Origin of the sequence: Rahnella sp. CJA17(1/100), from assembly GCF_963881615.1 — a bacterium.
GTDB classification, from domain to species: Bacteria; Pseudomonadota; Gammaproteobacteria; order Enterobacterales; family Enterobacteriaceae; genus Rahnella; species Rahnella aceris.
This window is the reverse complement of record NZ_CAWOJA010000033.1, coordinates 1-57671: the sequence shown is the minus strand read 5'-3', so window position 1 is coordinate 57671 and position 57671 is coordinate 1. Positions and strand designations below refer to the sequence as shown.

Genomic DNA, 57671 nt, shown 5'->3' with positions numbered 1-57671 from the left:
TCAGACGGTTGCCGTTAACCTTTCACCGATTCAGTTCAAAAACAGCGGGCTACTGTCGGTGGTGGAATCGGCGCTGGAAGCCTCAGGGCTGGATCCGTCACGTCTGGAAGTGGAAATCACGGAATCGGTATTGCTCGATAACACGCTTGGCAATATCAGCACATTGCGGAAACTGAAATCGCTGGGTGTGCGGATTGCGCTGGACGATTTCGGCACCGGGTATTCGTCGCTGAGTTATCTGCGGTCTTTCCCGTTCGACAAAATCAAAATAGACCGGTCATTCATTAACGACATGCACGACAGCCGCGAAGCGCTGGCAATTATCCGTGCCATCACCGGCATGAGCCGCAGTCTGGACATTCAGACCACGGCAGAAGGTGTGGAAACCGACGAGCAGTTCCGGCGTCTGAAAGAAGAAGGTTGTACGTTGTTCCAGGGGTATTTCTTCGGGCGCCCTCAACCCTCAGAGTCACGACTAACCGGGTTCGCACCTCTCTGATGATAGGTATTAAACACGGGTTTTGTCGGGAGTGATCGGGGGAACAGCGGCATATAAGCCTGTTATTTCTGACGATTGTTTTAGCTCCTCCCCCTGCGAAGGGGGAGGCTGGGAGGGGGTTTTAAGGGTTAACACCCGGTCAAAGTACACTTTAACTATCTGATTTTGCATTAATACCCCCCCCCAACCCTCCCCTTTGCAGGGGAGGGTGCTGAACTGAATTCTCTGGCTCCCCTGCGAAAACTTCACCATTACTCACAAACTTGCAGACGAAACCACTGCCCGTGTCCGCTCCGGCTTGCGAATTATTCCTTAATACCCCGCCCGACCCTTTCCTTCTTTGGTAAAGCAACGAAATAGCGAACCATTAGCCAACTTATTCCACTTATTTGATCGGCTTCTCATCCCGCAAAATCACGCACCATTACGATCCGTTAACATTAATTTAACGCACTACACTTGTGCATATAAGATGAATATCAATATCTTATAAAAAATTAAAACGATCCTCTGACTAAAGTGCGTAATTTTTAGTCTTTTGAAATTAAAAACAAATTCTCCTGTTTGCAAAACTTTTCTATGAACCATTACAAAATTGGTTCAGAAAATGCAAAGGACTGATTAACGATTTAATTCCCAGCGGGAAACTGAAATATGACAGCACATTCCGGGGCGTTGCCCCCTTCAAACGGCACATCGAATTCAGCGCTGGAACAGCTACGCCAGCTGATACAACAGCATCCGGATCAGACGCAGCCACTGCCTGCGGAGCGTGATCTGATGCAAATGTTTTATGTCGGCCGCCGTGAAATCCGCCGGGCGCTGGATGTGCTGGAAGAAGAAGGTCGCGTGTGGCGCAAGCAGGGGAAAGGCACGTTTATCGGGCCGAATGGCCCTGCCCAGCCGCTGAGCCTGCAGGCGTTACCGAAACAATCCAACTTGCAGGAAGTGATGGAAGCCCGTCTGCAAATCGAACCGGGGCTGGCGAAATACGCCGCACTGCGCGCTACGCCGGAACAAATCCAGCTGATGCGCCGTTTACTGGACAAAGTGAAAACGATGTCGCGCGGTGATCCGGATCAGATTGAGCTGTGGGACAGCGCCTTTCACCGTGCTATTGCCGATGCCGCGGGTAACCGGTTGTTGCTAGGTCTGTTTGATGCCGTCGACGCCATCCGCCGTGACCCGAGCTGGCTGGCGGTGCGCAACGCGGCACGCAATCAGGAGCGCCTGAACCGTTACGACGATCACCATGAACGCATCGTAGAACACATCGCCGCACGCCAGCCGAAAGAAGCCGCGAAAGTCATGCGCGAGCACCTTCTGGCGCTGCAACAGGCATTTCTTTCCACCCTGCATGATGATGACGAGGATTTTACTGATGACTGACCCCGCCGGACCCGTCAGGCCGCTGTTACACATTAACGACCTGAGGGTGCAATTTTCCGGTTCTCCCGCGACCGTGCTCGACGGTATTTCCTTACAACTGGAAGCCGGAAAAACGCTGGCGCTGGTGGGCGAATCTGGTTGCGGCAAAAGCGTGACGTCGCTGGCGCTGATGGGGTTATTGCCCGCCAGCGCCAAAGTGTTGCAGGGCGATATCCGGCTCAATGATACCTCGCTGCTCGGGCTGTCTGAGCGTCAGTACGCCGACCTGCGCGGTCAGGAACTGGCGATGATTTTTCAGGAACCAATGACCTCGCTCAATCCGGCACTGACACTGGGCGATCAGCTTGCCGAAGCGGTGATGCGTCATCAGGGTGTCGGCAAAAAACCGGCCCGCGAACAGGCGCTGGAAATCCTGAAAAAGGTGCAAATTCCTGCGCCGGAACTGCGGATGGAGGCTTATCCGCACCAGCTTTCCGGCGGCATGCGCCAGCGGGTGATGATTGCCATGGCGCTGATCAATCGTCCGCAGTTGCTGATTGCCGACGAGCCGACCACCGCGCTGGACGTCACCATTCAGGCGCAAATCCTCGCCCTGCTCAACCGTATTCAGCAGGAAACCGGCAGCGCATTGTTGCTGATCACCCACGACCTGGGTGTGGTGGCGGAAGTCGCCGACAGTGTGGCGGTGATGTACGCCGGGCAGATCGTCGAACAGGGTCTGGTGACCGATATTTTCAATAATCCGCAGCATCCTTACACCATCGGGCTGATGGGGTCGATGCCATCGCTGGCTCCGCGTCAGGGCGCGCTGTCCACCATTCCCGGTGCCGTGCCGTTACCGAAAGACATGCCGCAGGGCTGCCGCTTCTCGACACGCTGCCCGTTCGCCACCGAACGCTGCCACCAGGAGCGTCCGCCATTGCGCGCCCTGAATCAGTCGCCGCACCACGTCGCCTGTTTCTTTGCGCCGCTGGAAAACTATTTCGTGTTGTCCGCCGAAGGAGCCTGCGCATGAGCCTCACTCCCCGCCCCATTCTGGAAGCCGCCGCGCTGAGCAAAGTTTTTAAAGGGCCGTCGTCACTATTCAGCAAACCGAAAATCGTGCAGGCGGTAGATCGTGTGTCTTTGCGCGTCTGGCATGGCGAAACGCTGGCGATTGTCGGCGAATCCGGCTCAGGGAAGTCAACCCTGGGTCGCCTGTTATTGCAGTTGCTCAGCGCCTCCGACGGCGACGTGTTTTATGAAGGCGAAAACCTGAAACAGTTTTCGGCTGAACAGATGAAAAAGCTGCGCCGCGACCTGCAAATCATCTTTCAGGATCCATTTGCCTCACTCAACCCGCGCATGACCGTGGAAGAAATCGTCGGCGAACCGCTGTGGCTGCACAACATTGTCAGTGGTAAAGCCGACAGACAGGCAAAAGTGCGCGAACTGCTGACCACGGTCGGCCTGCCCGCCGCATTCAGCAACCGTTATCCGCATGAGTTTTCCGGCGGTCAGCGCCAGCGCATCGGCATTGCCCGCGCGCTGGCATCTTCGCCGAAACTGCTGCTGGGGGATGAACCAGTGTCGGCACTGGATGTGTCAGTGCAGGCGCAGGTGGTGAATCTGCTGGAAAGCCTTAAACAACAGTTTGGTCTGACGATGATTGTGGTCGCGCACGGTCTGGCAGTGATCCGCCATATGAGCGACCGTGTGGCGGTGATGTACCTCGGGCAAATCGTGGAACTGGCCCGCACCGATGACATTTTTGATCAGCCGCTGCATCCGTATACCCAGGCGCTGATTGCCTCCGCGCCGCTGCTCACACCCGGCGTTAAACGCCCGGTGCCGATGTTACAGGGCGATATGCCCAATCCGGCCAATATGCCCACCGGCTGCCGTTTCCATACCCGCTGCGCGTACGCCACCGACGAATGTCGTCTGGTGGAACCGCCACTTGAAACCGTCAGTGACAACCGCATGGTGGCCTGCCACCGCTGGAGCGAACTGCAACGGGACCGCACCTCGGTGCTGGTTCCGCCGCCGTCCGCCGCTTTCACCTTACGGCGTGCGCTGTTTGAACAAGCGAGTCAGTCCCGGCTTTCACTTTCCACTCCAACCTCAACCCAGGGAACCCGACCATGAGATTTGCACCCCGCTTAACTGCCTGCATTCCCGCCTTAATATTGCTGACGTCTGCGGGCCTCGCCCATGCGGAAAGCACCCTGCGCATCGGCCTTGGCAGCGATCCTGACATGCTGGATCCGGCCACGGCGCGCACCTATTACGGGCGTTTTGTGTTCAGCGCCATGTGTGAACGTCTGGTGGATGTCGATCAGCATCTTAAAATCGTGCCGGGTCTGGCGAAAGACTGGGCCTACAGCGACGAGGGCAAAACGCTGACCCTGCATCTGCGCGAAGGCGTGACCTTCCATGATGGCGAGAAATTTGATGCGCAGTCGGTGAAATACAATATCGAACGTTACCTGACGCTGCCCGGTTCTTTGCGCAAAAGTGAGCTTTCTTCCATTGAATCCGTGGAAGTCACCGCGCCGTACACCGTGGTTTTCCATCTGAAAACCGCAGACGCCGCGTTGCTGATGCAACTGACTGACCGCGCGGGCACCATGATGGCGCCGGAAGCGACGGCCAAAGGCAATGTGGCGGCGCATCCGGTCTGTTCCGGCCCGTACGAGTTTGTCAGCCGCGTGCAGCAGGACCGCATCGTGCTTAAGCGTTTTGAAAATTACTGGAGCAAAGGCGCGTATCACTTCGATAAAGTTGTGTTCCTGCCTATTCCGGACGCCTCGGTTCGCCTTGCCAACCTGCGTGCGGGCGATTTAGACATCACCGAAGGCATTGCCGCCAGCGACACTGCCACGGTGAAAGCCGACAGTAATCTGCAACTGGCCAGTACCACAGGCCTCGGTTACATGGGGCTGACGATCAATATCGCCAACGGCACCGCCAATACCAATACGCCGCTGGCAAAAGATGCCCGCGTGCGTCAGGCGCTGTCGCTGGCGATTGACCGTGACGCCCTGAATCAGGTGGTATTCCAGGGGCAATATACTCCGGCGAATCAGGCGTTCTCTCCTGCCAGCCCGTATCACGCCGACATTCCGGTGCCAAAACGCGATATCGAAAAAGCCAAAGCGCTGCTGGCGGAAGCAGGGGTGAAAACGCCGCTGACCATTGATTTCCTGGTCGCCAACAACCCGACTTCTCAGCAGGTTGCGCAGGTATTGCAGGCGATGGTCAGCGAAGCGGGCATCAACCTGAATCTGCAAATGACCGAATACGCCACGCTGCTCGATCGCCAGCAACGCGGCGAATTCAAAATGAGCATGTCCGGCTGGTCAGGGCGCCCGGATCCGGACGGCAATATCTTCTCGTTCCTCAATACCAAAGGCGGCCTGAACGACGGCAAATACAGCAATCCGCAGGTCGATCAGTGGTTGCAGGAAGCGCGTCTGACCAGCGATGTGGAGAAGCGTAAAGCCCTCTACAAGCAGATTGTGGTGCAGGAAAACCTCGACGATCCGCTGGTGTATCTGTACTTCGAACCGCGCATTTTCGGCATGAGTAAAAAAGTGACCGGTTTCGTACCTTACGCCGACGGGCTGATCCGACTACAGGGTCTGGCGCTGAACAAGTAATTGCCTGAGGAAAGACAATGTTAGAACTGGTGGTGAAACGGCTGATTTCAGCCATACCGACGTTGTTTCTGGTCACGCTGATGGTGTTCTCGTTGCAGAAATTACTGCCGGGCGACCCGATCACCGCGATGGCGGGCGAGGAGCGGGATCCGGCAGTGATTGCGCAGTTACGCGAGCAATATCATCTGAATGACCCGATCCCCAGCCAGTATTTCCACTGGGTCGGCAACGCGCTGCGCGGCGATTTCGGTACGTCGCTGCGCACGCAGGAACCGGTATTACAACTGATCGCCAGCAAACTGCCGGTGACGCTGGAACTGTCGCTGCTGGCGATGATTGTGGCGCTGATTATCGGCATCACCATGGGCGTGCTGGCGGCCGTTAACAAAGGCACCTGGATAGATAACGGCGCCAATTTTCTGGCGCTGTCGGGGATTTCGATCCCCCATTTCTGGCTGGGTGTGCTGCTGATTATGTTGTTCTCAGTGAAACTCCACTGGCTTCCTGCGTCAGGTTACGTGCCGTTCTCAGAAGATCCGCTGCAAAACCTGAAAACCATGCTGCTGCCTGCGGCGGTGCTCGGCACCGGCCTTTCTGCCACGCTGATGCGCCATACCCGTGCGGCGATGATTGCGGTGCTGAAAGCCGATTACATCCGCACCGCCCGCGCCAAAGGGTTGCTGCCGAAAAAGGTGATCATGAAACACGCGCTGCGCAATGCGCTGGTGCCGATCATCACGCTCACCACGTTACTGTTCGGCGAACTGCTGGGCGGCGCGGTGCTCAGCGAACAGGTGTTCACCATTCCGGGCTTCGGCAAAATGATTGTCGACTCGGTGTTTAACCGCGATTACGCCGTAGTTCAGGGCGTGGTGATGGTGGTCGCCGTCGGTTTTCTGCTGATGAATCTGCTGGCCGACGTGCTGTACGTTCTGGTCAACCCACGCATGCGGAGAGCCTGAGATGAGCGTTTCTGTGATTTCCGTGACAACGTCACTCCCTGCCCGCGAGCCAAACCGCGTACTCAGCAAATTTCTGCGCAATAAAAGCGCAGTGACTGGCGCAGTGCTGGTCATCACCTTCGCCTTGCTGGCGTTGCTCGCCCCGTGGATTTCGCCGTTTGATCCGATCAAAGCCGATTTCATGGCGGTACGCAAAGCGCCTTCCGCCCTGCACTGGCTGGGCACCGATGAACTGGGCCGCGATATTTTATCGCGCCTGTTCTGGGGGGCACGTACCTCGCTGATGGCCGGTTGCGTGTCGGTGATTATCGCCATTGTGATCGGCGTTCCGCTGGGGCTTATCGCCGGTTTCTGGCAGGGCTGGCTGGACAGCATTATCTCCCGCGTGGTCGAAGCGTTGCTGTCGTGTCCGTTTCTGGTGCTGGCGATTGCGCTGGGTGCTTTTCTCGGCCCAAGTCTGGGTAATGCGATGATCGCCATCGGGCTTTCCGCCATGCCCATTTTCGCCCGGCTGACGCGCGCGCAGGTGATGAGTATCCGCAACGAGGAATACATTGAAGGGGCGCGGGCGATTGGTCTGCCCGACCGCTGGATCCTCTGGCGTTATGTGCTGCCGAATGTACTGTCGCCCATTCTGGTGCAGGCGACGCTGGCGATTGCCTCGGCGATCATCACCGAAGCCAGCCTGTCGTTTCTCGGTCTCGGCCAGCAACCGCCGGACGCCTCGTGGGGCGCGATGCTTAACACCGCACGCAGCTTCCTTGAGCAGTCGCCGTGGATGTCAATTTTCCCCGGCCTGGCGATTTTCCTCACCGTACAGGGTTTCAATTTGCTGGGTGACGGGCTACGTGATGCGCTCGACCCGCGTTCTGAATAAACCGTTTGCAGCTTTTTTAAGGAAGAATACATGTCTGAGAATTACGATTTTAATGTGGCTTATCCGACCCTGCGTCCGACCATGATGGGTGCCAATGCGGTGTGCGCCTCGCAGCCGCTGGCGGCTCAGGCAGGCATGAAAATGCTGATGTTGGGCGGTAATGCTGCCGATGCCGCCATCGCAACTGCCATCGCACTCACCGTCCTTGAGCCGAGCGGCAACGGTGCAGGCAGTGACGCATTCGCGATCGTCTGGGACGGTAAAAAAGCCCACGGACTCAACGCTTCAGGCCGTTCACCGGCAGCGTGGACGCCAGAGTATTTCGCGGACAAAGGGTTAGATGCCGTACCGACCTACGGCTGGGATGCGGTTACCGTGCCGGGCGCGGTATCAGGCTGGGTGGCGCTGGCAAAACGATTCGGCACCCTGCCGCTGACCACGCTGGCGCAACCGGCGATTGATTATGCCCGCAACGGATTTCCGGTATCGCCGCTGATTGGTCGCCTGTGGGAAGTCGCGGTGAAAAAACTGCATAACCAGCCGGGCTTCATGGAATGTTTTGCACCGGAAGGTCGTGCGCCGAAAATCGGGGAAATCTTCCGTAATCCTGCGCTGGCAGACTCATTAGAACTGATCGCCAGAACCGAAGGCGAAGCATTCTATCGCGGCGAACTGGCGGAAAAAATAGTGGCGCACAGTCAGGCCCACGGCGGCGCAATGACGCTGGACGACCTGGCGAATCACCAGGCTGACTGGGTGGAAACCCTGCAGCAGTCTTTCGCGGGCGGCTCGGTTCATGAACTGCCGCCGAACGGCCAGGGCATCGCCACGCTGATTGCACTGGGCATTCTCGACAAGCTGAATATCGGCAGCCAGCCGGTGGACTCGGTGGAAACCACGCATTTGTGTATTGAAGCAATGAAACTGGCACTGGCGGATCTGGACCAGCACGTCACCGACAGCGACCATATGTTCTTCGATCCGCAACTGTTCCTGAACGATGATTATCTGTCAGAGCGGGCAAAACTCATTGACCGTAGCAAAGCCAGCGACGTGACTTACGGTGCACCGCGTCCGGGTGGCACCGTGTATCTGACGACGGCAGACTCCAGCGGCATGATGGTGTCTTTCATTCAGTCGAATTACATGGGCTTCGGTTCCGGCGTCGTGGTGCCTGGCACCGGTCTGAGTATGCAAAACCGTGGCTGCGGATTTACTCTCGACCCGACACACGCCAACTGCGTCGCGCCAAACAAACGCACGCTGCACACCATTATTCCGGCCTTTGCCCAGGACGCCGCAGGTAAACCGCTGATGTCGTTCGGCCTGATGGGCGGTCCGATGCAGGCACAGGGACATCTGCAACTGGCGCTGCGCGTGATGCTGTATAAACAAAATCCGCAAGCCGCCATCGATGCGCCGCGCTGGCGGATCAACGGCGGGCGTCAGGTGGCGATTGAATCCACTTTCAACCACAACACGCTGGCAGCGCTGCGGGCAATGGGTCATGAACTGATCGTCGAAGACCCGCTCAGCGGCCATTCGTTTGGCGGCGCGCAGGTGATTGTCACCAATCCCGCAGGCGGTTATCTGGCAGGCACTGAATCGCGCAAAGACGGTCAGGCACTGGTGATGTAGGTCGGGTTTCACTCTGCACCGCGAGCGGGTTTTGCCCTGCTCGTCCCCCTGCGAAGGGGGAGGCCGGGAGGGGGTTTTAAGGGCTAACACCCTGTTTAAACAAACCTTAACATCAGTTTTTGACCTTAATACCCCACCCCAACCCTCCCCTTCGCAGGGGCGGGAGTTACCCCGCCTTTGTGACTTCCCTTCCAAATCTTCGCTAAATCCATGTAATTCGATCCCATCGCTATAAAAATTTGAAACAGCGTTCTATAAATGGGGTGTTAAGTACTTTCCACTTTCATATGGAGAACGAATGTATGAGCCGTCCACTGTTTCATGGCGTGATCCCCCCTGTCGCAACGATCCTGAATGAGAATGAGCAGCTTGACCGTCAGGGGATGGCGCGTCTGATTGATTTTACGATTGAAGGCGGCGTGAACGGCCTGTTTTTCCTCGGCAGTGCAGGGGAATTCGCGCATATGTCTCAGGCGCTGCGTCATGAAGTGGCTGAGTTTTGCACCAGGCATGTTGCCGGGCGCGTGCCCGTTTTGATCGGCGCAGCGCATCCGGGTACGGCAGAAACGCTGGCCTTCGCGCGACACGCTAAAAGCGTCGGTGCCGACGGCGTGGTGGTGGTGAATCCTTATTACAATCCGGTGACCGAAGAAGCGCTGTATCTGCATTACCGCACGATTGCTGAAGGCGTGGGTTTGCCGGTGATCATGTACAACTATCCGGGACTGACGGGTCAGCCGTTGCCCGTCAGCCTGATCAAACGTCTGGCGCTGGAATGCCCGAACATTGTCGGCCTGAAAGATACCGTGGACAGCCTCAATCACATTCGCGAAACGATACAGGCCGTGAAACCTGAGCGCCCTGATTTCGCCGTGTTCTCCGGTTATGACGAATATCTGTTCGGCACGCTGATCCTCGGCGGCGACGGCGCGATCCCCGCCAGCGCCAACTTCGCCCCGCAACTCACCTGCGGAATTTACCGCGCCTTTAAAGAGAAAGATTTCGCCACTGCAGTAGAACTGCAACAACGGTTATCCTTCCTGCCTCCGCTGTACACGCTGGATACGCCGATCTACAACGTCATCAAATACGCCATTTCACAAGTCATCAGTGAAATGCCGGTGTATTCACTCAAACCGGCGCTGCCGCTGAGCAATGACAAACAAAAGGTTGTGCGTGAGATTTTGAAACAAGCGGGCGTCAGTGTCGTCGGCTAACGCTTCCTCTGCGCCTCCCCTTCACTGCGGGAGGCAAAAACCCTCAATCTAAATCGAAATCATTACTATTCCGCTTTAATATTCGTTACTCTATTCCCATGATTTACCAAGCCGAATGACTTTCATAACCTGATGATGCAAACACTCCTCGACAGTTTCCGCGAAACGCCGGTCAGCTGGGTTGCAGATACTTTCAAACCGATGACACCGCTGGTGACCAATGCGGTGCCGATGTCACTGCTGACCACTGCCGAAGGTTGCGCCAGCGTGCTCAAACGCTATCTGGATGCCAATGCCGCCGATGCCGCAAAGTGCGACACACGCCGTGCGCGGATCTCGATGTGGTCACAATGGTATTTCGCCACCCTGCTGCCGAGCTGGGTGATCGTCTCTCTGCGTCACGGCTGGCAACTGCCTATCGCCGCTGAAAATGTCTATCTGTGCATGCAGGAAGAAGGCTTACCTGCGCAAATTTATCTCGACGGCGAAGGCGAAGCGCTGACATCCGCTGAACCGATGGCGCGTTTCGATGTGATGATCGAACAGCAATTGCGTCCGGTTTGCGAAGCGCTGGCAGAATTCTCCGGTTTAAAGCCGGGCATTTACTGGAGCAACGCGGCAATCCGCGTCGGCTGGGGCGTCAAACAGGCAGAGCTGGTCAATGCCGATATCTCGGACGGTATGCGGCTGATGGAATCGCGCGAGCTGCGTTATGGCGGCAAAAATCCGTTATTTCAGCCGCTGCGCGCGGAAGATCCCTCAGACCCCGACAGCCCGCAGTACCGCAAACAGTGTTGCCTGCGCTACGATCTGGAAGACCACGCCATGTGCCCTTCCTGCCCGTTATTGCTAGCAGAACGTAAATCCGGCAAAAGACGCAAAACCGTCGCCGGATAAATCAAACACTTACAAAACCTGAATAAACTTAGCGTAAAAAATGATTGGATCTTAGCCGCGGATAATTATAAGAATTGGGTTATATAGACCAACGAGGTATTTATCATGACTATGAAAACACCGAAGAGCTGGCCCTCCGCTCTTAACTCGCTGGCCTCAGAGGTGATTGATTCTCTGGCGCAACCTGTTAACCGCGTATGGAATACGTTAACTGGCAAGCAAGAACCGCTCAGAGCAAGGATTGTTCATCGTTACGCTATTCCGTCTTCCCGGACGATCAGCGTCACGGAAGGATTCTTCGGGTTTATTCCGGTGGAATCTTACGAAAACGAACGTTTTATTCTGGAAGTCGCTTACGCTGACAAACAGTATCAGGTAGAAGTCCCGCGGGCTTACTACCAGAAAAGCAATATCGGCGACGGTATCGACATCCACACGCTGTAACTGCCCCGCTTTTAAACAGGCTGCTCCTTTCGAGGCGCAGCCTTTTTTATGCCAAAAAACCTGCCTGACCCCACACTTCCCGCTTTAATTTTGTTCAATACATGAAAATTATTGACATAATAATCACCAGAATTTAGAAAATTATTTACATCCTATTCTTATAACAATGTTCTTTTCCTGAAGAGGTTAATGATGACCCGCACCGGACAGATTTCCCCTGCTACCGCCAGCCAGTCACGCCGCGCGCTCGTCGCCGGTTCGGTCGGTAATTTTATCGAATGGTATGAATTCGGCGTTTACGGTTATCTGGCGACGCTGATCGCCGGTAACTTTTTCACGCTGGAAGGCCAGACCGGCCTGACCGGGTTACTTCTGACGTATGCGTCGTTCGCGCTGGCGTTTTTCTGTCGTCCCATTGGTGCGATTATTTTTGGCCGCATCGGCGACCGCATTGGCCGCAAGCCGACACTGATTGCCGTCGTTCTGCTGATGACACTCGCCACAGCGATCATTGGTTTACTGCCGACGTATGCGCAGATTGGTGTAGCCGCGCCGCTGTTACTGACACTGATGCGCATGTTCCAGGGCTTGTTTGCGGGTGGTGAATTCGGTGGCGCGGTTTCCCTGATGACCGAATTCGCACCGAAAGGCAAACGCGGTATTTACGGCGCGTGGCAGTCATTTACCGTGTCGCTGGGTTTGCTGACCGGCGTGGCGCTGGTCGCGTTGCTGGTTCAGACCCTTCCCGAAGCACAAATGAAAGACTGGGGATGGCGTATTCCGTTCCTGCTGGCGCTGCCGATGGGGCTGGTGGCGCTGTATCTGCGCCTGAAACTCGATGAAACGCCTAACTTTGTTGCCAGTAAAAAGGCCGAACCGAAAGCGCAAAAAACAGCCGCTGAAAAAGCCTCTGCTGTCGCCACCGCCAAAGCTATTGCGCTGGGGATTGGCCGCATGATGGGCTGGTCGGCGGGCGGTTATACCTTCCTGGTGGTGATGCCGTCTTACCTGCAAACCTCCCTGCACGCCACGTTTTTACAGGCACTGGTGGCCACCGTGCTGGCGAACGTCGGTTTCGCGCTGGCTATTCTGCCTTCCGGCTGGCTGAGCGATAAAATCGGCCGTAAAAAGGTCATGATGATTGCCGTATTTGCCGTCATCGTGCTGAGTTTTCCGTTGCTGCATTTGCTGCAAAACCCTGAAAGCAGTCTGCTGGTGAAAGGCATTGCAGTGCTGATTGCCGGGGCAACAATTGGCATGATTGCCGGTCCCGGCCCGGCGATGCTGGCGGAAATGTTCCCGACCCGCGTGCGTTATACCGGTCTGGGATTATCCTATTCATTGTCGAACGCCGTGTTCTCCGGCTGTGCGGGACTTATCATCACCGGTCTGATTAAAGAGACCGGCAATCTGGATATTCCGGCGTATTACGTGGTCGCCACCTGCGTGGTCAGCCTGTTTGCGCTGATGACGTTACGAAAAGACGATCATTTACGTGAACTGGAGGAATAAGCATGAATGGCAGTGACCTGCAGTCACGTCTGAACGCATTACAGGGCAGTTTTTCTCCGGCGGAAAAACGCATCATCACCATTATCAGGCTCAATCCGCTGGGTGTGGCGAAAATGGGCGTGACGGAACTGGCAAAATACGCTGAAACCAGCACCGCCACGGTGGTACGCACCAGCAAAAGGCTGGGGTTTACCGGCTATCCGGCGCTGCGGCTGGCGTTGGCCGCAGAAACCTCCAGTCCGATGCCCATCGAGATGCCCCTGGCGGCGGATATCGGCGACAATGATTCGCCCAAGCAGATCCTGCAAAAGCTGCTGGAATTCGAGGTCAAAGGCGCGACCGAGACCACGCAACTCCTCAGCGCAGCAACGCTGGAACAGGCGGTCAGCATCCTTTCACAGGCACGCCGGATTGATATTTACGGCACCGGTGCCTCAGCGCTGGTTGCTCAGGATTTCTGCCAGAAACTGCGGCGCATCGGCGTTGTCGCCCAGACTTTTGGCAGCACCGACGAAAGTCTGGTGAGCGCCTGTCAGTTAACGAATGCAGATGCCGCGCTGGCGATTTCCCACTCCGGCCAGACGGCAGATGTCATTGAAGCGCTTACACAGGCTAAAGCCGCGGGGGCAACAACGCTGGCGATCACCGCCAATGGCCGTGCCGCCCTCACCCGCAAGGCCGATATCGTGTTACGAACCAGCAGCCGCGAAATGGGTTTTCGTGCCGCTGCGATGGCCAGCCGGACCAGCCAGTTGCTGATCATCGACTGTCTGTTTATCGGTGTCGCGCAGCGTCTGCCGGGCGCGCGCGACGCCTTGCGCAAAACCCACGACGTCGTGCGTCAGCGCCGCCGCTGATATTCTTACGCTCTGCCGCGCGCCTTCTATACTTCATAAAACACCTGAGTTTATGAGGGCATGCATGTTCACCCATCGTTTGGTATTTCCTGCCAGCGTACTGCGCGGGCGCGGCGCTATTAAGCATCTGGGCGCGATGTGCGGACGCTTAGGCCAGCGGGCAATGTTAGTGGGCGGTAAACGCGCCATTGCCAGCGTCGAGGCGAAAGTCGCGGATCAGCTCGAGCAGCAGATGGTCAGCTATCTTGGCAGTGAAATCTTCAACGGCGTGTGTTGTCAGGAGGAAATCAACCGGCTGGCAGACGTGTTCCGCACGCAAGGGGTGGAAGTGATTATCGCCACCGGTGGCGGAAAAGCGCTGGATACCGCCAAAGCGGCAGGCGTGGCGTGCAATATTCCGGTGGTGACACTGCCGAGCATTGCGGGCACCTGTTCGGCGGTGACCTCGCTGGCGTTCCGTTATCATCAGGACGGTGAATTCCGTGACATGATGCCGTTACCCTGTGGCCCCGCTGCGGTGGTGATCGACGCTGATTTACTGGCCACCGCCCCGCTGCAATGGCTCTCAGCGGGCATCGGCGACACACTGGCAAAATGGTACGAATATCGTGCCATCAGCGACCTGAATCAGCTTACCGGCCTGGCAGGTGTCGCCAGAACCAACAGTGAATTGTGTTACACCCTGATCGAACATTTCGCCGCCGACGCCTGTTTTGCGGTGCATGACGGCAAAGCCAACAACGCCCTCGAACAGGTGCTCGATGCCATTTTCCTTTACGCCGGACTGACCTCAGTCATGAGCAACGGCGCGCACACCGGCGCTGCCCATGCGTTATATGAAGGTTTCACCGCCTGCCCGAAAACCCGCCATATCCCTCATGGTTTACTGGTCGGTTACAGCAACCTGTGCCTGCTGGCACTGGAAAACCGCAGCGACGATGAGTTGCTGACCGCCATCGCCCTGGCCCGCGACAGTGCCATACCAACACAGTTAGCGCATATCGCGACAGGGCTGACGGAGCAGGATCTGGCCGTGATTATTGACCGCAGTCTGAGCACGCCAGATATGGCGAACATGCCCATGGATATTACCTTTGAAGATGTCAGGGGTGCGGTAGAAAGAGTGGAGAGGCTTGGGGCAAAAATTAATTAGTTTTTTGCGCATGCTGTGCAAACTGGCCTTCAGGTCAAGGTCGTGGGCGTCGGCCCACACCGACTTGGGGGACGGCTTATCGCCGCCGCCCCCCAAGCCCCCCCCGGGCTCTTTCACTGCGCGCTCCGCTCGCTGACTATGTTCCATAAGCCGCAGCGATAGCCGCAAAATCCCGCCGCTGCGCGGTGCCCTCCCATCGGGTTACAACCCGCGCAAAAACATGCGCGGTTTTCCACCTCTCGTCCGGCGGTATTTTGGAACCGGCCTCAGGCTCTTAATTCACAACCTGACTGATGTTGAAATCTAAAAACTCCTGCCTTTGAATTTAAGATCGTGCGGGCGATTCAGAAATCTTGCTGAACGGAGCGGCCTGGAGACCCAAGGCTCCAGGACCGAGAGAAGGAACCGCAAAGCGGCAAGATTTCCAGCCTGTCGCGGCGGCAACTGAAACATAGTGTCTAGCGACAGCGCGCAGTGAAAAAGCGCGGGAGTCCAGAGGGCGCGCGCTTACGCGTCCTCTGGGCCAGTGTGGGCGGCGAGCCCACGACCTTGAATTTGAATTTGAATTTGAATTTGAATTTGAATTTGAATTTGAAATTAAAAACTAAACGGGATCGAAAGGCACTCCTTTCAACTCCCCCACTTTCCGCTTAATCAGTTGTCTGAGCCTGAGCGCCGCCTGCGACGCCGGTTGATCCCGGCGGCTCAGCAAAATCACCTCAAACGGCAGGGGTTCCACTACCGCCACGATCTTCAGTTGATCAACATACCGCCGGGCGGTAAACGTATCCACCACGCCGACACCGCCGCCTGCCAGCACCATGTCGGCGATCACCGAGTAGGTTTTGATAAACAGCGCCGAGTGCGGCATCAGACCGTTTTCGCGCAGGACGCGGTTGAGCACCTGCCCCAGCGGATCCTGCTGCTGCAACATCAGCAGATCGTTTTCACACAGCCACGCCAGCGTTACCGGCCCTTCGACCGGGGAATCTTTGGGCAGGAGCGCGACCATATTGGCCTGATAGATCGACTCAGCAACCAGTTCCTGCGTGGCCTGCTCGCCAAATGCCAGCGCGAAATCCATTTTGTATTGCAGCAAGTCCTGACTCAGCGTGTTGAAATGTCCGGTCACCAGTTCGACGCTGCCGCCGGGCGTCTGACGGCGGAAATCCACCAGCACCGGCGCCATCACGCTGTGTCCGAGGGCGTGTGCCGAACCAATGCGCACATGCTGGCCTTCGCCCTGACGTAACTGTTCCGCCAGCTCACCGATGGCCTGAATATGACTGAATAACGCTTCGACTTCCGGCATTAACCGCCGCCCTTCCGGCGTCACAATCAGCCCCTGCGGTGTACGGTCAAACAGCGTGAAACCCAGTTGCTGCTCAGCGTGATTCAGCACGCGGCTGACATTCGGCTGCGACACGTTCAGCAGGCGCGCCGCGCCGCTGACGCTGCCCGCCTGTAACACGGCCTGAAACACTTCGATGTGGCGTAAGCGCATTGCTGCCCTATTTCTGCGTGGTGGCTAAGTACGAGAAAGCACTTAACAGGCTGATAATATTAGCAACGGTCGGGCTGTGATAACCGACGGTGACGGCATCGAGACGCTCAACGCCGGGGATCAGACAGAATAAATCTGCCAGGACCGGTTTCGCAGTCATCAGTTCAAGATGGTATGGCGCACTGAATCTTCCGGCAGTGAGCGGCGCAGGTTTGCTGACGGCAATGGTCGCCTGTTTACGGATTTTGGCACAGGCAATCGACGGGCTGTCGGATTCGGCGGCATTGGCGGAAATCGCCCGTTTGACGCAGACATATTGCGATTCAGGGTAATAGCGGCGGATCCAGGTTTCGAGGTGATCGTCGCCGGTCACCAGCCATAACGGCACGTTGAGTTCCGCACCGGCAGCGGCGTATAAGTCGCTTTCGCCGACCACGTTGCCGTTGAGTTTAACGCGGTAAAAAGCGCGGCCATTGATGGTGTGCGCCAGTACACCATTTTCGCCTGCGGCAGTGTGATAGCCGACAAACATCAGGCCGTCGTATTGCTGTTGTTGCAGCCCTTCGACCATCGATAAACCACGCGGTTTACCCTGTACCAGCCTGGCTCGCGGATCGATTTTATCGGCGCGCAGGTTTTGCATCATCGCGTGGCTGTCGGCCACCGTCACTTCCATCGCGCCACCGGCAAAAGCGCCGTCGATGGCGGCGTTAACTTCGCCTTCCATCAGTGCACGGGCGGCCTCGTAATCTGAATTCCCCGGGCTGCACTGCTCAGGACGCATGACACCCGCAATACCTTCAATGTCCGCAGAGATAAACACTTTCATCAGTCGTTCCCTTTTTGGTTTGGTTACCAGACGGAGGCTAAACCCACACCCCATCCCAGCCTTCCCCTCGTGAGAGGGGAAGGAGCCAGGCTAGTTCGCCAGATTATCTAATACTTCACTCAACCCCGGCCGGTAATGTCCGTCGAATCCGCAAACGGTTTCAGCACTCAGTAAGGCATCAATAATAGCGTGTTCTGTGGCGTCTGCCGCCAGTGCCAGTAAAGGCTCAAGTTCGGCATCCGGTAATGTGACACCGTCACGTTGCGTCGAAAATGCCAGCGCGATATCCCCTGAGCCATGCCCCCAGTAACTGCCCAGACGCCCTAACCCGGCACCGGCGCGTTTGGCGATACGTCCGAGCTGACGGCTGTCGAGATAGCAATCGCAGGCCATCACAATAATCACCGAACCGGCGTCCACCTGCGGCGCCAGTTGCGGCAGGATTTGGGTGATGGCTTCGCCGGCACGCACGCCGTCAAGCGTCAGGTCAGAGAGTTTGCCGAAGTTCGCCAGCACCAGTACGCCTAATGTTGCGTTTAGCGTTTCGCACCAGCGCGAGGCGGTGCCGATGCCGCCTTTTAAGCCAAAGCTGCTCATGCCACGTCCGGCACCCACGCTGCCACGGGCGAAGGTTTTTGTCGCGCCGTCGAGTGCGGTCAGCGCGTCGTCTTCACTCACCGCCATCGCCTGAATATCATTAAGATAGAAATCATTGCACTCGAGGATAACCGGATTAATGGTGGCATCAGGACGGCCAATCTGCGGGAATTGCTGACAACTGCGTTTCACCAGCGCATTAAATAACGTGCCGGTGGCGAAGGTATTGCTGAGCAGAACCGGCGTTTGCAGTTCGCCCAGTTCCATCACCTGAATCAGCCCCATCGGTTTGCCGAAACCGTTTAACACCGCCACGCCACAGGGCAACGGCTTTTCATACAGATTATCGCCGGGCGGCACAATGGCGGTGACACCGGTCTGCACATCTCCGGCGGCCAGCGTGCTGTGTCCGACAGTCACGCCGGTCACATCAGTCAGTGAATTGGTGGCACCGCACGGGAAGCGCGGGCGGAAAATCTGGCGCGACGTCCGCCAGCGTTGCAGCAAGGCAGACAGCGCCTGCTGCTGAAATTCATCTTCATGTTGTTGCGGATGCATCAGTTTTCCGTTTCAGCTGTTCGGTGACTATTACTTTTTCAGTTTAGGATCCAGCGTGTCACGCAGCGCGTCGCCGAGCAGATTAAATGCCAGAACCGTGAGGAATATCGCCAGCCCCGGGAACACGCTGACGTTCCATTTGCCCGCCATCATCATATTACGGCTCATCGCCAGAATATTGCCCCACTCCGGCACATCCGGTTCCGGCCCCAGACCGATAAAACTCAGGCTGGCTGCGGTCAGGATACTGGTGCCAATACGCATGGTGAAATAGACGATGACGTTTGAGAGCGTGCCCGGCAGGATATGACGCAAAATCACCACCCTGTCCGGCGCGCCGACGCAGCGAACGGCTTCGACATAGGCGCTTTGTTTAATCGATAACGTAGCAGCGCGCACGATGCGGGCAAACACCGGCACGCTGAATACCGCGACCGCGATGATCACGTTGTTCAGCCCCGGACCGAGAATAGCCACGACTGCAATGGCCAGCAACATGCCCGGAAAAGCGAACAGCACGTCGGAGCCGCGCATGATCAGCATATCCAGCCAGCGGCCGTAATATCCGGCCAGCAGTCCGAGTAACACACCGGCAATCATGCCGAGCGTGACCGAAAAAATACCGACATAAAGGGAGATACGCGCACCATAGATGATGCGGCTGAGGACATCTCTTCCCAAGTCGTCGGTGCCGAACCAGTGTTCTGGTGTCGGACCGACACCGAGTGCCATCCAGTCTGGTGTCATCGGGTCAAAAGGTGCCAGCCACGGCGCGAACACCGCAACAAGCACCAGCAGCAGAATGAATCCGCCTGAGACCAGTGCCATCGGATGACGGATAAAGGTGTGAAAAAAGTCGTACCACGGCGAGCGGATATCATCGTTTTGCGAGGCTACCGCAGCCGCTTGGATATCTCCCGGAGGAGAGACAGGATCGGTCATGAGCAGCTCCTAACGCAGACGGATAGCAGGATTGACCACCGCGTACAGCAGATCAACCAGCAGGTTTATCAGAATAAATTCAAACACGAACAACATGACCAGTGCCTGAATCACCGGCTGATCCTGCGTTTTGATGGATTCGATCAGTAACCAGCCCAGCCCCGGCCAGCTGAACACGCTTTCGACAATGATCGAGCCACCGAGCAGGAAGCCAAATTGCAGGCCAAGCATGGTGATAATCGGGATCAGCGCATTACGCATGATGTGTTTCCACGTCACCAGACGCGCGCGTAATCCTTTGGCGTTGGCGGTGCGCACATAATCTTCCTGCGCCACGTCGAGAAATGCTGAGCGGGTGAAACGCGCCATGACTGCCGCCACCGAGGAACCCAGGGTGATCGCCGGTAAGATAATGTCAGCGGGCTGATTAAATCCGCTGACGGCAAATATCCCGAACGGCATGGCGACAAACTGGATAAGCAACAATCCGAGCCAGAATGGCGGCATGGAAATGCCGCCGACCGCCATGCTCATCAGCGTCCAGTCCTGCCATTTTCCACGTTTGAGCGCAGACACCACGCCAATCACCAGCCCCAGCACCACTGACCAGGCAAAGCCCGCCAGCGCCAGCAGCAATGTCGGCATAAACCCGCTTTCAATCACACTTAACACCGGCTGACGCGTGCGGTAAGTGGTGCCCAGATCGCCGTGAATCATGCCGTCCAGCCAGTGCCAGTACTGCGCAGGCAGCGGATCATTCAGACCAAGCAGTTGCCGTGCTGACTCAACCGCCTCAATCGGCGCATCCTGACCGGCGTAAATACGCGCAGGGTCACCCGGCAGCAGCTTGATAAAGCCGAAAACCAGTAATGACACCACCAGTAAAACGGGGATCATTTCCAGTATCCGGCGGATAAAATAGGTCAGCATAAAAGTGATTCCCTGAATTCAGTAAACTCCCTCCCCTGCGATGGGGAGGGTTGGGGTGGGGTATTAATGGCAACTCTGAATCTGAAGTTGCCTGCTAAACCCCCTCCCAGCCTCCCCCTTCGCAGGGGGAGGAGCAAAAAATTACTTGAATTGTGCCTGATTAAAAATCAGTGAGCCGTCGGCCAGCATGTAGACGCCGGAAAGGTCTTTGCTCTTACCGACCAGGTTGTCCGGCACGCCGAGATAGGCCACCGGCGCATCTGCCCACAGCAGTTTTTGCGCATCGGCATAGGCGGCTTTACGTTTTTCCACATCAGCCGTTTGCAGACCGGCGGTGATCGCCGCATCAACCTGCTTGTTGCTGTAATAAGAGACGTTATAGGCAGAAGGGATCCAGGATTCGGTGGCAAACAGCGGACGCAACGCCCAGTCTGCATCGCCGGTAGAGGCCGACCATGCGCCGTAGTACATTTCCACTTTGGCATCCGCCGGTTTCGGTGTGCTCCACAGACGCTGGTTAAGCGAACCGGAATCCATCGGCACCAGTTTGACGCGCACGCCGATCAGTGAAAGTTGTTGTTTCAGGAACTGCGCACTGCGGATACGGTCGGTTTTGTTCGAGCTCCACATTTCAACGTCGAAGCCCTTCTCGTAACCGGCTTCTTTCATCAGCGCTTTGGCTTTAGCGATGTTATAGCTGTAATCCGGCGTGGTTTGTTTCTGATAGAACTGAACGTTTTTCGGCAGCGGTGAGGTGGACGGCGAACCCAGACCGGCGAAACCGACTTTCAGCCACAGATTACGGTCAATAGCGTAGTTAATCGCCTGACGGACACGCACGTCAGAGAACTCTTTTTTCTGCGTATTGAAGGCGATGTAATACAGATAGATGCTCGGATCCTGCGCAATATCCAGCTTCGGATCGCTCTTCACGGTATCCACCAGATCGGACGGCAGCGGATACACCGCGTCCACGCCGCCGGACTTCAGTTTCGCCACCTGCGTGGAATCTTCCGGCGTCGGGTAAAGCGTGACGGAATCTACTTTCGGCCAGCCTTTCTGCCAGTAGTTGTCGTATTTCACCAGTTTGACGTCTTTACCCTGCTGCCATTCCACAAACTTAAACGGACCAGTGCCGACCGGATGCACACTCAGATCCTGTTCGTTCGGGTATTGCTTTAACGAAGCCGGGCTGTGCATCACCGCCGACGGGTGCGCCAGGGTGTTGATCATCGCGCCAAACGGTTTGTTGAGGGTGATTTTTACCTGATACGGACTGACCACATCAACGGATTTGATCATGCTGAACAGCGAGTTACGTTTCAGATGATTGGCCGGATTGGCCAGCCGATCCAGGTTGGCTTTTACCGCATCAGCATTGAACGGCGTGCCGTCCTGGAAAGTCACATCGTGGCGAAGATTAACGGTGAATTCGGTCGCATCGCTGTTACTGGTGTAATCCGTCGCCAGCACCGGCACAACGGCCATTTTGCTGTCGAACTGGAACAGGCGTTCAAAAATACCGCTCTGAATGGAATAGCTCAGCGTATCTGTGGTGTCGTGCGGGTCAAAACCGGTCACGTCGGCATACATGGAAATACGCAGATCTTTGGCCTGAGCCGACGCCGCAAAACAAAGCGCCAGTCCGGCGGCAAGCAGGCTTTTACGCACTAAGGTCGAATGCATGGTGTTCTCCTGTGTGTCCCAAAAAAGAATGTTGAGTTATCCCTGTGCAACCCAGTGATGTTCACTGACGCGGGAATATTTGAGTTTTTCTATCTGTACACCCGCCGGATGCACCGGCGATTTCACTTCCACATCATCAAAATTGCGTAAAACACGTTGCGTCGGATCCGCCACCGGTACCGAACTGAGCAGGCGTTGGGTATATGGGTGTTTAGGATTACTAAACACGGCGTCACGCGGGCCAATCTCGACAATCTGTCCGCTGTACATCACCGCCACCCGGTTGGCGATCCGCTCCACCACCGCCATGTCATGCGAAATAAACAGCCAGGCAACGCCGGTATCACGCTGAAGATCCATCATCAGATTAACCACCTGCGCCTGAATCGATACATCCAGCGCCGACACGGCCTCGTCGGCAATAATCACCTGTGGCTGCAATGCCATGGCGCGCGCGATGGCAATACGCTGACGTTGCCCGCCGGAGAATTCGTGCGGATAGCGCCGCGCATGGGAAGGTTCAAGTCCGACGCTTTTCAGCAACTGATTGACCACCGGCGTAGCATCAGCCAGAGACTTTTTCAGGCCATGCAGTAATAAAGGTTCGGCAATGGAAAACCCGACGGTCAGACGCGGATTGAGCGAGGCGTAGGGATCCTGAAACACCATCTGGATCTGACGACGGACAGCCTGAAACGGGGTGTCGCGCATCAGGGTAATTTCTTTACCTTCGAGGTGAATGCTTTCGGATTCGCTGCCCACCAGCCGCAAAATCGCGCGACCGGTAGTGGATTTGCCGCAACCGCTCTCGCCTACCAGTGCCAGCGTTTCGCCCGGCCAGATAGAGAAGTCGATTTGTTCCACGGCGTGGACTTCTTTGGTCACGCGTGACAACACGCCGGAGCGGATCGGGTAACAGACACGCAACCCGCGCACATCGAGCAACGGCGGCGCATCGTAGTTGGCGGTTTTCTGATCGCCATCACCCGCTGAAATGTGAGGATGATCACCTGCAACCGATTGCTTTTCTGGCGAAATATTTTGGCCGGTTTTATCTCTTAACAGCGGGAAGCGGCGCGGCCATTTCAGCCCCTGCATGTCGCCCAGTTTCGGTACGGCGGCCAGCAAGGCGCGGGTATAAGGATGCTGTGCGTTGGCGAAAATTTCCGTCACACTGCCCTGCTCCACCACCTGGCCCTGATACATCACCACCACCCGATCGGCAATTTCCGCCACCACGCCCATGTCATGGGTGATAAACAGAACCGACATATCGGTGCCCTGTTGCAGGTCGCGCAGAATTTGCAGGATACGCGCCTGTACCGTGACATCCAGCGCCGTCGTGGGTTCGTCGGCAATCAGCAGCGCCGGATCGCAGGCCAGCGCCTGCGCAATCATCACGCGCTGACGCATTCCGCCGGAAAGTTCATGCGGATAACATTTCAGGATACGTTCAACGTCAGGAATACGAACCTGTTTCAGCAGCTCGCGGGCTTTGTTCAGCGCCGTGGCTTTATTCGCCATGCCGTGATCCAGCAGCCCTTCGGTAAGCTGATCGCCTACACGCAGCACCGGATTGAGCGAGGTCATCGGCTCCTGAAAAATCATCGACATTTCCTGCCCGCGCAGTTTGCGGCGCGATTCTGCCGACAGCGACGTCAGGGTATGACATTTGCCGTTGCGGCCAAAAAACTCGATACTTCCCGCATCGACGTGCGCCGAATCCGGCAGCAAACCCATGACACTCAGTGAAGTGACGGACTTACCGGATCCGCTTTCGCCCACCACCGCCACCACTTCACCTTTATTAATAGAGAAGGAAACGCCTTTCAGCGCCTGCGTTTTGCCCTGCCGGCCGGAAAATGTCACCGACAAATCGTTAATCTGCAAAATGGGCACTGTCATCAATAAACGCCTCCTTTATAAGTTGAACTGTTAAAGCCAGACTTCACCGTTTTCATAGCGCAATGCCGGTTCAGCGTCCTGCGCCAGCCAGATCGGGCCATCAAGATCGACACGTTCCGCCTGCACCGCTACCGGCAGCGCCGCCTCCATTGCAATGGATGAGCCCAGCATGCAACCGACCATAATGCGCAGATTGAACTGCCGTGCCACATCGGTCATGGCCAGCGCTTCTGTCAGGCCACCACATTTGTCGAGCTTGATATTGACCATCTCGTAACGGTCGCGCAGCCCTGCAATATCCGCACGCTCATGACAGCTTTCGTCGGCGCAGACAGGAACAGGATGCAAACAACGCACCAGATCTTTGTCATTACCGGCAGGAAGGGGTTGTTCGATCATCGCCACGTTGAATTCATGCAGCGCCTGAAACAGGCTGTCGAGATCCAAACCCAGCCAGGATTCGTTAGCGTCCACCACCAGCGTAGCCTGCGGTGCCGTGGCGCGGATGGCGGCCACTTTCTCGATAATCTGCTCGCGGTCGAGTTTGATTTTCAGCAACTTCGCGCCACCGGCAACTGCCACGGCGGCGGCATTGGCCATATTTTCCAGCGAATCCAGACTCAGGGTTTCGGCGGTAATCACCGAAACAGGCTTAGGCATATCAAGCAGTTGCCACAGGTCTTTGCCCTGTTTTGCCGCATCGAGACGCCACATTGCACAATCGAGGGCATTGCGCGCTGAGCCAACCGGCAACGCCTGTTGCAGCGCCTCGCGGCTCAGTCCCTGTTCAACCTGCGGACGGATAAGTTCCAGTTGCTCGCAAACGCTGTGCGGGGATTCCTGATAATGCGCGGTCGGTGTGCATTCCCCGACGGCGGTAAATTCACCGTCCGTCAGGGAAACACGTACCACCGTGACGGCGGTGCGGATACCACGGGAAATCGCAAATGGTTTTGCCAGCGGCAGTTCAACGGACTGGAAAGTCATCTGGATCATCAGGCGTTTTCCTTGATCCATTGCGCGATATTTTTGATACCGAAACGCACCGGATCGGTGGCCGGTACGCCGAATTCTTCGCTGATTTCCGCCAGTGCGATTTTGGCTTCTTCTTCACTGACGGAGGAGGTGTTAAGCGAGAAACCGGCGAGTCTTACGCCAGGACTGGTCAGGCTGGCCGCCGCCAGATTGGTATCGAGACACTGACGCAGCGTGGGCATAAACTGATGTGGCAGATGGCGCATATGCGGACGACCAAGCTCGTGACACATCACTAATAAATGTGCCTGTGCGCCATGAATCAATCCCATGCTGACACCGGCAAAAGACGGGTGATACAGCGAGCCCTGACCTTCAATGATGTCCCAGTGATCGTCATCGTTCGCCGGGGAAAGCGCTTCGACAGCACCGGAAATGAAGTCGGCAATCACCGCATCAATGGCAATACCGGCACCGGCCACCAGCACGCCGGTCTGGCCGGTAGCGCGGAAATCAGCGTTCAAATCCAGCTCACGCATGGCCGCTTCAAGCGCCAGCGAGGTGTACATTTTGCCGACCGAGCAATCTGTGCCGACAGTCAGAATGCGTTTGCCGCTACGTTTCATGCCGGTGCCGGTATCCAGCGCCGGTTGCATGTGGCGCACATCGAACAGTTGCACATTATTTTCAGCGGCCAGCGCAACCAGCTCAGGAATGTCGTTCAGCCCCTGATGCAGACCGTTCGCCACATTCAGACCGGCGCTGATGGCCGCTTTGATCGAATCAATCCAGTGTGCCGGTAATTTACCGCCTGAATTTGCGGTGCCCAGCACCATGGTTTTCGCGCCCTGCGCTTTCGCCGTGGCGATATCCAGATCCGGCAACCCTAAGGACACAGAATCCGTCGCCAGACGAATTTGTCCGACGCAAGCTTCAGGACGCCAGACGTGAATACCGCGCGCTGTTTTTGCCGCCAGCGGATCCATCACATCACCAAGAAATAAAAGATACGGCTTTGGAATTTGCTGCATGTCAGTTTCTCCGGGGTCTATTTTTTTGAATGGGGTTTTAATCAGACTGCAGAGAATATTCCACGGGAGAAAGCGGCTGACGAATACTTGTTTGGGTCTGGGGTATAACCTCAGGCTATAGACTTAGATATATGAATTTATTGTGGTTATTTGAGAAGAGAAACGGGGCGGCATGGGAGGCATTACACGAAATCACAGGTATAAAAAAAGGCAGAGCCAATGAACTCTGCCTTTGCGATTACCTTTTTCAGACACAGAATGGGGTAATAATTTAGTTCACTAACTTAGAAGCGGTAAGTCAGTGCTACAGCAACGATGTCGTCAGAGCTTACGCCCAGTTTGTTGTTGTCATCGATCTGGTTGATCATGTAGTCAACATAGGTGTACATGTTTTTGTTGAAGTAGTAAGTCGCACCGATTTCGAAGTATTTAACCAGGTCCGCATCACCCACACCTTCAACATCTTTCGCTTTAGACTGCACGTAACCGATTGAAGGACGCAGACCGTTTTCGAACTGATACTGCGCAACTAACTCATAACCCTGAGTTTTGTTAGCGTAGCCGCTCGTGGTGCCCACGGTGACTGGCGCCTGGTTACGGGTTTCGTTGTACATCGCTGCCAGATAAATCTGGTGAGCGTCATATTTCAGGCCAGTTGCCCATGCAGAAGCTTTGTCGCCAGCGCCGATTGTGGCGTTGGTTTGTGCGTTAGTACGGTCAGAAGAAGAACCCGCAATAACTGCACCGATGCCGGAACCTGCGATATCTTCATAATCGATGGATGCGCCGTAACCGTCGCCGTTGCCTTTAGACGCTGAACGACCGTCGTTTTCGTTTTTACCCTGGTATTGCAGGGCGATGTTCAGGCCGGTAACCAGACCGAAGAAGTCCTGGTTACGGTAAGTTGCCAGACCACTTGAACGACCCACCATGAAGTTGTCATTGTTAGCAGTATCACCACCAAACTCAGGCAGCATATCGGTGAAGCCCAGTGCGTCGTAAACCACACCGTAGTTACGACCGAAATCGATAGAACCGAAATCTTTCACTTTCAGACCCGCAAAGCCCAGACGGGTTTTATTGCCCAGGTCGCCCTGAGATTCTGCGTGGTTAGCCTGAATGTTATATTCCCACTGGCCATAACCGGTCAGTGTGTCGTTAATTTGAGTTTCGCCTTTAAAGCCCAGACGCGCATAAGTCATGTCGCCGTCAGAACTTTTATCATCGGAGAAATAATGCTTAGCGGTTACACGACCATACAGGTCCAGTTTGTTACCGTCTTTATTATAGATTTCACTCGCGTTTGCGGTAGATCCCACTGCAATTAAAGAGACCGCTAAGGCCAACACACTGCGCTTCATCATTATTTAAGTTTCCTTGATTTTTTATAAAGGAGTTCTCATGCCCGCTTTCTTTTATATATCTGGAATATCGGGCTGTGAGTATTTGTACATGTTTTGAAATACGTCTGTCTGTAAAACGATTCGAACCTTAACACTGAGCACGAAAAGTTAAAATGAAAAAGTTCGCCTCATTAAGTCTTTTTTGCGTAAATAGTTGTAACATAATATTTCTGTTATAAGCCGCTAACCCCCTGATTATATGCGCTTTTAGCATAACGTTTTGCACCACAACGGTGCGGTGCATTTATTTGGTGCAAAACAGGTCTCGCATTGTAAAGTTATTGCAACCGAGATCACCTTTATCAAAAGGTTTTTATCTGTTAACAATCGTTAATGAATTATGGAGGAATTTAGACGCGTTGCATTTAAATGGTGCATAGCAGGGTAATTATCACAAGGGTAAGTTCATTATCACATTAATAGAAAAAGCAGCCATAAGATTTTTGTACTACGCAATTTTTTTAGAATTAGGATTTTCGCTAAAGATATTGAGCAAAATAAAGTCAAATTAAAGGAAATAATAATGACCTGCGTGATTGAATTGAACGAAAGTGAATATTTTTACCTGCCCGAATCGCATCATTTTTATTCAAAACGGGCTTTTACTAAAAAGAAAATATTAAAAGAGAGGGCAGACTTGAGAAGGATAGGGAATTTTTTGGGGAGGCTTTACTTTTGAGTGGCGATTATTTCGCCGTTCCAACCCTCTCCTTTGCAGGAGAGGGTACAAAAATTAACGGAACTGTGCGGCGTGGAGTTGTGCATAACGCCCCTGATGAGCCAGCAGTGATTCATGCGTACCCTGCTCAACAATGCCTTCTTTATCGACCACGATAATACGGTCAGCGTTCTGAATCGTCGCCAGACGATGGGCAATCACCAGCGTGGTCCGTCCCTCAGAAAGCTCCGCCAGCGACTGCTGGATAGCCTGCTCGGTGGCAGTATCCAGTGCAGACGTGGCTTCGTCGAGGATCAGGATTGGCGGGTTTTTCAGGAAAATCCGCGCAATCGACAGGCGTTGCTTCTGCCCGCCGGAAAGCTTCACGCCCCGCTCGCCAATCACCGTGTCCATGCCCAGCGGCAGTGCGTCAATGACGTCATCAAGGCGTGCGCTGCTGGCAGCCAGGCGGATTTCTGCTTCGCTGGCACCGAGCTTACCGTAAGCAATGTTCTCGCGGATCGTCCCGCCAAACAGAAACACATCCTGCTGCACGATGCCGATGTTATGACGCAACGAGGTCTGCGTCATGTCGCGGATATCAATGCCATCGATGGTGATACTGCCGCTGTCCAGCTCATAAAAACGGGGCAGCAGCGAACACAAGGTGGTTTTTCCCGCACCGGAAGGCCCGACGAATGCCAGTGTTTCTCCGGCATTAATAGAAAGCGTGATGCCATTGAGAATTTTGCTGACTGACGTATAGCCGAACACCACGTTGTCATAATGAATATCGCCGCGCAGATGGCTGACCACCTGAGCGCCCGGCCGGTCCGTGATATCCGGCGCGGTATCAATAAGCTGCGTGAAGCGTTTGAAACCAGCAATCCCTTTCGGATAGCTTTCCAGTACCGAACTGATTTTTGCCACCGGACGGAAAAACACTTCCACCAGCAGCAGGAACCCCACGAATCCGCCGTAAGTCAGCTGATCATTAATCACGTACCAGGTTCCGGCGACCATCACGATCAACTGAACCAGACGCGTACTCAGATAGCTCAGTGTCAGGCTGGCAGTCATGATCTGATAGGCTTTCAGTTTCGTCGTGCGGTAATTATCGTTGTCAGAAGCAAACAGTTTTTGCTCATGCGCTTCGTTAGCGAAGGCTTTCACCACACGAATGCCGCCGATGCTTTCTTCTATACGTGCGTTAAAATTACCCACCTGGCCGAACAGGCGCCGCCAGGTTTCAGTCATCTGCGCACCGTAGCGACTGACCATCCAGGTCATCGCAGGCACAATAATGATGGTCATCAGCGCCAGCTGGACATGCACTGTCGCCATCAGAATGAACGCGCCGATAAAGGTCATCACCGCGATAAATACATCCTCCGGCCCGTGGTGTGCCACTTCGCCCACTTCCTCCAGATCCTTGGTGACATGGGTAATGATGTGACCGGTTTTGGTATTGTCGTAATAACGGAATGACAGTTTCTGCAGATGGCTGAACGCTTCGCGACGCATGTCGGTTTCAATCCCGACGCCCAGCGCGTGTCCCCAGTAGTTGACGATCGCCATCAGCGCAGTATTGAACAGATAAATCAGCAACAGACCGACCGTCGCGCCGATAATCAGCACCCAGTCGTGTGCGGGCAGCAACTTATCGATGAAGGTTTTGATCGCCATCGGAAAGCCCAGTTCCAGCAATCCGGCCAGAATGGCGCACCCGAAGTCTAGGAAGAACAGTTTTTTATAGGGCGCGTAATAAGAGAAGAAACGGCGGAGCATCAGACATCCTCATAGAAACGGCCCGGCGGCGGGCAAGTCCGTCAGTCTAAATGAAAATGGTTATCGATAAAGATAATTTTAGACTCGCCCGCCGCAAGATCGTTTTTACAGGACGTTGCGCACGCCGCTCAAAATCACGTCAAAGACCGCATTCAGCGCCTGCCAGGCTATCTCTGCGCTGATCGCTTCATAGGTGGTCAGCACTGCCACGAAAGTGGATTTTTGAGTCGCCAGCAAAGATTCATACTCCCCCGAACGGAAACTGCCTTTGCCCTTTTCAATCTCCCATGTCAGCTGAAGTAAGGCTTCAATCTGCGGGACGGCACTGCTTGCCACCGTATTCCAGTTTGCGCCCAGTGAAGCTTTTGCCGCATTGATTGCGCGGTCTCTTAAATCAAAAATATCACTCATCCTGTTCACCTTTATTATTTTTGCGATGTGCCTGAGCCATTTTTTAATACCCGCTCATACGTCAGCATTGACTGCATAATCACGGAAACCTGTTTACGCTGAATAGCGATATACGCCGGAGAATCCTGTTGCGAACAATGCTGCTTTTTATATTTGATCTGATAGAAGATATTTCTCAGGCCGAATATCTGCTGATCAATCGCAGGATTGTTATTTAAGGCTTTGGTGCGGGATTCAATCAACGCCAGATCGGTTTCCGCGGAATTGAAGAACTGACTGTCGGGTTCAGAAAGGGGAGAAATCAGTGAAAGTGTTTGCCCTGCCGCCACGGGCTCAGCCTGGCAGGCAACCACCGGCACGGCGGGTTGTGTATTGTCAGCCATTGCCTGCGCAGTCCAGGTCACAAATTGCCGGTCAGCTTTAATTTCGAACTCGGTAATTTGATTATCTAACGTCAGGTCGTACTGATGTGTGGAACACGCGGTCATTGTCATCACGACAATAAACATCGCGACGCTGAATTTAATGATTGATTTCAAAATGCCTCTCCTGTGATGAATTCCGAAGGTGGGCATTATTCCATTGCCCCTGCCTTCAAAAAATTAGTCACAAGAGAGAAACGGCGCAATCAACCGGTAAATCATTTTCAATAAATGATGGCGTCATTTTTATCATTAAAATAAATAAGCGATGAGAGATTATTTTCCAGGTTAAAAACGTTCGCGTCTGTACACAGCGACAACCGTAACGCTCCCTCCCATCCTCCCCCTTCGCAGGGGGAGGAGCCGTCTTCCGTTGACGTTAATTACCGGCTCGTCGCTTCCACCGCCATTTGCACATAAATCGCCCGCAATTTTGCGGCGACGGCACCTGGTTTTCCGTCCCCGACCGGCTTACCGTCCAGTGCGATCACCGGCCAGATAAAGGTCGTTGCCGAGCTGATAAAGATCTCCCGCGCATTTTGTGCTTCATCGAGCGTGAACGGGCGTTCCTCGAAGCGAATATCATGATGCTTCGCCAGTTCCAGCAGCGCCTGACGGGTGATGCCATGCAGAATGTGCGTGCTCAGCGGGCGGGTGATCAGCGTGCCATCAGCATCTACGATCCAGGCATTGCTGGAACTGGCTTCGGTGATCAGGCCGTTTTCGATCAGTAAGGCGTCATCGGCATTATGCTGGTGGGCATACTCTTTCGCCAGACACGGAGCCAGCAGACCCACGGTTTTGATGTCACGACGCTGCCAGCGGATATCCTCAACGGAGACCATGCGAATACCGCTTTTCGATTTGGGGTGATCTATCAGCGGCCGCGCCTGGGTAAACATCAGAAAAGTTGGCGTTACGCTTTCGCCGGGGAAATCAAAATCACGGTCACCGCTGTTGCCGCGGCTGATTTGCAGATACACCGCCCCTTCCACCAGATGGTTTTCAGCAATCAGACGCTTTTGCAGGGTCTCAATATCGCTGAGTGCGCAAGGCAGACGCAGATTCAGCGCCTGACAGGAACGCGCAAGCCGCGCCAGATGTGCCGCGTTGTCGAGCAGACGGCCGTTCAGTACGGCGCTGACTTCATAGACGGCATCAGCAAATAAGAAACCGCGATCAAATACCGACACCTTCGCGTCATGCTCGGCAACAAACTCCCCGTTAAGGTATACCGTTCTGGTCATGTTATTTTTCCTGGCCAACGTTGATTAGGATTTTTATTAGCTGTAAGACGACTGAAAGCATAAATTGCGTGAAAACTGAGCAGCAGATGTTGATGCAACGCAGGTTTCCGGCACACCAGACATAAAAAAAGCGCCCTGATGAGCGCTGATGCGGTATGGGGCGAAAGATCAGAGTTCGCCTTTTTTCTTTTTGTTACGGATAACTAACCAGCTGATCAGCGCCATCACGCAGCCGATAAAGATAAACCAGATGCCGAGCATCAGTTGCGGTGCCATTTCTCCTGGCGGAGTTTCAGGGCTGCCGACCACTAAACCGTGGATGGTGGCAACAATGCCGATAACCAGCAAGATCAGGCTGTTGCGAAGTAAACGGCGGGCTACGGTCATAGGTTGTCTTGGGGTGGCCATCAGATGCGTCCTTGAGCAATAAAATAAAGATAAGGGCGCATAATAGCGCCCTTCGTTTTTATGTCAAAATTGCCAGATCACAATCATGCAGGTCAATCAGCGACGATTACGCACCAGCTGATAACGGCGGGTGAGATATTCCACTGGCGCGCTCCAGATATGCACCAGGCGGCAGAACGGGAACAGCAGGAATAGCGTCATCCCCAGCACCAGATGCACGCGGAAGATAAACGCCACGCCATCCAGATGCGCTGCCGCACCGCCACGGAAGGTCACCACGGACTGCGCCCAGCCAACCAGTTTCATCATTTCACTGCCGTCCATATGCTGCGCGGAGAACGGGATGGTACTCAGCCCGAGGGCACATTGAACCACCAGCAGAATGATGATCATGATGTCACCAAAACTGGAGGTCGCCCGCACGCGCTCGTTGCTCAGACGACGCCACACCAGCATGCCGCCGCCGATCAGGGTCATCAGGCCACAGGCACCACCCGCCCACATTGCCATCTGCTGTTTCACCGGCACCGGCAGAAAGGATTCATACATCCAGTGCGGCGTCAGCATACCGAAGGCATGTCCTGCGAAAATACCGAGAATACCGACGTGGAACAAAGGCGAGGCGATACGCAGCGTTTTTTTCTCCAGCAACTGGCTGGAACCGGCGCGCCAGCTGTACTGGCCATAGTCGTAACGCAACCAGCTGCCGACCAGAAATACCGTGCCGCACAGGTAGGGATAGATATTGAAAAAGAAGTTGTTGAGGAAGTCGGTCATTTGCGTGGTTCCCCCGCAGGCATTTCATCAAGGTTCAGATACTGTGGTGCGACCGCACCAGCGAAACGTTTCTGGTGCGCAGTCTCATCGCCCGACGCACAACTTTGCTCGCCGAGGAACTTGATTTGCTCCTCTTCCCATACCGCATCCAGCGCGGCGGGTGTGTCATCACGGGCTTCCTGTCTGATGCCTTCGCGCACCGTTTCGGTCGCGATATCACTGCCGGACAGCGCCAGCAGCAGATCAAACAATTCAGCGTAATGACTGTCCCGCTCCTGCATACGGGCGCTGAGTAACGCCAGAATCGGTGCGATGTCACGCAGCCCTTCCCGCGCCTGATTTTCATCACGCGTGGTCAGGTATTCCAGATACAGTGGCAGATAATCCGGCAGCTCACGGCTGTCGATTTCCAGCCCGGCTTCACGGTATTGCCCCATCAGATCGACCATCGCCTGACCACGGTCACGGGATTCGCCGTGCACATGTTCAAACAGCAGCAGCGAGGTGGCGCGACCACGATCGAACAAACCGGTATACGCCGATTGTGCATCCAGCAAATCCTGCTTACAGAACGCCGTGATATACAGCGCCAGATCAAGACGCTGCTCCTGAGTCAGTTCCGGAGACTCTGCCACCGCTTCCAGCAGTTCCGGCTGGTGTTGCCACAACTCTTCGGACGGGTAATCAAGCAGTAAGCCTGTCAGTCGTAAACTGTTCATCAGCGGTTCCTTTCGGTTTTCGCGCCGATGTCGATGGCATCGATGCGTTTACTGTTGAACAGGTTGAATTTGCTGTCGCTGCCGTGGCAGCCGTCGCCGAAGCTGAAACCACAACCTTTGGCTTCCGGGAAGGCTTCACGCGCCTGTTCACGATGGCTGGATGGCACCACGAAACGATCTTCGTAGTTGGCAATCGCCAGATAGCGGTACATTTCTTCGGCCTGTGCCGCAGACAATCCGACCTGTTCCAGCGCGCTGGTGTCCGTTACGCCATCAACGGTTTCCGCACGTTTGAAATGACGCATCGCCAGCATACGTTTCAGGGCGCGCAGCACCGGTGCGGTGTCCCCTGCGGTCAGCAGGTTCGCCAGATATTCCACCGGAATACGCAGGCTTTCGACGTCCGGCAGCACGCCGCTGTGCGGTAACGCACCGGCATCGGCGGCAGACTGAATCGGAGACAGCGGCGGCACGTACCAGACCATCGGCAACGTGCGATATTCAGGATGCAGCGGCAGCGCCAGCTTCCATTCGATCGCCATTTTGTAGACCGGCGACTGACGCGCGGCGTCCATTACCGACAGCGGAATACCGTCTTTTTCGGCCTGCGCCATCACTTCAGGATCGTTCGGATCGAGGAAGATACTCATCTGGCTTTCGTACAGGTCTTTCTCGTTTTCAACCGACGCGGCTTCGCCGATACGGTCGGCGTCATACAACACCACGCCGAGATAGCGGATGCGGCCGACGCAGGTTTCGGAACACACCGTTGGCTGGCCCGCTTCGATGCGCGGATAACAGAAAATACATTTTTCTGACTTGCCGCTTTTCCAGTTGAAGTAGATTTTTTTGTACGGGCAACCGGTCAGGCACATGCGCCAGCCACGGCATTTGTCCTGGTCGATCAGTACGATGCCGTCTTCGCCGCGCTTATAAATCGCACCGCTCGGACAGGTCGCCACACAGGCCGGGTTCAGGCAGTGTTCGCACAGACGTGGCAGGTAGGCCATAAAGGTATTTTCGAACTCGCCGTACATTTCTTTCTGCATGTTGGCGAAGTTCTGATCGGCAGAACGTTTGCTGAACTCAGTGCCCAGATCGTCTTCCCAGTTCGGGCCGCCGGTAATTTTCTTCATGCGTTTGCCGGTCAGCAGCGAGCGCGGACGCGCCACTGGCTGATGTTTACCGTCTTTCGCGGTGTGCAGATGCTGATAATCAAAATCAAACGGTTCGTAATAATCATCGATTTCCGGCATATGCGGGTTGGCGAAGATTTTATGCAGCAGGTTGGCTTTGTTACCCATACGCGGCTGCAGTTTGCCGTTGATTTTGCGGATCCAGCCGCCCTTCCATTTTTCCTGGTTTTCCCAGTCGTGCGGATAACCCAGACCCGGTTTGGTTTCCACGTTATTGAACCACGCGTATTCCATCCCTTCACGGCTGGTCCAGACGTTTTTACAGGTCACGGAACAGGTGTGGCAGCCAATGCATTTGTCGAGATTCAGCACCATGCCGACTTGTGAACGAATTTTCATTTGGCTTTCTCCTGTTGCACGGCGTCCTGCACGTAGTCATTGCCTTCATCGTCTAACCAGTCGATGCGGTTCATTTTGCGCACAATCACGAATTCATCGCGGTTAGAACCGACTGTGCCGTAGTAGTTGAAGCCGTAGGCCAGTTGCGCGTAACCGCCGATCATGTGAGTCGGTTTCGGGCAAACGCGGGTAACGGAGTTGTGAATACCGCCGCGCTGCTGGCTGATTTCGGATCCCGGAATATTCACGATGCGTTCCTGTGCGTGATACATCATGGTCATCCCCGCCGGTACACGCTGGCTGACCACCGCACGGGCGCTCAGTGAGCCGTTGGCGTTAAACGCTTCGATCCAGTCGTTGTCCTCGATACCCAGTTTTGTCGCATCGTCTTCACTCAGCCAGACAATCGGACCGCCGCGACCTAAGGTCAGCATCAGCAGGTTGTCGCTGTAGGTGGAGTGAATACCCCATTTCTGGTGCGGCGTCAGGAAGTTCAGCGCCATTTCCGGATTACCGTTCGGCTTCGCATTCAGCAACGGTTGCGCCGCGCGGGTGTCGATTGGCGGACGGTACACCAGCAGGCTTTCACCGAAGGCGCGCATCCACGCGTGATCCTGATAAATCTGCTGACGGCCGGACAGCGTGCGCCATGGAATCAACTCGTGCACGTTGGTGTAACAGGCGTTGTAAGAAACGTGTTCATCTTCCAGACCAGACCATGTCGGGCTGGAGATGATTTTGCGCGGCTGCGCCTGAATATCGCGGAAGCGGATTTTCTCGTCTTCTTTATTCAGCGCCAGATGCCTGTGGTCGCGGCCGGTATTCTGGCTCAGCGCTGCCCAGGCTTTCACCGCCACCTGACCGTTGGTTTCCGGTGCCAGCGTCAGGATGACTTCGGCTGCATCAATCGCGGTGTTGATCATCGGCTGGCCTTTCGCCACGCCATCCGCTTTGGTGTAGTTCAGTTTTTTTAGCAAATCGACTTCGCTGTCTGTATTCCAGCTAATGCCTTTACCGCCGTTACCGAGTTTTTCCAGCAACGGACCGACGGAAGTGAAACGCTCATAGGTGTTCGGATAATCGCGTTCAACGGCCATCAGATGCGGGGCGGTGCGCCCCGGGATCAGCTCACATTCGCCTTTTTTCCAGTCTTCCACACCAAACGGCTGCGCCAGTTCAGCGGCGGAATCATGCTGGATAGGCAACGTCACCATATCGGTTTCGACACCCAGATGGCCGACGCATACGCGGGAGAATTCTTTGGCGATACCTTTGTAGATTTCCCAGTCACTTTTTGAATCCCAGGCCGGATCAACAGCCGCGGACAGCGGATGAATAAACGGATGCATATCCGAGGTATTCATGTCGTCTTTTTCGTACCAGGTGGCGGTTGGCAGCACGATGTCGGAATACAGACAGGTGCTGGACATACGGAAATCAAGCGTCACCACCAGATCCAGTTTGCCTTCGCCGCCCTGCGCCTGCCATTCGACTTCTTCCGGCATCACGCCGCCCTGAATGCCTAAATCATCACCCTGAATACCGTGTTCGGTGCCCAGCAGATACTTCAGCATGTACTCGTGGCCTTTACCGGAAGAACCCAGCAGATTGGAGCGCCAGACGAACAGGTTGCGCGGGAAGTTTTGCGGATTGTCCGGCTGTTCAGCCGCGAAACGCACGCTGCCGTCTTTCAGGGCTGCCACGGTGAAATCTGCCGGCGATAAACCGGCGGCCTTTGCCTGTTGTGCAATGTGCAGCGGGTTAACGTTGAGCTGCGGCGCAGACGGCAGCCAGCCCATACGCTCGGCGCGCACGTTGTAGTCGATCATGCTGCCGGTGAATTTGGATTTATCCGCCAGCGGCGACAACAACTCCTGCGGCGCGACGGTTTCGTAACGCCACTGGCTGGAATGGTTATAGAAGAACGAGGTGCTGTTCATCTGGCGCGGTGGACGCTGCCAGTCCAGACCAAACGCCAGCGGCTGCCAGCCGGTTTGCGGACGCAGTTTTTCCTGCCCGACATAGTGTGCCCAGCCGCCACCACTCTGACCGACGCAACCGCAGAAGATCAGCATGTTGATCAGGCCGCGGTAGTTCATGTCGAGGTGATACCAGTGGTTCATCCCGGCACCGACGATAATCATCGAACGGCCATGGGTTTTGTTGGCGTTATCGGCAAATTCGTGCGCGATGCGCCCGATGTTTTGCTGAGAAACACCCGTGATTTTTTCTGCCCAGGCTGGCGTGTAGGCTTTGATTTCGTCATAGCCTTGCGCGCAGTTTTCGTCATTCAGACCGCGCTCAATGCCGTAGTTCGCCAGTGTCAGGTCGTAAACACTGGCCACCAGACCGGTACTGCCATCTGCCAGTTGCAGGCGTTTGACCGGCAATTTGTGCATCAGAATTTCATCCAGCGCCACGCTGTTGAAATGCTCACTGACCGCGCCGCCAAAATACGGATAGCCAACATTAACGACCTCATCATGATCATCAAGCAGGCTCAGCTTCAGGTTGACGTCTTTACCGTCTTGCCCCTCGCGGGATTCCAGATTCCACTTGCCTTTTTCACCCCAGCGGTAACCGATCGAACCCAACGGCGAGACCAGTTCGCCGGTGTTTTCGTCGAAGGCGATGGTTTTCCACTGCGGGTTATTTTCCTGACCCAAATTGTCCACCAGATCAGAGGCACGCAACATACGGCCTGCCGCATAAGAACCGTCTTCACGCGGTTCAAGCATCACCAGCATCGGCATATCGGTGTAGCGGCGCACGTAGTCAGTGAAATACTGACTTGGATTGTCGATGTGGAAGGATTTGAGGATCACATGGCCCATTGCCAGCGCCAGCGCGCTGTCGGTACCTTGTTTCGGTGCCAGCCACTGGTCACAAATCTTGGCGATTTCAGCGTAATCCGGCGTAATCGCGACGGTTTTGGTGCCTTTGTAACGCACTTCGGTAAAGAAGTGGGCATCCGGCGTACGGGTCTGCGGAACGTTGGAGCCCCAGGCGATAATATACGAAGAGTTGTACCAGTCAGCCGATTCAGGGACATCCGTCTGCTCGCCCCACGTCTGCGGAGAAGCCGGTGGCAAATCGCAATACCAGTCGTAGAAACTCAGACAAACGCCGCCGATCAAAGAAAGATAACGCGCGCCGGAAGCGTAAGACACCATCGACATCGCCGGAATTGGCGAGAAACCGATAATACGGTCCGGGCCGAAGGTTTTGGCGGTATACACGTTGGAGGCGGCGATCAACTCATTCACTTCCTGCCAGCTTGAACGCACAAAACCACCGCGACCACGTGCTGCTTTGTATTCTTTGGCTTTTTCCGGTTGATTCACAATCGAGCCCCAGGCATCGACCGGATCGCTGTAATTCAGTTTGGCCTCGCGCCATAACTGGATCAGCTTTTTGCGCATCAGCGGATATTTCAGCCGGTTGGCACTGTAGAGATACCAGGAATAGCTGGCACCACGCGGACAGCCGCGCGGCTCGTGGTTTGGCAAGTCCGGACGGGTGCGCGGATAATCAGTTTGCTGAGTTTCCCAGGTCACCAGACCGTTTTTGACGTAAATCTTCCAGCTACATGAACCGGTGCAGTTCACACCATGCGTGGAACGGACCACTTTGTCATGCTGCCAGCGGCTGCGGTAACCATCTTCCCAGTCGCGATTGGTATTCAGCGTCTGGCCGTGGCCGTCAGCAAAAGGTTCAGCTAGCTGTTTGAAATAGCGAAACCGGTCAAGAAACTTGCTCATCCGGAACTCTCCTGTGCAAAGGCTTATTTGCGCTTTGTCATTATGTGAATGGCGGGGAATACAACTACATTGCTCAATATGGGCTCAGGGTATGCACGCGCGGGAGCCGTCTACTTGATTGCGATCAACGCCTTTGCGTCATGTATTTATTTACATAACGCCAGATACTCCCAAAGAGGTACAAATTTAAACGGAGTTAAGCTTATGATTTATTGGCCATAATTTCGTAAATAAAACAAAAAGGAGGGAGTGACGTCATCTGACGGAAAATTGGGGGTAAGGCTGTTTGAATGTGACAGTATTGTGAAATTAGACGGGAGGTTATTGTATTTACGCCGATGTCTGGCGTAATGGTGCCACCTGCTTTGGTCACCAGAAATCCGACATGCCGACAGAAAAACCCGCCGTACTCAATTTCAACGATGAAGTCACCGGAATGATTTACGGCTTCGTTTTTCGTCCAAACCGCCCTGCCGAACGTGTTTCTTCACAACAGGTTCAGGAAGCCTGGCAGCAGATTTGCCACGACAAAGGATTCGTCTGGATCCACGTCAATCTCAATCATGCCATGTCAGAAAAATGGCTGAAAAAGCATTTTGGCGTCGGCGAGGTGTTTTTCGAGGAAATCCGCGAAGGCTCGCGCAGCACGCGCATTGAACGGCTCGATGACACGCTGCTGGCGGTGCTCAACGATGTGATTTTTCGCCCGGATGAAACCAGTGATGAAGCTTCGACGCTGTGGCTCAGTTGCCATCAGCAACTGGTGGTCACGGCACGTCATAAACCGGTCAGGCTGATCGAGCAATTATTCAAACGACTGGAGCACCTGAACATCAGCACGCCCACCGCGCTGCTGGTGCATCTTTTAGAAGAACAGGAAGATTTACTGGAACACATTGTGCGTCGGGCCAATCAGTACGTGGACACCATCGAAGAGCGACTCCTGAGCCATCACGTGAAAAAGAACCGCGCCGATCTGGGGCGTCTGCGCCGGATGCTGCTGCGGTTTCAGCGTTTACTGGCACCGGAACCGACTGCACTTTTCCGCCTGCTGAACCGCCCTCCTACCTGGATAGCTCCCGCTGTGGTCCAGGATTTACGGCAGTTTGCCGAGGAATTTTCTGTGGTGCTCAATGACCTTATCGCGCTGACCGAACGCATCCGGTTATTGCAGGAAGAAATCACTTCACGCCAGATGGAGCAAAGCAACCGCACGCTGTATGTGCTGACCGTGATCACCGTGCTGGCGCTGCCGATCAATATTGTGGCCGGTTTCTTTGGCATGAACGTCGGGGGCATTCCGCTTGCCAGCAATCATCACGGTTTTATTTTGCTGGTGATGATTGTCGGCGTGTTTACCCTGCTGGCGGGCTGGTATGCATTAAGGCATCGCGACGACGGCTGACGGCCGCGAACCGCACAACAACTACAGGAAATCTTTGGCTTTATTCAGCAGCGAGGCTTTGGTGATCACCCCCAGCAGACGGCGGGATTCAGCGTTTTCCAGCACCGGTAAACGTTCAAGCGGCGAATTGCTGAACATCGCCCACGCCTGTTCGTAACTGGCCTGCTGGAAAATCGTCGTGAATTCCTGCTCGATAAACGGGCCAATCGGGCTGCCGGATTTCACGCTGCCATCGATAAGCCCTGCTGCCACCACATTGGTCGGCACTACGCCGAGAAAACGCTCCTCCCTGTCCACCACGTACACATATCGCGTGCGCTGTTTCAGCCCTTCGCTGACCACTTCAGACAGCGAGGCATCAACATACATTTTCGAACATGGCGAAATCAGTGACGCCACCGTACTGTATTCAAAGGCATTTTTCGCCGCGAACCGCGCGTTATGACGTGTCAGCACCGGATACGTGCCACCGACCTTCAGGCGTGAGGCCACGACATAAGAAATCGCCGTCGCCAGCATCAGCGGGAACAGCAGCGAACTGTTGAGGGTCATTTCAAACGCCATCATGATCGACATCAGCGGCGCATGACTGGTCGCCGCCAGCAATGCGCTCATGCCGATCGCGGCATATAAACCGACCGGACCGGGATCGAACCCCAGCCATTGCAGGAAAGTACACACCAGCGCCCCGCCCGCCGCACCAATCAGTAACGACGGCGTAAACAACCCGCCGACCGCACCGGACCCGATGGTGATCGCCGTAGCGACAATTTTCAGGATCAGCAGCACCAGTAACGACGTCTGTAAATCGCCGTTATTGAGGATTAAATCAATCACCTCAAAACCGTTACCCAGCACCAGCGGCGAAATCATTGCCACCAGTCCGACGCCCAGCCCGCCGAGCCCCAGGCGCAGCGCGGGATGCGAGATGGGTTTCATCCACTGACGGACTTTATCGATTGATGAGATGAATAGCGGCCCGAGAATCCCCGTCGCCATGCCGATAATCAGCACGGTGAAAATCGCGCCGAAAGACGGGCTGAAAGAGGCGGAAGAATACAGATACAGTGGCGCGTAATCGGTCAGAGAACGGACAGTAAGCACCGCGACCGACGCCGAGATAAACAACGGGATCAGGCGCTGAACTGCGGTCACACCAAAGGCGATTTCCGCCACAAACAGCGCACCGGCAAACGGGGCGTGATACACCGCCGCCAGTCCGCCCGCGGCGGCCATGGCGATAATATCTGACTGATGTACACCTTTGAAACGCGAAAAACGCCCGAGCAGACTGCCGCTCAGCGCGGATAACTGCACCATTGCCCCTTCGCGACCGATTGAACCACCGCTGGCAATACTGGCAAGCGACGACAGCCCGCGCAGCGCGGTACTGACCACCGGAATGCCCGGCAGACGCTGATCGATAACATCCAGATAATCCGGCATTTTGCCGTGCTTGTTTTCGTAGCGCAGCGCCAGGATCAGGATAAAACCGGCAATGACGCCGCCGGCTGTGGTGATCAGCGGCCAGACAATTTTGGGATATTCATTGAAAGCTTTGGTGATGTCGCTGCCATCGGTGAACATCAGGCCGTTAATGCCCGAAATCGCCCCGCGAAAAGCGATTGTCACCAGCGCGGCAATAATCCCGGCGGGAATGGCGATCAGCAGGTTAATCAGATCACTCTTTTGCAGGACGTCAGGGTTGAAAGCTTTCAGGCTCATAAGATCTCAGTGGTCGAAAACAGTGACAGGCAGAATACCGATGGAAATCATTATCATGCTCATCAGCCCGACGCAACCCGGGGCGTGGCTTAAAATCGAAAATTGTTGTCCCCCGCCTGTGCCGCCGCCACGGTGAAAAAGCGCGGTCACTACGCTGCCAATGCAGCGTAAACATTCTGCGCGCTTTGCCGCACTTATGCCGTCCCCTCTGTCGGACGATGCAAATTCTCTGGAAAACATCCTGCAAAATCCTAAACAACCGCTTTCGCTAAATGCATGAAGCATTAAAGTCACGTTCGTTCCCGGGAGAACAACCCCTATACAACGGCAAAAGACTCTGTTAATTTATGCACCGAAGCACAGTGCAACAAGGCTTCGGTGCCCCACCTTAAAAATCAGGATGGGTTCATCTCATGAACGATATGCTCAGGATAAGCAGTTTCCGCGATCAATGGCTGGAAGACTTTTTCCACTTCGCCACTCCCCATCGCAAAATACCCTGGACGCTGGCAACTGCTCTGGAAAGGAAGCTGGATATGATCAATGCCGCAATGGATTATCGCGATTTACTCTGGCCCCCGGGCAATCGCTATGAAGATCTGGCCCCCCCGTTAAAGGGATTTTCATCGATCAGGGTGAATGAGCAGTACCGTCTGATTTTTTACTGGCGGGAAGGAAAAGCACATGGCCTGTATTTAGATCCCCACGGTTACAGGAGTTACCGGTAATTATGAGCATATTCGCTTTGATGTTAATGAAGACATACCAGAAGGAACATCGTATGGCTGTGACCACACGTAAACCCGCTACCGTTGGTGATATTTTACTTTACGAATTTCTCGAGCCTGCAGGCCTGCGGATCAACGATCTCGCCGACATGCTGAATGTTCACCGCAATACCATCAGCGCGCTGGTGAATAACAACCGCAAACTGACCGTTGATATTGCCTTCCGGCTGGCAAAGACATTTGAGACCTCTGTCGAGTTTTGGTTAAACCTGCAAACCAATGTCGATATTTGGGAAGTGCGCAATAACCCGCGCCTGATGGATGACATTAACAAAGTCGCCCATCTGAAAGATTTTATGAAAAAGTCATGAAAATCCTGCAGCAGACAAGCCTCAATGGCGCGTTCAGGAACCTGCTGACAGGAGCGACCCCGAGACCGGTGGCCCGGGGTCATGACTTGAGAAGAAGGGATGATAAAGCCCCTCTTATTCCTTACTCACCGTATCCAGATACAACTGGCTCCCCGCCACATTCTGGCTCGCACCTTTCACGTTATCGCGGATGGCCACCAGCAACTTGCTTTGCAACGCCACCACAAAGGGTGAGTTTTTCTGCAACTCACGCTGCAAATCTGCATACAGCGCCTTGCGTTTGGTCGGGTCAGATTCCGCCGCCGCTGCGCGGGTTTGTTTGCTGATTTCCGGGATCACCCACTGAATACGCTGCGCCAGTGTTTTCGGGCCGTTCGGCACGTTATAGGCAAAGGTACTGGCGTTGGTGTTCGGGTCGAGGTAATCCGCACCCCAGTAAGTGAAGATCGACTGGAATTTATGCGCGCGCATGCGGGTCAGCACATCGCTTTCCACCAACGGATGCACCACTAAATTGATATCGGCTTTGGCAAAGCTGGCCTGCAACGCCTGCGCGATATCGGAATAAGGTGGCTGGTTAATCACGATTAAATCGATTTTAGTCCCCGGTGCAATGCCGCCTTTGCTGAGAATGGCTTTGGCTTTCGCTACGTCGTATTTGAACGGCTGATCGTCAATGGCACCGGCTAAACCGTCCGGCAGGAAAGTCTGATGAATGCCGTACTGGCCTTTGAGCAGATCGGTTGAAATACCCTGGTAATCTACCAGCCAGCGGGCAGCCTCCCAGAGTGCGGGATTCGCCAGCGCCGGTTGGGTGGTATCGCCGACGTTAAACGCCAGATAGAACACTTTCGCCGCCGGGAACTGGGCGACATGTACACCCTTTTCTTTTTGCAGCGAGCTGAACTGATCCGCACCTAAATCGTATGCCACGTCAGCATCACCATTAAGTACCAGCAGACGGCGGGTAGAAGGATCACCGACATTTTTAAAGAGGACGTTTTCCAGCTTCGCCAGCGGTTTGGCATTCGGGTTACGTTTGAAGATTAGCGCTTCGTGAGGCACATAGTTACGCACTTCAAAGGCACCGCTGCCTGCTGAACGTGAACGCAGCCAGCTGTTGCCGAAATCGTTCTGATCGACATGTTCTTTCAACAGCTTGCTGTCAACAATGCCTGCCACCGGCGCGGATAAAATGCTCAGCACCAGACCACTGCCGATATCCGCAGGCCAGCTCAGTTGCACTTTATCGTCCGACAGTTTTTTCAGATTGCCGTCGACATTTTCTGGTGTCCAGCCCAGTTCGCCGAGAATAAACGACGGGCTTTTATTGAGTTTGACCACGCGACTAAAGGAATAAATCACGTCGTCAGCGGTCAGCGGATTGCCGCTGGCAAACTTCTGCCCCGGCTTAAGGGTGAAAATCAGGCTGTGCGCGTCAGGCCCTGGCTGCCAGCTGGCGGCGGCGTCCGGGTCGAGTTGATCGGGGTGCTGACGGTTTGAAACCACCAGTTGCTGATACAGGTTAACCAGATTGCCGGAACTGACGGTTTCAAAACTCTCCGCCGGATCCAGGCTGATAATACCTTCGAGCGAACCGGCTACCACCAGCGTATCCGCAGGTGTCGCCGCATCCACACGGGTTGCCGCCATCATGAGCAGAAATAACAGGGAAGGAACACGTACTTTCATTGAGGTCGATCTCCACAGGTGAAAAGACAGTTTTTCCGAGTGTAGAGGTGCAGCGGCAAGGCCCGAACAATGAAATAAAGCTTTGTTATTTAATTAATTAGATTAAGCATTTCCCAGCTCCCTCCCCTGCGAAGGGGAAGGACTACGTCAAGACGTAACCCTTCGCCATATGCACCGCACGATCACACATATGGTCAATCACATCCGCATCGTGGCTGACCAGAATCATGGTCAGGTCGCTGCTGGCTTTCAGGTCGTTGAGTAAATTGAGAATTTCCGCCTGTACAGACATATCGAGGGCAGACGTCGGTTCATCAAGCAGCAGCAGTTTCGGTTTGAGCAGGAGTGCGCGGACAATTGCCACGCGCTGACGCTGGCCACCGGAAAGCTGATGCGGATAGCGGTTCATCAGCGCCGGATCCAGCCCGACCTGGCGAAAACCTTCGGCAATTTTCTGTTCGATATCCTGCTCTTTGAGGATTTTCAGCGGCTCTGCCAGCGTGCGCAGCAGCTTGTGTTTCGGGTGCAGCGAGGCATAAGGGTCCTGAAAAACCATCTGCACGTCGCGGCGCAGGCTACCGGTAAAAGGTTTACCGGGTTTCACCTGATGATCAAGCAACGTCAGGCTGCCGTCCCAGTGTCCGTTCAGGCCCGCCAGCACCCACAGCAGCGAGGATTTACCGCAACCGGACGGCCCGACCAGCCCGAAGCATTCGCCTTTGTTGATAGTCAGGTTGACGTTATGTACCACCGTGCGGGTTTCGTAACCCTGACGATGCGACACGCTCAGCTGATGCAGTTCAGCAATAATCTCACTCATGGCGCGGCTCCTGTTTTAAAGAGGCCAGCAGCGCGCGATCCAGCACCGGCAGGCGTTCACCGTGGGTAAATTTGCTCGGACGGCATGACCAGAGTGTATGCGTATAAGGATGTGTAGCGTTCGCCAGCTGATCGGCTGCAAGCTCATCGAGCAGTTCGCCTTTGTACATCACCAGCACACGTTCACAATAGCGGGCGACCTGTTGCAGGTCGTGACTGATGAGGATCAGCCCCATATTTCGCTGTTCGACTAAACGCTCAATCAGCCCCAGAACCTGCTCACGCATGTCGAAATCCAGCGCGGAAGTGGGTTCGTCGGCAATCAGCCATTGTGGATCGTTGATCAGTGCAATCGCCAGCATCACGCGCTGCCCCATCCCGCCGGAAAGTTGATGCGGATACTGCTGTTGCAGGAAAGCCGGATTCGGCAGACCGACCGCATTCAGCATCTCGGTGACCTTTTCCTGACGCTCCTTGCGGCCAAGACGGGTGTGCAAACGCAGCGGTTCTTCCACCTGTTTGCCGATTTTCTGCGTCGGATTCAGCGCATGTTTCGGATCCTGCATGACCATCGATACGCGGTTACCGCGAAGCGTGCTCCACTCACGTTCTTTGAGTGTGGTCAGATCGTTATCACCCAGCGTCAGTTGTGACGCGCGCAGCTTGCACGGATGTGGCAGCAACCCCATCAGCGCGCGGGCGGTCAGGGATTTGCCGGATCCGGACTCGCCGACCAGCGCCACACGTTCCTGTCCGACGCTGAATGACAGGGATTTCACCAGTTCCAGCGGACGTTCACCCGGCAGGTAAATGGTCATATCTTTCGCGACCAGTTGGTCGCTATTTGATTTGTCTTTATATAAAAAGTCAGTTGCCATGTCGTGGATCCATTTTGTCACGCAGGCCATCGCCCAGCAGATTGAAAGCCAGGCTGGCGAAAAGAATCGCCCCGCCCGGTGCAGCGGCGACCCACCACTGATCGAAAATGACTTTGCTGCCTTCGGCAACCATCGAGCCCCATTCAGCCGTCGGTGGCTGAATGCCCATGCCGAGAAAGCCCAGACCGGCAGAGGCCAGAATGATGCCGCCGAGGCTGAGCGCCGCCCGCACCACGGCGCTGGGCAGGCACAGCGGCAAAATGTGGCCGAACATCAGTCGCAACCCGCCGATGCCCTGCATGCGTGCCGCCGCCAGATAATCGCTGCGGCGAAGTGCCAGTGTCTCGGCCCTCGCCTGTCGCGCAAACGGCGGCCAGCTGGTGAAAGCCAGAGCCAGTGCACCGTTCATCAGACCGGGGCCGAGAATAGCCACCAGCGCCAGCGCCATGACCAGACTGGGCAAGGACATCACAATATCGGTCAGTCGCATCACAATGCGTTCATACCAGCCGCCAATGTAACCGGCGCTGATACCGATCAGCAGGCCAACCGGAATGGTCAGTACCAGGATCAGTGACACCAGCAACAGCGTCGGGCGCGCGCCATACACCACACGCGAGAGCAAATCACGGCCAAAACCGTCGGTGCCCAGCCAGTGGGTTTCCGATGGCGGCAGCAGACGCAGCTCGATGTGTTGAATGTTCGGGTCAAACGGCGCCAGCCACGGTGCGAGCAGCGCGGTCAGTACCAGAATAGCGACCAGCACCAGCCCCACGGAAAACGTGGTGATGCGCCGGGCCGGTTTCCAGACGGAGGTTTCGGCTTCCGCCTCAACCTGCGTGGGTTGTTCAGGGATCATTTGAGTCATAGAAACTACCGGGTTCGCGGATCGAGCAGATAAGTAAGGGCGTCAGCCAGCGCATTAAGCAGCACAAAGCAGGTGCCGATCAGCAGCGTAGCGCCAAGAATTGCCGGGGTATCCGCGGCGAACAGCGCGGTGGTCAGATAACGTCCAACGCCCGGCCAGGCAAACACCGTTTCCGTCAGCACCGCCCCTTCCAGCAGGCTGGCGTAGGAAAGCGTCAGCACGGTGATCAGCGTGCCGAGCACATTCGGGAAAACGTGACACAGCAATACACGTACCCTGCCCGCGCCTTTCGAGCGCGCCAGAATCACATATTCTTTGTTCATTTCGCCGAGCATCGACGCACGCAGAAGGCGCGTAATGCCCGCCATCGACAACATCGCCAGCACCGTTACCGGCAACCATAAGTGGCTGATGGCGTTGTAGAACATTTCACGGTCGCCGGAAAGCCAGGTATCAATCAGCACAAAACCGGTGCGCGGCGTCATGGTGTACATATACAGGTCATCAAGCCGTCCCGGCCCGCCCGCCCAATGCAGCACCGCGTAAAACAGCAAAAGGCCGAGCAGGCTCAGCCAGAAAATCGGTACAGAATAACCGAGCAGCGACACCATTCTCGCAACGTTATCCAGCCAGCTTCCCGGTTTCCACACCGCCAGCAGCGCCAGCAGAATGCCGAGTGTGCCGCCAAGCAGGATCGCACAGGTCGCCAGTTCGACCGTTGCCGGGAAGGTGCGCATCAAATCGCTGGCGACCGGCTGCGCGGTGATGCGGGAGATACCCATATCGCCGTGCGCCAGACTTTCCAGATAACGGACAAACTGCACCGGCACCGACTGATCGAGACCTAAATCGCGGCGCACCTGCGCATAGGTGGCTTCGCTGGCGTGATCGCCCGCCACCTGCAATGTCGGGTCAATCGGGGCGAGATGGGAAAGCGTAAAAGTAAACGCCAGCAGGCCGAGCAATGTCAGCGCCAGCGAAATCACGCCAGTCAGCAAACGGCCTGACCAGCGCCAACCCTGCCGGACGAATCCGGCGGGTGTTGAACTGTCTGTCATTACTTGGTGACCTTGCTGTAGAAGACCATGTCAGGGTTGATGCCCTGCACGTAACCTTTGATGTTGTCGCGTACGGCAATCAGGCTTTTCGCTTGCAGGCCAATCACGAACGGTGAGTTTTTCTGTACTTCCAGTTGCAACTGACGGTAATCCGCCACGCGTTTGGCCTGATCCGGTTCCGCAATCGCGGCCAGTGTCAGTTTATTGAGCGCCGGAATGGACCAGTTCGCCCGCCATGCCAGCGTTTTGCTGCCATCTTCCGGGTTGAAAGCAAACGCCGAAGCGTTAGTGTTCGGGTCAAAGTAATCCGGTCCCCACGAAGACATATACGCATCGTAATTGTGTGATTTCACTTTGGTGGAGATCTGCGAGCTTAAACCCGGATCCAGTTTCACCGTTACGCCGCCCTGCGCGAAGCTGGCCTGCAACGCCTGGGCGATGTCCAGGTACGGCGGCTGATTGGCGGTAGACAGCGTGAAGCTGACGTTGGTCAGCCCGGCTTTTGCCAGAATCGCTTTGGCTTTCGCCGGATCATAGGTGTATGGCGTGTCATTCAGCGCGCCCAGATAACCTTCCGGCAGGAAGGCCTGATGCACCTGGAACTGATCTTTCATCAGGTCGTGCGCAATGTGGTTGTAATCGAACAGGTAACGGGCCGCTTCCCAGAACGCAGGATTACCCAACGCCGGAGAAGCTTTGGCGTTGAACTGCATGAAGTACAGCGAGGCATACGGGATCGCCAGAGGCTTAACGCCTTTTTTGCCGGCGAGTGCGGCCATCTGGTCAGAACCGAGATTACGCGCCATATCGGCATCCCCCTGCTCGATCAGCAAGCGGCGTGCGGCAGGATCCGGGACGTTTTTGATCAGAATGGTTTTCAGCTTCGGCGCGCCTTCCGGCGAAGTCGGATTCGCAGACAGAATCACCACTTCATGCGGAATGTAGTTGCGGATCTGATACGGGCCGGAACCGGCAGAATGGTTGCTCAGCCACTGATGACCCAGGTCGTCAGCAGTGGCGTTAGCTTTCACCAGTTTGCTGTCAACGATAGAAGATACCGGCGCCGACAGCAGGCTCAACACGAATGACGGGCTGACATCGGCGGTCCAGCTGACTTTCACATGCTGATCATCGATTTTAGTCAGGAAGGTATCGACATTTTTATCGGTCCAGCCCAGTTGCGTCAGAATGAACGAAGGTTCGAGATTCAGCTTCACCACACGCGATAACGAGAAAATCACATCATCGGCTGTCAGCGGATTGCCGCTGGCAAAGGTGGCTTTCGGTGACAGCGTGAAGGTCAGGCTGCGGTTATCTTTACCTGTTTCCCAGGAGGCCGCCAGCGTCGGTTTTAAATCGATCGGGTTGTTCGGGTCAGACTGCACCAGACGCTGATAAATATTATTGAAAGCCTGAACCGTGGTCAGTTCGAAGCCCTGCGCCGGATCAAAACTGGAGGTGTCATCAATGGATTGCGCGATAACCAAAGTATCCGGCGGCGTGGCAGCCTGCGCAGAGAAAGTAGCCGCAATAGCCGTAAACAGGACGGACGGTAATAAAGCTTTCATCAGGTCAGACTCTCCAAGGTAGCGAAATTGCTAAAGTTTTGTTGAGTGTAAAGTTTCTTCAACCTACCAGAAAGTCTGATAAATACTATCGTTATGCGAATTTTGCATAACGTTATCTGATTGGTTATTAAAGCGTCGGAATGCGGTCTGGCGGGGGATTGTTACTGTACAAATCACAGGGAAATACCCGCTGAAGGGATGTGGGAATGAATAGCACGTAAACCAGGGGGGTGTTAAGGGAAGCGGGCTGCACGGAAGACCCCGCACAGCCCGGAGATGCGGGTCTTAGCTCAGCCCCGGCACATCAAAACCGGGAGAAACGGACAACAGCATTCGTACCTGTTTGACCAGTTCACTCATGCAGTCATCACGCATGCCGTAGTTGTTCAGCTCTTTTTCCAGGGCAAACAGATATTGTGCATTGGTTCCGAGCGGGCCGCTGGCCTGCGCAATCAGTGGCGCGATAACCTGATAATCGGTATCGGCCTCATATTGCGGGTGCGAGGGATCCATAATGAACACCAGCGCCGTCACCTTGCGGCCATCGTCGAGATTCAGTTCGCACCAGGTCGGACGATAACAGCCGGTCAGCATTTCACGCTTCCACAGCAATTCGAGTTCATCGAGAAGTGTGTCTTCCGGCAGACGGAACGCCAGACCGGTGGTTTTTCCGCCATCCCGCAGCGCCAGCATGCGGCCAGGTTGCGCATGGGTGCCACGCCCGGAGGTCAGGCGTAAACAGAAGGCACGATGATAACCGTGCAATGTGGCGGGTCGCGCCTCTTCCGAGTCAAAAACCGGGTTCCACATCAGTGAACCGTAACCAAAAATCCAGACCGGGCTGTTGTCGGGGCGACGCGCCAGCGTGCAGCTCAGAGAGGCTGCGCGCTGTTCAGGGGTCAGTAGCATCGACTCATCAATGCTGCCGAATGCTGTTTTGCAATCTGCGTTACGCAGGAAATCTCGAGTTAACATTCATTCCCCCTTCGGTACGACTTACTTTTGAACATGCCATGCTGTTAACGCTGTGTTCTCCGTTATCGTGAGTTTCATTTAATAACGCTATCGGACAGTTTTCGCCTGAGCTTCAGGCCACGGGGCAAATTTATTAGGAAGTTTCGTATACCCCTGCTGAATGAAACCTTATTCGTTTCTTTCGTTGCAATCAAGGTTGAGAGCGATCACAAAACGAAAATAAAGTGATTATTTTATGAACATTGCATGAATGTTGATATTTAGGGAGGGAATAAAACAAAAACAGCGGGAACCCGGAGGCCGGGCAGACCTTCTGGCAGGCGCGGGATCGCCCTCACCTGCCATTCATATCAGGATTTCTTAGGATGCCACTTATCGTCATCTCCTTTTTTATACCCATGTTTCACAGCGGCCCAGGCAACTTTATGCGCTGTTTCCTCACGCGAGTCATCGCCCTGCCGGTCTTTAGGTTTTTTATACTCATCCCAGGCGCTGTTAAACGCTTCCTTATAGATATCCTGCGCATGGGCAGGAAGCACATTGCGCACGGATTCAGGCAACGCTGAGCGGTTCTGATAAGGCATAGTCGTCTCCTTTTTCATAGCGTTCATCGCATTGATATTTTTTATGTGCGGCGTCTGCGCACAGGATAAAGTCTAGCTGCTACCCTCAAAGGACGCTGCCAGATTATTCTCGTTATCGGGCCGCTGACTGCACATTTCCTCCATTAAATTGTGTGGGTATCCTGATGATTTACATAAACTGAAGCATAATCGCCATATTACTACAATAGCGATATAATGCATTGTTTTTAAATGACTTAATATTTTAACAAAACGAATTATTAGGGTGTTTATTGCTGGTTAATTCAGATTATTCCCTGATAAACAATTGATATGTCATTTTTTATGCATTAACAATGACTTTATCCTGTTAATAGATTAATTTATCTACTATACTTAACAGGTTAGACCTTTATGCTGCCAGGCATTTTTCTGACAACTGACAGACAGGCGGTTGTTATTACGTGAGCGTTTATAAGGAGAATAATCATCATGGTGTCTTCACAGGAACATCCAAAAATCAAAACCCGCCATCAGGAATACTCCCTGGTTTTTCCCATCGCTGCACTTATCGTTCTCATCCTCTGGGGCAACAGCAGTAACTTTGCCTCGGTTGTCGGTATCAATTTAATCGCGCTGGTCGGTATCCTCGCCAGCGCCTTCAGCGTGGTGCGTCATGCCGACGTACTGGCACATCGTCTTGGCGAACCTTACGGGTCGTTGATCCTCAGCCTTTCAGTGGTCATCCTCGAAGTCAGCCTGATTTCGGCCCTGATGGCGACCGGCGACGCCGCCCCCGCGCTGATGCGTGACACGTTGTTCTCGATCATCATGATTGTTACCGCCGGTCTGGTTGGCGTTGCCCTGCTGTTGGGCGGGCGCAAATTTGCGACACAATATGTGAATCTCGGTGGGATCAAACAGTACCTGATGGCGATATTCCCGCTGGCGGTGATTGTGCTGGTGCTGCCTGCCGCATTGCCGGCGGGCAATTTCTCGACGCTACAGGCGTTGTTTGTCGCGATGATTTCAGCCGCCATGTACGGCGTATTTTTGCTTATCCAGACCAAGACCCATCAGAGCCTGTTTATTTACGAGCATGAAGATGAAGGCGAAGAAGACGGACACGGAAAACCGTCTTCGAAAAGTAACCTGACGCATACGCTCTGGCTGATTGTCCATCTGGTGCTGGTTATCGCAGTGACCAAGTTCAACGCCAATCCGCTGGAAAGCCTGCTGACCGAACTGAATGCTCCTGCGCAGTTCACCGGCTTCCTGGTCGCGTTACTGATCCTTTCACCGGAAGGTCTGGGCGCACTGAAAGCGGTACTGAAAAATCAGGTACAGCGCGCCATGAATTTGTTCTTCGGCTCCGTGCTGGCGACGATTTCACTGACCGTACCGGCGGTGACCGTCATCGCCACCCTGACAGGTCAGGATCTGATTTTCGGCCTGGATCCGGCGAATATTGTGGTGATGCTGGCGGTGCTGATCTTGTGCCAGATTTCATTCTCCACCGGCCGTACCAATGTATTAAACGGTACCGCGCATCTGGCCCTCTTCTGCGCCTACATGATGCTAATTATGCTTTAAATATTCATCCTTCGGGTTGCCGCCCTGATACAACCCAAATGATTTTGATTGAATGAAGAATGATAAAAAGAAAGGCCGCTCAACTGAGCGGCCTTTTTCATGGGAGGGATGGGAGAATTAAGAGTAGGCGTGGAGAGTGCGTTTACACAGCTCTGAACGCACGCAGTCCTCTTTGCCAAATTCAATGATGCCAATCATCTCGTCTTCTTCGAAGCGAGACATTGCATCGCTGAGCCCCGATACTACGCCGCGTGGTAAATCGCACTGGGTAATATCACCGTTAACAATCACCGTCACATTTTCACCGAGACGGGTCAGGAACATTTTCATCTGGCTGGCCGTGACATTCTGCGCTTCGTCCAGAATAACCACCGCATTTTCGAAAGTACGCCCGCGCATATAAGCGAATGGCGCAATTTCAACCTTCCCTATTTCCGGTCGCAAACAATATTGCAGGAATGATGAACCCAGACGACGTAACAGAATGTCGTAGACCGGACGGAAATAAGGCGCGAACTTCTCAGAAATATCACCGGGCAGGAAACCGAGATCTTCATCGGCTTGCAATACCGGGCGCGTCACAATAATCCTGTCGATTTCTTTGTGAATTAATGCCTCTGCCGCTTTCGCAGCGCTGATAAATGTTTTGCCGCAACCGGCTTCACCGGTGGCAAAAATTAACTGCTTATTCTCTATGGCTGATAAGTAATGACCTTGAGCTTCAGTACGCGCTTCGATGACGGACGTATCGCGGGAGTCGCGAGCCATGCCGATCGATTCCAAACCGCCCATCTGTACTAATGACGTCACAGATTCTTCCTCGCGCTGGCGGTGACTACGTGAATCACTACGAATAACACGTTTTGCTTCACGACGAGCTTTGATCACTGCTTTCTGTCTTCCCATAGTGGCACCTTACAGTTTGATTCACTTAACGCTAAGGCATAATGCCCGCACGGTTATGTTTCACTAACAAATGAGGTTTTGGTCTCCTTTTAGACCAAGTGGAGCCAATGAATAACGTGAAGAGGAAAAGAAACCAAAGGGATTAACGGAAAGTCTTTTGGTTGTTTTCTGTTCACGAGGAGGCATTGTCAAAAGTGTCAATAATGACAAACCGCTGACCCATACAATGAAAATTCCAGAATAAAAGCCAGTGATATTCACATCATTTTGGTAAACATTTACGGGGTCAGTTAAAGAACAGGGTTGAGGTTGAGTGGATGATATTTTTTGCAGCAAGCGGTAGGAAAAAGCTGAAAGTAAAGGTTGAAATATTAGAGAGTCGGAAGCCTGGCCCTCGTTTGCATTTAAGCGACAACAACGAGTGAATGAGAGAAGTGTGTTATTTTCGATCAACAGCCCAAACATGGACTTTACCATTCGCGCTCCCCGCAGTGTTATTAACGGCACCTGCCGTACACCTCGTGAAAACTACCGCTTATAAATGTCAGTATAATGACAGCTGAAACATTTGCGTTACCAAAATGTAAAAAAGTTTGTGGCTGACGTCAATAGGATCATGAGGATCTTTTTCAGATCCTCTTTAATCGTGCTGAATTTCTCTCAGCCCAGCAGATTATTTTTCTTTTCATTGATGAAGTAACTGTTAATGCCTTCCGCCAGCGCATGCGCCATTTTCTCCTGAAACACCGGCTCACCCAGTAATTTTTCTTCCTGTTTATTGGTGATGAAGGATGTCTCCACCAGCGCGGAAGGAATTCGCGGGGATTTCAGTACCGCAAATCCCGCCTGTTCAGGATGCGGACTGTGCATGTGATGCACTTTACTAATAGTTGCCGCCAGATGATGGCCAAAATTCAGGCTGCGATGAATGGTTTCGTGCTGGTCGAGATCAAACAGCGTTTCTTTAAGGTATTGATCGTCGGTTTTAAAATCGTTGTCATACAACACATCTGCGCTGTTTTCGCTTTGCGACAAATAGCGCGCCATCGCACTGCCCGCGCCGTGTTCAGACAGCGCGAAAACCGACGCACCGGAGACCTGATCGTTGGTAAAACCGTCGGCATGAATTGAGATAAACAGATCTGCCTCATGCTGATGCGCCAGGCTGACGCGGTGATATAGCGGAATAAATACGTCATCCTGGCGCGTCAGCACCGCCTGAATACCGTGCTGTTGATCAAGCAAGGTTTGCAGTCGTTTGGCAATGTGCAACACCACGTGTTTTTCATACGTGCCTTCGTTGCCGATCGCGCCCGGATCCTTTCCGCCATGCCCCGGATCAATCATCACCAGCAGCGGTTTCTTTGCCCGAGGTGCAGCGGTGGTGACGGGCAAAATCGCGGCATCAGGGCTTTCTCCGGATATCGTCACGTTCAGCACACCGTTTTCCGTGCTGCGCGTAATCTGCGGTTTACCGTTTACCTGCAACACAATGCGCGCCACTTGCGGGCTGAAGTGAGCAATCCTCCCCTCTTTTATCCACGAAAATTTCTGCCTGACCACCGTCAGCGCATGCTCCAGTTCCGGTGGAAATGACGCCATCGGCATATCAATCACCACTCTTTCCGGCGCACTGAGCATAAACACCCGGCTGTATTTATCCGCCGCCGGTAACGCCAGGTGAATCTGACTGGCGTCTGATGTCATGGTAATGCGCACGGCTTTTTGGGCGGCATACAGGCGTGGTGCCGTCAGGGAAAGTCCGATGCCAAAGATCAGTAATTTTCTGCGGGCATGGTTGATGGTCATAACAGTCTCGGAGCAGGCATCGTAATAAATCAGTTTGACGATTTATCATCATGACATTGCTGAGATTTTTTGGGATGCAGCGGAGTATGAACAGGCGGTGAATTGCGTAACGAAGCGTAAAAAGGATTTCTGGATTGAGCTTCTCCCCCTTCGCAGGGGGAGGAGCAATGTTACGCTTCGATTAACGATTGACCGAGATAGTGGCTTTCATCTTTATTCCCCGGCAGCGTGAAGAAAAAGCCGCCGCCATTCGGACGGATATACTCTTCAAGCGCTTCGCCATTCAGGCGTTTCTGTACGGTCAGGAAACCTTTTTCCAGGTCATGCTGATAACAGACAAAAATCAGCCCCATTTCCAGTTGCCCGGAATGGGTCACGCCAAGCGAATAGCTGTAGCCACGGCGCAGCATCAGGTTTTCATCGGTGGCTTTGGTACGCGGATTCGCCAGACGGATATGCGAATCAAGGCGGATGGTCTTACCTTCCGGGTCTTTTTCGTAATCCGGCACATCGTGCTCCTTTTCCATCCCCAAAGGTGCGCCGGTGGCTTTGTTACGCCCGAAAATAGACTGTTGCTCCTGCAACGGCGTACGGTCCCAGGATTCCACCTTGAACGGGATCAGACGAGTGGCCTGATAACTGCCGCCAAGCGTCCACGCCGGTTCGCCCTGACCGGCGGTGACCCAGACGGTTTTATCCATCAGTGGTGTGTCTTTCGAGTCAGGATTCGCCGTGCCGTCTTTAAAGCCCAGCAGGTTAATCGGCGTTTCTTTGCCCTGACTGCGCGCTGCGTGGGACGAAATAAAGCCGTCACGACGCCAGCGCACGCTGAGTAAATCCGGTGTGTACTTGATGATGTCACGCAACGCATGCACCACCGTATCGTTGTTGTTGGCACAGATTTGCAGTGACAGGTCACCGTGACAGAGTGTGGCATCCAGTGAATCATTCGGGAAACGCGTCATGCGCTGCAATTTCAGCGGCTTATGCGGCGCTAATCCAAAGCGCTCATCGAACAGGGAATCCCCCACCGACAGCGTCATGGTCAGGTTATCCGGGTAGATTTCTGCACCCATCACGCCGGAATCCATCGGCGGGAATTTCGGATCCATTGAAGGTGCGGTGCCACCCTTGGTCAGGAAGGCAAACCGTGAATCAAGGAGACGGAAAAGACGCTCCAGATCGGCTTTGTTGGTGGCCAGCACGTCAAAGGAAACCAGCATCATCGACGCCTGTTGTGGCGTTAAAATCCCTGCCTGATGCTCGCCGTAATAAGGTTGCCTGCCCCAGCGTTCGTCCGGGGAAACCGTGCCTGGCGTGTACTCTTTTTTTGCGCCGGGTGTTTTCTCAGCCTGCGCCGTGACAGCACCGCCCAGGGCAAATGCCCCGCCTAACAATCCCACACCTTTCAGTAAACTGCGGCGGGAAGAAGAAACGTCGTTCTGATTATCGTTTTTGTGACTCATTGCTATGCCTCGGGAATTTAAAAGCTCCCTCCCCTGCGAAGGGGAGGGTTGGGGTGGGGTATTACGGTCAAAAAC

50 protein-coding genes (1 of these 50 running past the window's edge) are annotated in these 57671 nt (G+C 54.6%); 18 read left to right on the top strand and 32 right to left on the bottom strand.

From position 1 onward, the window contains the following. The 14 genes from AACU55_RS14995 to AACU55_RS14930 form a co-directional block, all read left to right on the top strand. Positions 1–499, top strand: partial view of a putative bifunctional diguanylate cyclase/phosphodiesterase gene (locus tag AACU55_RS14995; protein ID WP_013575708.1) — the end only. Its footprint begins 1586 nt before the window's first position; the window shows 499 of its 2085 coding nt (coding positions 1587–2085); its start codon lies beyond the left edge, outside the window; the stop codon is at positions 497–499. Positions 500–1153: 654 nt separating this feature from the next. After that, positions 1154–1888: a FadR/GntR family transcriptional regulator gene (locus AACU55_RS14990; protein WP_134705644.1), complete on the top strand. Its 735-nt coding sequence runs from the start codon at positions 1154–1156 to the stop codon at positions 1886–1888. After that, positions 1881–2903, top strand: coding sequence for an ABC transporter ATP-binding protein (locus AACU55_RS14985; RefSeq protein ID WP_013575710.1), 1023 nt, complete (start codon positions 1881–1883; stop codon positions 2901–2903). The genes AACU55_RS14990 and AACU55_RS14985 overlap by 8 nt, the downstream gene beginning before the upstream one ends. Next, positions 2900–4015, top strand: coding sequence for an ABC transporter ATP-binding protein (locus AACU55_RS14980; RefSeq protein WP_134705643.1), 1116 nt, complete (start codon positions 2900–2902; stop codon positions 4013–4015). The genes AACU55_RS14985 and AACU55_RS14980 overlap by 4 nt, the downstream gene beginning before the upstream one ends. Further along, positions 4012–5529, top strand: coding sequence for an ABC transporter substrate-binding protein (locus tag AACU55_RS14975; RefSeq protein WP_134705642.1), 1518 nt, complete (start codon positions 4012–4014; stop codon positions 5527–5529). Before AACU55_RS14980 ends, AACU55_RS14975 begins: the two co-directional genes overlap by 4 nt. Before the next feature lie 17 nt (positions 5530–5546). Next, a complete protein-coding gene (locus tag AACU55_RS14970) occupies positions 5547–6491 on the top strand; it encodes an ABC transporter permease (protein WP_134705641.1) in 945 nt (314 codons plus the stop codon). Position 6492: 1 nt separating this feature from the next. After that, positions 6493–7368: an ABC transporter permease gene (locus AACU55_RS14965; protein WP_134705640.1), complete on the top strand. Its 876-nt coding sequence runs from the start codon at positions 6493–6495 to the stop codon at positions 7366–7368. Positions 7369–7398: 30 nt separating this feature from the next. Next, entirely contained in the window at positions 7399–9006 is a 1608-nt protein-coding gene (locus tag AACU55_RS14960) for a gamma-glutamyltransferase family protein (protein ID WP_134705639.1), read from the top strand. Positions 9007–9308: 302 nt separating this feature from the next. Beyond that, positions 9309–10223, top strand: coding sequence for a dihydrodipicolinate synthase family protein (locus AACU55_RS14955; RefSeq protein WP_134705638.1), 915 nt, complete (start codon positions 9309–9311; stop codon positions 10221–10223). Between the two features lie 132 nt (positions 10224–10355). Continuing rightward, entirely contained in the window at positions 10356–11120 is a 765-nt protein-coding gene (fhuF, locus tag AACU55_RS14950) for a siderophore-iron reductase FhuF (protein ID WP_037034394.1), read from the top strand. Between the two features lie 105 nt (positions 11121–11225). Continuing rightward, complete coding sequence (locus AACU55_RS14945; protein WP_013575718.1) at positions 11226–11564, top strand: hypothetical protein; 339 nt, start codon at positions 11226–11228, stop codon at positions 11562–11564. 192 nt (positions 11565–11756) lie between these two features. Continuing rightward, the gene (locus AACU55_RS14940; RefSeq protein ID WP_013575719.1) at positions 11757–13076 is read left to right on the top strand and encodes an MFS transporter; all 1320 of its coding nucleotides are present in this window, start codon (positions 11757–11759) and stop codon (positions 13074–13076) included. Between the two features lie 2 nt (positions 13077–13078). Then, on the top strand, positions 13079–13933 hold the full coding sequence (locus AACU55_RS14935) for a MurR/RpiR family transcriptional regulator (RefSeq protein WP_134705637.1): 855 nt from the start codon (positions 13079–13081) through the stop codon (positions 13931–13933). Between the two features lie 64 nt (positions 13934–13997). Next, positions 13998–15086, top strand: a complete 1089-nt coding sequence (locus AACU55_RS14930; protein ID WP_037034395.1) for an iron-containing alcohol dehydrogenase family protein — start codon at positions 13998–14000, stop codon at positions 15084–15086. Positions 15087–15690: 604 nt separating this feature from the next. Here the strand turns inward: AACU55_RS14930 and AACU55_RS14925 are convergent. The 19 genes from AACU55_RS14925 to AACU55_RS14835 all read right to left on the bottom strand — a co-directional run bounded on the left by AACU55_RS14925 (position 15691) and on the right by AACU55_RS14835 (position 39172). Beyond that, positions 15691–16590 (bottom strand): LysR family transcriptional regulator, encoded by a 900-nt coding sequence (locus AACU55_RS14925; protein WP_013575730.1) that lies wholly within the window; start codon positions 16588–16590, stop codon positions 15691–15693. 7 nt (positions 16591–16597) lie between these two features. Next, positions 16598–17419, bottom strand: a complete 822-nt coding sequence (locus AACU55_RS14920) for a M55 family metallopeptidase (protein WP_112198744.1) — start codon at positions 17417–17419, stop codon at positions 16598–16600. 90 nt (positions 17420–17509) lie between these two features. Next, a complete protein-coding gene (locus tag AACU55_RS14915) occupies positions 17510–18574 on the bottom strand; it encodes a DmpA family aminopeptidase (protein ID WP_134705636.1) in 1065 nt (354 codons plus the stop codon). 30 nt (positions 18575–18604) lie between these two features. Then, complete coding sequence (locus AACU55_RS14910; protein WP_037034398.1) at positions 18605–19516, bottom strand: ABC transporter permease subunit; 912 nt, start codon at positions 19514–19516, stop codon at positions 18605–18607. A gap of 9 nt (positions 19517–19525) precedes the next feature. Beyond that, the gene (locus tag AACU55_RS14905; protein WP_037034399.1) at positions 19526–20446 is read right to left on the bottom strand and encodes an ABC transporter permease subunit; all 921 of its coding nucleotides are present in this window, start codon (positions 20444–20446) and stop codon (positions 19526–19528) included. A gap of 141 nt (positions 20447–20587) precedes the next feature. After that, positions 20588–22132: a glutathione ABC transporter substrate-binding protein gene (locus AACU55_RS14900; protein WP_134705635.1), complete on the bottom strand. Its 1545-nt coding sequence runs from the start codon at positions 22130–22132 to the stop codon at positions 20588–20590. A gap of 36 nt (positions 22133–22168) precedes the next feature. Further along, positions 22169–24037 carry an ABC transporter ATP-binding protein gene (locus AACU55_RS14895; protein ID WP_134705634.1) on the bottom strand — a complete coding sequence of 623 codons (1869 nt, stop codon included), beginning with the start codon at positions 24035–24037 and terminating at the stop codon, positions 22169–22171. Positions 24038–24067: 30 nt separating this feature from the next. Beyond that, on the bottom strand, positions 24068–25033 hold the full coding sequence (gene dgcA, locus AACU55_RS14890) for an N-acetyl-D-Glu racemase DgcA (protein ID WP_134705633.1): 966 nt from the start codon (positions 25031–25033) through the stop codon (positions 24068–24070). Continuing rightward, positions 25033–26043 carry an N-acetyltransferase DgcN gene (gene dgcN, locus AACU55_RS14885; RefSeq protein ID WP_037034403.1) on the bottom strand — a complete coding sequence of 337 codons (1011 nt, stop codon included), beginning with the start codon at positions 26041–26043 and terminating at the stop codon, positions 25033–25035. Before dgcN ends, dgcA begins: the two co-directional genes overlap by 1 nt. A 284-nt stretch (positions 26044–26327) precedes the next feature. Then, a complete protein-coding gene (locus AACU55_RS14880; RefSeq protein ID WP_037034404.1) occupies positions 26328–27407 on the bottom strand; it encodes a porin in 1080 nt (359 codons plus the stop codon). A gap of 772 nt (positions 27408–28179) precedes the next feature. Beyond that, entirely contained in the window at positions 28180–29892 is a 1713-nt protein-coding gene (locus AACU55_RS14875) for an ABC transporter ATP-binding protein (protein WP_134705632.1), read from the bottom strand. Positions 29893–29997: 105 nt separating this feature from the next. Then, positions 29998–30303, bottom strand: coding sequence for a hypothetical protein (locus AACU55_RS14870; RefSeq protein ID WP_013575742.1), 306 nt, complete (start codon positions 30301–30303; stop codon positions 29998–30000). A 14-nt stretch (positions 30304–30317) separates the two neighbouring features. Next, positions 30318–30842, bottom strand: a complete 525-nt coding sequence (locus tag AACU55_RS14865) for a hypothetical protein (protein ID WP_240785637.1) — start codon at positions 30840–30842, stop codon at positions 30318–30320. A 266-nt stretch (positions 30843–31108) separates the two neighbouring features. Then, complete coding sequence (locus tag AACU55_RS14860; protein ID WP_134705630.1) at positions 31109–31972, bottom strand: D-amino-acid transaminase; 864 nt, start codon at positions 31970–31972, stop codon at positions 31109–31111. A 168-nt stretch (positions 31973–32140) separates the two neighbouring features. Beyond that, positions 32141–32380 carry a hypothetical protein gene (locus AACU55_RS14855; protein WP_013575745.1) on the bottom strand — a complete coding sequence of 80 codons (240 nt, stop codon included), beginning with the start codon at positions 32378–32380 and terminating at the stop codon, positions 32141–32143. A 96-nt stretch (positions 32381–32476) separates the two neighbouring features. Continuing rightward, the gene (gene narI, locus AACU55_RS14850) at positions 32477–33157 is read right to left on the bottom strand and encodes a respiratory nitrate reductase subunit gamma (RefSeq protein WP_013575746.1); all 681 of its coding nucleotides are present in this window, start codon (positions 33155–33157) and stop codon (positions 32477–32479) included. After that, positions 33154–33876, bottom strand: a complete 723-nt coding sequence (narJ, locus tag AACU55_RS14845) for a nitrate reductase molybdenum cofactor assembly chaperone (RefSeq protein ID WP_013575747.1) — start codon at positions 33874–33876, stop codon at positions 33154–33156. The genes narI and narJ overlap by 4 nt, the downstream gene beginning before the upstream one ends. After that, on the bottom strand, positions 33876–35411 hold the full coding sequence (gene narH, locus AACU55_RS14840; RefSeq protein ID WP_037034411.1) for a nitrate reductase subunit beta: 1536 nt from the start codon (positions 35409–35411) through the stop codon (positions 33876–33878). The genes narJ and narH overlap by 1 nt, the downstream gene beginning before the upstream one ends. Next, the gene (locus AACU55_RS14835) at positions 35408–39172 is read right to left on the bottom strand and encodes a nitrate reductase subunit alpha (protein WP_134705629.1); all 3765 of its coding nucleotides are present in this window, start codon (positions 39170–39172) and stop codon (positions 35408–35410) included. Before AACU55_RS14835 ends, narH begins: the two co-directional genes overlap by 4 nt. 385 nt (positions 39173–39557) lie before the next feature. On the opposite strand from AACU55_RS14835, the gene AACU55_RS14830 reads away from it, so the two are divergent. Next, complete coding sequence (locus tag AACU55_RS14830) at positions 39558–40577, top strand: transporter (protein ID WP_013575750.1); 1020 nt, start codon at positions 39558–39560, stop codon at positions 40575–40577. Positions 40578–40598: 21 nt separating this feature from the next. Here the strand turns inward: AACU55_RS14830 and AACU55_RS14825 are convergent, their stop codons facing one another. Next, complete coding sequence (locus AACU55_RS14825) at positions 40599–42302, bottom strand: chloride channel protein (RefSeq protein ID WP_134705628.1); 1704 nt, start codon at positions 42300–42302, stop codon at positions 40599–40601. Positions 42303–42715: 413 nt separating this feature from the next. Between AACU55_RS14825 and AACU55_RS14820 the strand changes: the two genes are divergently transcribed. Next, entirely contained in the window at positions 42716–43030 is a 315-nt protein-coding gene (locus AACU55_RS14820) for a type II toxin-antitoxin system RelE/ParE family toxin (protein WP_013575753.1), read from the top strand. Between the two features lie 53 nt (positions 43031–43083). Beyond that, complete coding sequence (locus AACU55_RS14815) at positions 43084–43401, top strand: HigA family addiction module antitoxin (protein ID WP_015690029.1); 318 nt, start codon at positions 43084–43086, stop codon at positions 43399–43401. Positions 43402–43515: 114 nt separating this feature from the next. On the opposite strand, the gene AACU55_RS14810 is transcribed toward AACU55_RS14815, so the two are convergent. From AACU55_RS14810 to chaB, 8 genes are all read right to left on the bottom strand, one after another. Further along, positions 43516–45093 (bottom strand): ABC transporter substrate-binding protein, encoded by a 1578-nt coding sequence (locus AACU55_RS14810; protein WP_037034414.1) that lies wholly within the window; start codon positions 45091–45093, stop codon positions 43516–43518. 142 nt (positions 45094–45235) lie between these two features. After that, positions 45236–45913: an ABC transporter ATP-binding protein gene (locus tag AACU55_RS14805; protein ID WP_015690031.1), complete on the bottom strand. Its 678-nt coding sequence runs from the start codon at positions 45911–45913 to the stop codon at positions 45236–45238. Then, positions 45906–46730: an ABC transporter ATP-binding protein gene (locus AACU55_RS14800; protein ID WP_223509804.1), complete on the bottom strand. Its 825-nt coding sequence runs from the start codon at positions 46728–46730 to the stop codon at positions 45906–45908. Before AACU55_RS14800 ends, AACU55_RS14805 begins: the two co-directional genes overlap by 8 nt. Positions 46731–46779: 49 nt before the next feature. Beyond that, positions 46780–47658, bottom strand: a complete 879-nt coding sequence (locus AACU55_RS14795) for an ABC transporter permease (RefSeq protein ID WP_013575758.1) — start codon at positions 47656–47658, stop codon at positions 46780–46782. Between the two features lie 5 nt (positions 47659–47663). Continuing rightward, positions 47664–48716 carry an ABC transporter permease gene (locus AACU55_RS14790; protein WP_037034417.1) on the bottom strand — a complete coding sequence of 351 codons (1053 nt, stop codon included), beginning with the start codon at positions 48714–48716 and terminating at the stop codon, positions 47664–47666. Next, complete coding sequence (locus tag AACU55_RS14785) at positions 48716–50284, bottom strand: ABC transporter substrate-binding protein (protein ID WP_013575760.1); 1569 nt, start codon at positions 50282–50284, stop codon at positions 48716–48718. Before AACU55_RS14785 ends, AACU55_RS14790 begins: the two co-directional genes overlap by 1 nt. Before the next feature lie 285 nt (positions 50285–50569). Then, entirely contained in the window at positions 50570–51259 is a 690-nt protein-coding gene (locus AACU55_RS14780) for a gamma-glutamylcyclotransferase (protein ID WP_013575761.1), read from the bottom strand. 350 nt (positions 51260–51609) lie between these two features. Then, positions 51610–51843, bottom strand: a complete 234-nt coding sequence (chaB, locus tag AACU55_RS14775) for a putative cation transport regulator ChaB (RefSeq protein ID WP_013575762.1) — start codon at positions 51841–51843, stop codon at positions 51610–51612. 471 nt (positions 51844–52314) lie between these two features. On the opposite strand from chaB, the gene chaA reads away from it, so the two are divergent. Next, entirely contained in the window at positions 52315–53415 is a 1101-nt protein-coding gene (gene chaA / locus AACU55_RS14770) for a sodium-potassium/proton antiporter ChaA (RefSeq protein ID WP_013575763.1), read from the top strand. Positions 53416–53532: 117 nt separating this feature from the next. Here chaA and phoH read toward each other — a convergent pair whose 3' ends face one another. From phoH to efeB, 4 genes are all read right to left on the bottom strand, one after another. Next, positions 53533–54321, bottom strand: a complete 789-nt coding sequence (gene phoH / locus AACU55_RS14765) for a phosphate starvation-inducible protein PhoH (protein WP_013575764.1) — start codon at positions 54319–54321, stop codon at positions 53533–53535. A 63-nt stretch (positions 54322–54384) separates the two neighbouring features. Further along, entirely contained in the window at positions 54385–54798 is a 414-nt protein-coding gene (locus AACU55_RS14760) for a hypothetical protein (RefSeq protein WP_126124939.1), read from the bottom strand. A gap of 183 nt (positions 54799–54981) precedes the next feature. Continuing rightward, the gene (locus AACU55_RS14755; RefSeq protein ID WP_134705627.1) at positions 54982–56130 is read right to left on the bottom strand and encodes an N-acetylmuramoyl-L-alanine amidase; all 1149 of its coding nucleotides are present in this window, start codon (positions 56128–56130) and stop codon (positions 54982–54984) included. A 170-nt stretch (positions 56131–56300) separates the two neighbouring features. After that, a complete protein-coding gene (efeB, locus tag AACU55_RS14750; RefSeq protein ID WP_037034421.1) occupies positions 56301–57596 on the bottom strand; it encodes an iron uptake transporter deferrochelatase/peroxidase subunit in 1296 nt (431 codons plus the stop codon). Positions 57597–57671: the final 75 nt, after the last annotated feature.

What these genes read in the sequence shown, in the direction of transcription:
- dgcA (WP_134705633.1), bottom strand. Translation starts at nt 25,033, where the DNA reads ATGATCCAGATGACTTTCCAGTCCGTTGAACTGCCGCTGGCAAAACCA.
- AACU55_RS14970 (WP_134705641.1), top strand. Translation starts at nt 5,547, where the DNA reads ATGTTAGAACTGGTGGTGAAACGGCTGATTTCAGCCATACCGACGTTG.
- AACU55_RS14795 (WP_013575758.1), bottom strand. Translation starts at nt 47,658, where the DNA reads ATGACTCAAATGATCCCTGAACAACCCACGCAGGTTGAGGCGGAAGCC.
- AACU55_RS14855 (WP_013575745.1), bottom strand. Translation starts at nt 32,380, where the DNA reads ATGGCCACCCCAAGACAACCTATGACCGTAGCCCGCCGTTTACTTCGC.
- AACU55_RS14985 (WP_013575710.1), top strand. Translation starts at nt 1,881, where the DNA reads ATGACTGACCCCGCCGGACCCGTCAGGCCGCTGTTACACATTAACGAC.
- AACU55_RS14905 (WP_037034399.1), bottom strand. Translation starts at nt 20,446, where the DNA reads ATGCTGACCTATTTTATCCGCCGGATACTGGAAATGATCCCCGTTTTA.
- narJ (WP_013575747.1), bottom strand. Translation starts at nt 33,876, where the DNA reads ATGAACAGTTTACGACTGACAGGCTTACTGCTTGATTACCCGTCCGAA.
- AACU55_RS14755 (WP_134705627.1), bottom strand. Translation starts at nt 56,130, where the DNA reads ATGACCATCAACCATGCCCGCAGAAAATTACTGATCTTTGGCATCGGA.
- AACU55_RS14895 (WP_134705634.1), bottom strand. Translation starts at nt 24,037, where the DNA reads ATGACAGTGCCCATTTTGCAGATTAACGATTTGTCGGTGACATTTTCC.
- AACU55_RS14875 (WP_134705632.1), bottom strand. Translation starts at nt 29,892, where the DNA reads ATGCTCCGCCGTTTCTTCTCTTATTACGCGCCCTATAAAAAACTGTTC.
- AACU55_RS14810 (WP_037034414.1), bottom strand. Translation starts at nt 45,093, where the DNA reads ATGAAAGTACGTGTTCCTTCCCTGTTATTTCTGCTCATGATGGCGGCA.
- chaA (WP_013575763.1), top strand. Translation starts at nt 52,315, where the DNA reads ATGGTGTCTTCACAGGAACATCCAAAAATCAAAACCCGCCATCAGGAA.
- AACU55_RS14900 (WP_134705635.1), bottom strand. Translation starts at nt 22,132, where the DNA reads ATGCATTCGACCTTAGTGCGTAAAAGCCTGCTTGCCGCCGGACTGGCG.
- AACU55_RS14790 (WP_037034417.1), bottom strand. Translation starts at nt 48,716, where the DNA reads ATGACAGACAGTTCAACACCCGCCGGATTCGTCCGGCAGGGTTGGCGC.
- fhuF (WP_037034394.1), top strand. Translation starts at nt 10,356, where the DNA reads ATGATGCAAACACTCCTCGACAGTTTCCGCGAAACGCCGGTCAGCTGG.
- AACU55_RS14925 (WP_013575730.1), bottom strand. Translation starts at nt 16,590, where the DNA reads ATGCGCTTACGCCACATCGAAGTGTTTCAGGCCGTGTTACAGGCGGGC.
- AACU55_RS14940 (WP_013575719.1), top strand. Translation starts at nt 11,757, where the DNA reads ATGACCCGCACCGGACAGATTTCCCCTGCTACCGCCAGCCAGTCACGC.
- AACU55_RS14860 (WP_134705630.1), bottom strand. Translation starts at nt 31,972, where the DNA reads ATGACCAGAACGGTATACCTTAACGGGGAGTTTGTTGCCGAGCATGAC.
- AACU55_RS14915 (WP_134705636.1), bottom strand. Translation starts at nt 18,574, where the DNA reads ATGCATCCGCAACAACATGAAGATGAATTTCAGCAGCAGGCGCTGTCT.
- AACU55_RS14955 (WP_134705638.1), top strand. Translation starts at nt 9,309, where the DNA reads ATGAGCCGTCCACTGTTTCATGGCGTGATCCCCCCTGTCGCAACGATC.
- AACU55_RS14830 (WP_013575750.1), top strand. Translation starts at nt 39,558, where the DNA reads ATGCCGACAGAAAAACCCGCCGTACTCAATTTCAACGATGAAGTCACC.
- AACU55_RS14935 (WP_134705637.1), top strand. Translation starts at nt 13,079, where the DNA reads ATGAATGGCAGTGACCTGCAGTCACGTCTGAACGCATTACAGGGCAGT.
- AACU55_RS14990 (WP_134705644.1), top strand. Translation starts at nt 1,154, where the DNA reads ATGACAGCACATTCCGGGGCGTTGCCCCCTTCAAACGGCACATCGAAT.
- AACU55_RS14960 (WP_134705639.1), top strand. Translation starts at nt 7,399, where the DNA reads ATGTCTGAGAATTACGATTTTAATGTGGCTTATCCGACCCTGCGTCCG.
- AACU55_RS14880 (WP_037034404.1), bottom strand. Translation starts at nt 27,407, where the DNA reads ATGATGAAGCGCAGTGTGTTGGCCTTAGCGGTCTCTTTAATTGCAGTG.
- AACU55_RS14965 (WP_134705640.1), top strand. Translation starts at nt 6,493, where the DNA reads ATGAGCGTTTCTGTGATTTCCGTGACAACGTCACTCCCTGCCCGCGAG.
- AACU55_RS14785 (WP_013575760.1), bottom strand. Translation starts at nt 50,284, where the DNA reads ATGAAAGCTTTATTACCGTCCGTCCTGTTTACGGCTATTGCGGCTACT.
- AACU55_RS14975 (WP_134705642.1), top strand. Translation starts at nt 4,012, where the DNA reads ATGAGATTTGCACCCCGCTTAACTGCCTGCATTCCCGCCTTAATATTG.
- AACU55_RS14980 (WP_134705643.1), top strand. Translation starts at nt 2,900, where the DNA reads ATGAGCCTCACTCCCCGCCCCATTCTGGAAGCCGCCGCGCTGAGCAAA.
- AACU55_RS14835 (WP_134705629.1), bottom strand. Translation starts at nt 39,172, where the DNA reads ATGAGCAAGTTTCTTGACCGGTTTCGCTATTTCAAACAGCTAGCTGAA.
- AACU55_RS14920 (WP_112198744.1), bottom strand. Translation starts at nt 17,419, where the DNA reads ATGAAAGTGTTTATCTCTGCGGACATTGAAGGTATTGCGGGTGTCATG.
- AACU55_RS14805 (WP_015690031.1), bottom strand. Translation starts at nt 45,913, where the DNA reads ATGAGTGAGATTATTGCTGAACTGCATCAGCTGAGCGTGTCGCATCGT.
- phoH (WP_013575764.1), bottom strand. Translation starts at nt 54,321, where the DNA reads ATGGGAAGACAGAAAGCAGTGATCAAAGCTCGTCGTGAAGCAAAACGT.
- chaB (WP_013575762.1), bottom strand. Translation starts at nt 51,843, where the DNA reads ATGCCTTATCAGAACCGCTCAGCGTTGCCTGAATCCGTGCGCAATGTG.
- AACU55_RS14800 (WP_223509804.1), bottom strand. Translation starts at nt 46,730, where the DNA reads ATGACCATTTACCTGCCGGGTGAACGTCCGCTGGAACTGGTGAAATCC.
- AACU55_RS14910 (WP_037034398.1), bottom strand. Translation starts at nt 19,516, where the DNA reads ATGACCGATCCTGTCTCTCCTCCGGGAGATATCCAAGCGGCTGCGGTA.
- efeB (WP_037034421.1), bottom strand. Translation starts at nt 57,596, where the DNA reads ATGAGTCACAAAAACGATAATCAGAACGACGTTTCTTCTTCCCGCCGC.
- AACU55_RS14870 (WP_013575742.1), bottom strand. Translation starts at nt 30,303, where the DNA reads ATGAGTGATATTTTTGATTTAAGAGACCGCGCAATCAATGCGGCAAAA.
- dgcN (WP_037034403.1), bottom strand. Translation starts at nt 26,043, where the DNA reads ATGCAGCAAATTCCAAAGCCGTATCTTTTATTTCTTGGTGATGTGATG.
- narH (WP_037034411.1), bottom strand. Translation starts at nt 35,411, where the DNA reads ATGAAAATTCGTTCACAAGTCGGCATGGTGCTGAATCTCGACAAATGC.
- AACU55_RS14780 (WP_013575761.1), bottom strand. Translation starts at nt 51,259, where the DNA reads ATGTTAACTCGAGATTTCCTGCGTAACGCAGATTGCAAAACAGCATTC.
- AACU55_RS14825 (WP_134705628.1), bottom strand. Translation starts at nt 42,302, where the DNA reads ATGAGCCTGAAAGCTTTCAACCCTGACGTCCTGCAAAAGAGTGATCTG.
- AACU55_RS14760 (WP_126124939.1), bottom strand. Translation starts at nt 54,798, where the DNA reads ATGGTAAAGTCCATGTTTGGGCTGTTGATCGAAAATAACACACTTCTC.
- AACU55_RS14930 (WP_037034395.1), top strand. Translation starts at nt 13,998, where the DNA reads ATGTTCACCCATCGTTTGGTATTTCCTGCCAGCGTACTGCGCGGGCGC.
- AACU55_RS14820 (WP_013575753.1), top strand. Translation starts at nt 42,716, where the DNA reads ATGAACGATATGCTCAGGATAAGCAGTTTCCGCGATCAATGGCTGGAA.
- AACU55_RS14815 (WP_015690029.1), top strand. Translation starts at nt 43,084, where the DNA reads ATGGCTGTGACCACACGTAAACCCGCTACCGTTGGTGATATTTTACTT.
- AACU55_RS14945 (WP_013575718.1), top strand. Translation starts at nt 11,226, where the DNA reads ATGACTATGAAAACACCGAAGAGCTGGCCCTCCGCTCTTAACTCGCTG.
- narI (WP_013575746.1), bottom strand. Translation starts at nt 33,157, where the DNA reads ATGACCGACTTCCTCAACAACTTCTTTTTCAATATCTATCCCTACCTG.